Genomic DNA, 57,671 nt, shown 5'->3' with positions numbered 1-57,671 from the left:
CCATCTTCGCTCCTGATATTTTAAAATTAATGGGTGCAGCGCCGGATGTAATTAAAGAAGGAACAACATTTGCCCGCATCATGCTTGGCGGAAGCATTGTAATTATTTTACTGTTCCTTATCAATGGTATATTCCGTGGCGCCGGTGATGCAACAATGGCCATGCGCAGTTTATGGATAGCCAGCGCCATAAATATTTTTCTTTGCCCGATGCTGATCTATGGTTATGGTCCTTTTCCTGAACTGGGATTGAAGGGTGCTGCAATTGCAACCACTATCGGACGTGGTATCGGTGTCGTTTATCAATGTTATCATTTATTCGCAGGTAAAAGAAGTATTCATATCAAACGATCACATTTTAAATGGGACTTGCCGATAATAAAAACCTTGTTTGAAGTAGCATGGCCTGCCACCTCACAGTTTTTTATTCAAAGCGGAAGCTGGATCATTCTGGCTTATCTCGTTTCCATAACCGGAAGTACAGATGCAAGTGCAGGTTACCAGGTGGCCATACGCAATGTTGTATTCTTTATTTTACCTGCATGGGGATTAAGTAATGCGGCTGCTACATTAGTAGGGCAAAACCTGGGGGCTAAACAACCTGACCGTGCAGAAAAGAGTGTATTGCTGACAACAAAATATAATGCTCTTTTTATGGCCGTGGTTATGTTATTGTTCCTGTTTTTCTCGTCTCCTATCATGAGCATTTTTACCAATGAGGCTAAAGTGCATGCTTATGGTGTTTCTGCATTACAGATAATCGGAGCTGGTTATATTTTTTATGGAATAGGAATGGTGATGATACAAGCATTGAACGGAGCCGGTGATACCAAAACCCCTACACTGATAAATCTTGTTGGTTTCTGGTTTTTCCAGATCCCATTGGCATGGATACTTGCCAAAGGATTTAATATGGGACCAATCGGCGCATTCATTGCAATCCCCGTTGCTGAAACATTTCTTGCATTAGCCGCCTGGTATTATTTCAGAAAAGGCAAGTGGAAAGAAGTAAAGATCTGATCAATCATTGCAACAATAAAAATATAAACCCAACCATTCCAGGTTGGGTTTTGTTTTTAAAATTACACTCTGACATAAATTTTTCTTTTATCAAGCAGGTAGCCAACCAACCAGCAAACCAACATAACTGATATTGCAAACAGGAAGGAACCAAAATACATTCCTGCATGCTTATAGATATTTTGAAATATCCAGGAGTATAAAGGCTCGCGGCTGGCGCCAACAGGAATAAACCACATGAGTATTGCCATCAATTCGCTCAGCAGGTAAATAAGTAGTGGGTTTTTTCCAAATACTTCAAAGAAATAATTGAATCTCTTTATTTGTACAAAGTCGATAATGTAAACTAATGCAGCCAGCAATACACAATCAATACCAACAGTAAGAAAAACATAACTGCCTGTCCAGAGTTTTTTATTGATGGGATGAAAATTATTCCAGCAGAGTGCAAGGAAAATCAGCACAACTCCTGCCAGTAATAATTTTGTAAGTCCTTCATAACTGCCACCTTTTTCCTGTATCCATTTACCGGCAGCATATCCAAATGTAACATTTGCAATAGCAGGCAATGTACTCAGCAAGCCTTCGGGATCAAAGGCAACTCCTTCTCCATGATACAAATGATTCGGCCCAAACAAAAATAAATCGAGTCTTGTTCCGGCGTTCGTCAGCATATCATAGGGATCATCGCTTCCTCCAAATTGCAAAAGAATAAACCAATAGACTAAAAGAAAAATGAGTGATAATCTCAAAACAGTATTCAGTTTGAGATAACGTATCATCAATGCGGCTGCACCATAACATAAAGCAATGCGCTGTAGCACACCAAATATCCTGGTATGACTGATCGGGTTAGCCGCCAGTTCACCATTTTCATTCCAATGCACAAATGGGAACCAGTACATCAGGTAACCAAGTATAAAAATGATCGCAGTTCTTTTGAAGATCTTTCCCAATACAGCTGCATCACTCATGCCTGTCCATCTTTTCATTACAAAACTCATAGCATTACCTACAGCAAATAAAAAAGAAGGAAAGACAAGATCAGTTGGGGTAAATCCATGCCAGCTTGCATGTTGGAGTGGCGCATAACTTGTATCTCCATTACCCGGCGTATTAACAATGATCATAAAACATATTGTCATGCCGCGGAAAACATCAAGAGCTGTAAAGCGTTGAACCAGGTTCATAAGCTGTAGTTTGTTTCCTGAAAATAAAAAATGTCCTTTAAGATAAAGGAATAATGTTCAACTATCACACAATTTAACGACAAGACCACAATGATGGCGTAATATTGGTCGTTACTATTAAAGTTCAATTACTATGTTATCAGAATGGGAACCCAATGCCCAAATTATAAATAATATTGTCTCTTCTCCATTGTTTTTCATGAAACTTTATCTGGTCAACAACCCAGGGATTTTGCTCCCATGGTTTACGTAATGGAAATGCAATATCCAGTCGTATAACAAAAAGAGTGATGTCTAACCGAAAGCCAATCCCTGCATCAACAGCTAACTGATTTAAAAATTTGCTGGTAAATTTTGAGCCTGGCTTATGAGTATATAGACTGTCATTCACCAGCCAGATATTCCCTGCATCTAGAAATAAAGCACCATACAAGGGTCCACTAAGTCTGAAACGGAATTCCGTATTCATCTCAAGTTTGATATCTCCTGTTTCATCCGGTAAAAAATCAGTAGTATCTGTATACTTGTAAGTGCCTGGGCCTAGTGAACGGCTCCTGAATCCACGCAGGCTATTAGTTCCTCCAATAAAAAATTGTTTAACAAATGGAAGCTGCACTGAATTTCCATAAGGAATACCAACACCGAGAATAACCCTGTTTGCCCAGGTAGAATACAAGCCGAGTTTTTTATAATGACGTCCGTCCAGTTCAAATTTTATGTATTGAGCAAAAGGCACACCGTTAATGGTTACTTGTTTTCCGTTCTTTACATCTGCACCAGAGAATAAGCCAGCTAAATTTCCAGAAAGATCAATGAGCCCGTTGAAATAATAAGCATTATTTCGCTGCAATCCGTTTATCGTTTGATTATAATTAAACTCGTAAGTAGATCCAAGAATAAATTGTTCTTGTATAGCACGGGCAAGTAATGTATCCTGGCTAATAAGGGCATGGTATTTAGCAGTAACATTACTTGGGTGTATATAATTGATACCAATAGGATAAAATTCATGTTGTTTTTGAATGCTCTCTTTCCATAAATACCCGTAACCAGCCCTGAAAGAATTAAGTGTATATAAATCAATACGATTAAACATATCATATCCTATCAGCATATTTGTCCTGGGCATATACCCTCCCTTAATTCCAAAATCTCCAAAAGGCATAAGCACTCTTGGTATTGCATAATTCATTTCTGCACCATAGCGAACTACATTATATCCTTTTAATCCTCCGCTAAATTGAATATCTGATCCGGCATAAAGATTCAGGGTGAAATGTTCACCGCCTCTGAAAAGATTTCTATCCTTCCATTTAACTGATATTAACGAGCCATTGAGATTACTTGAACGGGTTATAGTCGTCACTTCTGCACGCAATGATTTTCTCGGTAAAGGAGTGAGATAATAAAACGCATCGAGGTAAGCTGAATCTGTTTCAGTATTGATCTCAAATCGGTTTTTTACAAATTTGAAAAGATCAAGATTTATCAACCGGCTGAGTGTAAAATTATGATTGGTCCGGTTGTATACATCACCAGTTTTAAATTTCATTGTTTCAGTGAATAGGGAAGGTTTGAATCTTTTTCTCCTGTCAATAATATAATAGCCATTGTAATAATCTTCCTGTTTTTTGATACTATCAATTCTTTCCATATTCAAAGCATAACCGGAATAGATCTGAACATTTTTGATCCTATAAATTTCTCTCGATTCAATCGGGATATCCGGTTTTACTGTTACATACATATTTACAAGATGATTGCCTAAGGTAGTGTCTGTCTTTAACAGGATAAACTCAGGGCTAAAAAAATAAAATCCTCTTTCTTTCAGGAAAGCATCAATACGTATACGTTCCGCTTTGATCACATCAAGGTCAAATGGTGTCCCGACCTTTAATAATGTATTATCACTGCTTTCATGAATAGCCGAAATAAGAGCTGTTCCACTATCCCCGGGAAAATGTATTGCATTGATCTTATACTGAGCCCCCGCTTCAGCTTTATAAGTAGCATGTGCCTTCCTGCGCCGTACAATTGTATCGCCTGTAACCTTTGCCTGGAAATATCCTTTATTTTCCATGTGACTTTGCAGTACTAAAATATTATGCGGAAGATCAAGCTGGCTCAACAATACCGGGGGTTCACCATTCTTATCTCTTATTTTTCCAAAGAATGAATTCTCCTTTTTATTCCGGAATAAATTATAAATAGAAAGTTTGATGGGAATGCCAAGAAATTTTGTGTTCGGCTTCGGTCTTGTTAGTCCTCCAAGATCTTCCTGCAAAACTTTCTTTTCACGTACTGTTGATGTGCCGCCTACTATTACATTAGCACCTGTATAAAGTTTATCATTTGCGGGTAAGTGTCTTGTATTGCTACATGCAGCTATTAAAAAATAAATGCTTACTAAAAAGATGATATAAAATTTATCGTTATTCATCTTGGCTCCTTTGTATAATTTACTCCTTCTACCCGCTGATTTTTTCTTTTTCGGAACAGTTCTTTAAAGCGATTATAATCTACACTGATCATAAAACTCAATCCTGATTCAATTATATAACCATCAACGATTCCTTCATATTCATTTTTTTGGTAGAAGCGCAACATATAACGGCCATCCCTGCTAAGCATATAGCTGATGTTAAGATCGCCAATTAAATTACTTGCCTTCTGGTTACTGTTCTTCGGACCTTCCAGTTCAAAATTGCTTCCAACGGAAACCGTCAATCTTTCATTGAGTAACCGCTTGCTTACCCCTATATTTAGATCAGTCCTTTTTCGTTGCTCGCCGGTTGTGTAATCATCTGTTGAGGTTACATCAAATGTCAGATCCACACCATCAATAAGTCCGGCAGCAAGTTTGTTAAGTTGTTCCGTCATTAATTTACTTATGCTTTGACGGGCATATGATGAAGCATTGAAAACAGGTGAGCTGCTTGCAAGAGGATTTTGTCCTACAAAACGGTTTAATAATAATAAAGCAAATACCTGCCTGTTGGTCTCTCCAGGTTCCTGCCTGACTTGTTCAAGCCTGCTATCTACCTGTGTAATGATGTCATTAGAAACTCCATAATTTTTATTTAGGGGCAGTACAATATCGAATTCAAGTTTAGGCTGCATTAACTCACCTGTCATAGCCAACCTCACTTCAAATGGAAGTTTCTGCAGGTAAGTATTACGAATTGCCTGTGAAGATGCAGTGATCTGGTTTTGTACCAGATCTATTGGTGCAGTATTAGCAATATATACTGCGCTCACATCAAGTGTTGCTTTGGTAGGTTCATTTAACCAGGTGATGCGGCTTCCTTTTTGAATATCAAAACGACGACGCAGGAAGTTGAATGTAATTTCATAAGACCCTTTTTCCAATTCATAATTTCCAACCAATGTAATTTTCCCACTTGCATCAATGCCTGTAGATAAAAGCGCTTCACCCTGTACATTGATAAAATCACCATTAGCTTCATCAATTATAATATTAAAAATGGCTTCCTTTTTTATTTCAATATTGGTTATTATATCCATTCCTTTGAAGGGAGATATATTGAGTGAATCGTAAGCAAGGAAAAGTGAATCATTTTCAGGTGCATCGATATCCACAAATTCAACGATCCCTTCTCTTGCAACAACACCCGGTTCTTTTTGTGGAATTACAATGCTAAGATTCGTTCCGTCGTTTACAGTTATATTGCCATCAACAGTTGGCTTATTTTCTGTTCCTTCAATATGCAACGTGGAAGTAGTGACCAACTTTCCATAATAGATCTTATTATCTTTTTTTGTAGTATTCAGAACCTGGAAATTGGTGGCATTTACATCAAAATTGAAATTGTAATTGATAAAATTGGAAGTTTTAATATTCCCATTTATCCTGAGTTCGTTATTGGTAGTATCCCGGATCACAAAATCATCAAATTGAAAACCATTTTCTGTAACATTGATCTTTTCCCCATCTATTCTGAACTGGCTTCCTAATGCTGTAATAGCAAAACTTGCCTTGTCAAAATTGAGCGGTCCATTGATTATTGGTTTATTCGCCGTTCCGTTGATACTAATATTTCCATTCACACCACCCGATGCATTTTTTATCATCCCGGCAAAGGCACCTTCCATAGTTGCAAGCTGCATTTGATGGATCGTAAGATCCAGGTTCAATGCAATATCTTTTTCGCCCTGTGGTGCAAATGAACCGGTCAATGAAATATCATTGCCCCGCCCGGTTATTGTTGCATTTGTATTATAATGATCGCCGGAAGTGTTATCAACTTTTATAATTGCGTTACCAATTGTATCGCCTTTCATGCTCAGGTCATTGATCGCAAGATCGCTGGTGAAAACAGGTTGTCTTAAAATATTTTTAAAGGCTACTTTTCCTGTCATGGACCCATTAAACAATAATGAGTCTGATTTCATAAAAGCTGTGATCGTGGACAACTGGAAACTTGTAAACCCAACATTTAATAGTTGTCCTTCACTTTGAAGCGATAATCTTTGCTCATTTTTTTGAAGCGTAAAATTGCTCGCAATAATATTATCCTTTGTTATAGTGAGAGAGTTATTGGGAGAAACAGTCCATTTATCATAATTAAGCATTAAACTGTCAGGTCTTAAACTCAATGCATAGTTTCCCTGCGAAGGTTGAGTCAGTACCCCACTTAAATAATATTTATCTCTTCCGTTGATATCATCAATGTTTAAATTGAAATCAATTTTATTATTTAATGCAATACCATTTAGCTTGGTATGATAAAGATTAAAGCCCATTCCTTTCAGCCGTTGCATATCGCCTGTAAACTCTAATCCTCTATCGGTTGTATTTATTTTTACGTTAAGGCCGTTTATTTCATTACCATCATATAAGATATGCGGGGTAGTCATAGTGGCGGTTAGGCCCATGCCTGTCGCTGCTCTTCCATCTATATGTATTGGCTCGAATGATTTCAAACCCGGAACAAAAGCCGTCAGCACTGGTGCATTTGAAATATCAGCAGTGAATGAAAAATCATAGGGTTGCACATTGGCGATTGTACCTACAGGAGCAACTGAGAAATAGGGTTCAATGCTTTTTTGAAAAATATTACTGAGATCTGTATACCGGTATTGACCATCAAGTCTTGCAGTAGCAACATCACTTTTAAGGGTCATAAACTGGGCTGTATCATTTCTTCCTGAAATAAAATGGATCGTATCCAGTGGTAATCTCTGCGACGCCGATACTAACAAAGCATTTGTCATTAAAATATTTGCTTCCAGATAATTTTCATTCATCACAGGTATACTTGCATTTATCTTTCCACGTATTACTACAGGTTGTGTAGTGAAACCTAATGGAAGTGTTTTGATGCTGTCTATCATTCCTTCAAAGTGATATGAAGGATTTGAGGATGATAAAGTACCTGTGAGTACTCCATTTAAATTAATATTAGGATCCCTGACGTCTGTTATTACATTTAGTGATGTTCCCCGAAGCGTTCCATTAATATTAATATTTCTGTACACATAACTATTGTAAGCTAAAGCATAAATATCTCCTTTAAAATTTGTATTCATTTTATCAGATGGAAATACATCTCCTGACACAAGAACATTGGCACTAATATTTCCTACCTGGTTATTTCTTAAAATAGAACCAAGATTAAGCGAATTTGTTTTTACTGATGCTGTATAAGTTGCAGCAGCAGGTTTAGTAAGATTAATAAACCTGCCCTTTACTGACGCAGCACCAATAGAAGTATTAACGATAAGGTTTGTTGACAGGTTATTGATAGAACCGGCAAGTGTGCCATGGGCATCAAATTCTTCCGGCAAATTAACTTGCTCATTAGTTAAACGCTGGCCGGTAAACAAAGCAATATCAGATTGAGTAGTATGAAGTTTTCTTATTGACAACGTTCCTCCGGTGCGTCTTGGATCATTGCTTGTCGCCAATGAACCTTTTGCATCTATCTGTGTATTTTTTAATCCTCGAAACTGCAGGTTCGCAAGATGCATTGATTTAAGTGTACCATTCCCTTGCAGGTTTATATACCATGTATCATTAGGATTTGAAAATGCAGGTTCAGAATGCAATTGCGGTGCAAATGCAAGTATATCTTTTACCTGCACATAGCTGTTTGATATATCCGCATCCATTTGAGTTTCAGAAAAATTCTCACCGAGGTCTTTATAAGATGCATAACGGAGTAAAGCATATCGTTTTAATTCAGTACCCGGAGTTTTAATGAGCAGGTCTTTTACATAAGCCTGGTTATTGGCATAAAGAAAATCAGTTTGTAATTCATTTAATACAAATCCACTTTGTTCTTTGAATTCACCTTTTTTTATTTTAGCTGCAATAGAATCAGGAGTTAATAAAAGATCATTTATTTCCAAAGTCAACGAATCTCCTTTCATGTGGCCATAATCTATTCCGGATCTCATTCGCGGATTGTTATCGTTATCATATTGCAAACTATTATTTCCAAGGCTCACAGTGGCGGCACTTATACGCCAGCCTGCTTCCACCTGACTCTTTGCTTCCTGTTTTACTTCTTTTATTACAATTTTTGCTTCTTGCTTTTTGCCTAACCTTATTGTGGCGATTGTATTATCCAAAGAAATATTCTGTAGTTCAATGATGCGGTTATTAAAATCAATTTTGTTTGGTTTAATATTCATTGCACCAAGATCGATAGTAGAATAGGCGGCAGATACATCATTACGGTAATCCACCCTGATATTTTGGAGGTTCAGCTCTTTAAAAAACAGCTGTAATGGAGAAGGCTGTTTTGCTTCTATAATATCTTTTATCTCCGGCTCCAGTTTTGCCAATGGTTTTGACTGGTATATTCTTGCTGTCAATCCATTGATATTTGTTTTAGGTATATCAAAATATAAATGATCATAATCCATTTTATCAATTCGGGTATCAAGGTGATCGATCCAGGCATCCATATCGCTGCCAGTAATCGTGTCTTTATAGATCAACCGGATCTTGTTTAATTCCACTGAAGGAATTGAAATAGAATAAGAAGATGTATCAGCAACGATCGTACTGGTAGTATCTTTTGCTGCGAAAGCATCAACTACAAACTGGAAATTAAATAGAGTATCGGGAAGCTGACGTTTAACTTTTGCTGTAATATTTTCGAGAGCAATGCTTTTAACATCCAATTCGTTTTTAAATATTAAACGCCACAAATTCAGATTAGCTTTAATACTACCACCTGAAAGCAAAGTATCTTTTTGCCTGTCTTCTATATAAACATTTTCAAGAACAATATTTTTCGGAAGCCCGATATGTACTCTTCCAATCTCAACCTTTGTTTGTAGTTTTTTTTCAAGATAGGCTACTGCTTTTTTGCGAAGTAAATTTTGAACAGGAGGAGTTTGTATTAATAAGATGATGATTACAAAAAATAAAACAATAAACAGAACAGTTTTTAATACTATTCGTCCTGCCCGTTTCCAGGGATTTTTTTTCTTTTTTTCCGGGTTCATGAAATTATCTTCATTTCTGTTTGAAACTCACCTGACCTGCATCCCCGTCTGACCATAGAAAATATCGTGCTATAAATAGAGAAGAGAAAAACTGAGTATTTCTTAAGTTAACCTTTTTCCCTTAAGGAGGCCGATATCTCTTTAAAATGACCTCAAAAGTTAGTTTTCACCCACATTTGCTATCTTTCTTTTTTAAAATCGCTTGTCAAATGAACCGCTCAAAGATTGCCGGAATAGGGATGTATCTCCCCAAAAATGTTTTTACTAATAACGATCTGACGAAATTTATGGACACCAGTGACGAGTGGGTGCAGGAACGTACTGGTATTAAAGAAAGACGATATGCCGATCGGACAGGGGAAACTACTACTACCATGGGTGTTGAAGCCTCAAAGATCGCTATTGAAAGAGCCGGCATTACTCCACAGGATATTGACTTTATTGTTTTCGCAACACTATCTCCTGATTATTATTTTCCGGGATGTGGTGTATTACTACAACGTGCAATGCAAATGAAAGAGATCGGAGCATTGGATGTACGTAATCAATGCAGCGGATTTGTATATGCTCTTAGTGTAGCCGATCAATTTATAAAAACAGGGATGTATAAAAATATTCTTGTTGTAGGCGCAGAGAAACATTCTTTCGGTTTGGATTTTAGTACAAGAGGCAGAAATATATCTGTAATATTTGGCGATGGTGCAGGTGCTGTTGTATTGCAGCCAACAAAAGATGATAACAGTGGAATTTTAAGTACGCATTTACATAGTGATGGTAACAATGCTGAGATCTTAGCGATGTTCAATCCCGGCACACATGCTAATCATTGGGTAAAAGATAAAAAGCTTGCTGATTTTAAAGAGGCTGAAATAGGTGAAATGTTTATGAGTCATGAAATGATTGACAATGCTCAGAATTTTCCAAACATGGATGGCCCGGCCGTTTTTAAAGTAGCAGTTGAAAAATTTCCTGAAGTGATAATGGAATCGTTGAAAGCAAATGATCTTCAGCCATCCGATCTTAAACTACTCATACCCCACCAGGCCAACCTGCGCATTGCACAGTTTGTTCAAAAGAAACTTCGACTGAATGATGACCAGGTATATAATAATATTCAGAAATACGGAAACACAACGGCGGCTTCAGTTCCCATTGCATTATGCGAAGCATATGAAATGGGAAAAATAAAAGAAGGTGATCTTATTTGTTTGGCTGCCTTCGGCAGTGGGTTTACATGGGCAAGTGCTTTGTTGAAGTGGTAGATGAAAATAAATTAATTAATTTCACTTAGAATCATTCTTATAAACATCACGGTTTCATTTAAACCATCGTTTTTAAGGTCATAGAAGCTTAAATATTCATGAGGATTTGAATATTCGAAAGAACGTTTTCTTTTTTTAGTCAAAATTTCAAATGCATACATTGAACCGTCGGTAATTCCAATTCTTCCTCCTTTAGTTGATGTCCATTTTTTCCTAACGTTCATTTGATCAGGGATGTTCAATAGCTTCGCTGCTAAAATTGTATCCCATTTAGATTGCCAGTTTTGAGATAATTCCTTTGAAAGTGATTTAAAGGGTTTATTGTTTTTATAACCCTCATTTGGAAAAGCATATGAAATCAATTTCCATGTACCTGTATTGCTTTGGTTAATTACAACGAGATTATGAACACTATCAAAAATAGAAGTAGTCCACCATAATCGTATTTCAATTTCTATCCTATTAAAATCAGGTTTGCAATTTCCTAGGTAACATGCCAAGTCTTTTGCTCTGTATTGGTAGTTTTTCTCATTATGGAAGTTATAATGAGAACATGATATAAATATCAGAGATAATAACCCTAATAAACATGAAGTAAGTCTCATTTCTTAATTTGCTAAGTGTATATATCAAAGATATTTTAAAATAGGATTGTACATCCTACTTTTGCCTCCCAATGCCCCGCCACGTCATCTATATCATTAACCCTATATCTGGTACCCGCACTAAAAAAGGTATCCAGGAAATTATTGAAGCAAAAACAAAACAGGCAGGCATTCAATTCCAGGTTTTTCGCTCAGTAGCAGACGGCGATTATTCTTTTCTACACTCCATCATTAAAGAACAGAAAATAACAGATGTAGTAATTGCCGGTGGAGATGGCACAGTGAGCCCTGTTGTAGGCAGTCTAATGAAACTGGACATCAATTTCGGCATCATTCCCTGTGGCTCCGGGAATGGTTTGGCTCATACAGCTAAGATTCCCACCCAGGTGGAAAAAGCATTAGATATGATTTTTAAAGACAATGCAGTTGAAATAGATGGGTTTTATGTAAACAAACAATTTGCCTGTATGCTCTGTGGCCTTGGGTTCGATGCAAAAGTGGCGCATGATTTTGCACAGCAACCGAAGCGGGGGCTTACTACTTATATTCAGCAAGTGGTAAAGAATTTTTTTTCGGCCAAAACTCATCGCTTTAGTATTGAAACAGGAAACAGGAAATTTGAAACTGATGCTTTCTTTATCAGTATTGCTAATAGCAACCAGTACGGAAACAATTTTACGATTGCGCCTAAAGCCAGTTTAAGAGATGGCTTGCTGGATGTGGTGATCGTTACCAAACAGAATAAGTTAAATGTGTTGCTGAGTACGCTGAGCCAGATAAGAGGAAAAATAAAATTGCTGACTGCTGAAGAGGTATCCGAACAGCAGGGGGTTATTTATTTTCAGACAGAAAAAATTCATATCCGCAATCATTCAAATGCTTTATTACATATTGATGGCGATCCTGCTGAAACAGCTACTGAAATAACAGTTGATATAAAAAAGAAATGCTTCCGGCTTATTCAACCTTAGTGTTTACCGAATCAACTGTTGCCAGTAATTGTTTATACAGTTGAATGCTCCGTCGATTAAACCCCGAGTTCAGTGATCTCAAAATATCATTCTTTTCTCTTTGTGTAAGATGAAAGTTCAACGCGGCTTTTCCTTCTTCACGTGAAGAAGCGTATTGAAAATTGATCTTATAAATATTATGCATTTTATTTTCTGTGTAATAGGCCAATTGGTTATTCTGATCGTATTCCATGATCTTATACCAGTTATGTTGCAATAAAAAGAAAGGCCTTGTCAAATGATCACTTAGATCATCAGAGATATAAGGTTGTTCCCACCCACCGGCATCACGGTCACGTATCTGTATCAATAAAACACCGGAAGTATTTTCTTCGATCCATTGATCAAAGTTTTCGAGAAAACGCAGTGCAGTCTCTACACCAAAATTATCCCGCAGACCGGCATCCATTACATCAATTACCGGGTCGGATGGCAACCATACATTGGGTAATACGACGGGAAAGGTGGCATTCATCCGCAAGGCAGTTAACACACGAAGATTATCCGGGTTTTGCTTTTCAAAAAAACTTCTGAAGTCAACTGCATCGGGGTCGGTGGCAGGCATTCTCAACGTGTCCTGCAGGCGCTGCATCATAAATCGGATTGGTTGCGTACTGATCATCATTCTTTTTGCATCACGGGTTATTACCGAACTAAAAAAAATGAGAGGAATGTTAGCCGCCGTTTCATCGGCTATATAATCTTTCAGTCGCTTATCAAAAAAACCTCTTGTGTTTTCATTCAGTTTTTCTTCAAAAGCATAACCCCGGTCTTTTACATAACTATAATCTCCTACATGAAATTTTTGTGCAGGCGAGATCAGGTCTCTTGCAACAAAAGAAGAAAACAATGGATTCAGCAGGTCACCTGAGATATCTTCAATATATTTTTTGTCTTGCAGTCGTATATTCTCTCCCTTTAATTTATGCAGATAAAGTTCCCTGAAATAAGCCGCGCCAATCATACCACCTGATGCGCCGGTAACAAGGAAAGTGTTTTTCATGATCTCGCCGTTAGTAATGCTATCAAGTTGTTGCAGCATGCTTAACGTAAATGTTGCACTCCGATGACCACCACCACTTACTGCAATCAAGGTGAGTAATGGTTTTTTATTTTTTTGTTTTGCTTTCCACCGGCCCATTACTTCCATCATGTTTTTCCTGTCAGCACTCATATTTTCCTCACTTGCCAGTTTCAGCAATCCTTCGCGGCTGTAAAATGGTCGTTCCGTTTTGGTTTTATAATCCAGGCCAAAAGCTTTGTTGCGGGGATCGATCCATTCCAGTTTATAAAATACATTTAAAAGTATTCCGAGTAATACGAGGTAAAGAATCGTCCACCCTTGAAGGAAATAAGCAAAAGCTCCTGCTACACCAATGAAAATAGAAAAGAAGATAGTAATACTTGCTGCAGCCGGTATCTGAAATAGGGGTTCTTCAAGAAAGAAACCAACAATGATCAAAAACAGGAAGGCAAAGAAAACAGAAAGTATGGCTGCAAAGTGATGACGTTTAAAAATAGAATCAACAAACTGGCGGGTATAATGCGAAACGCTGCGTACTGGCTTCAGTTTGCGGGGTGTTTCAAAATACCATTCCACTTTCAGTATCGATTCTTCATGTTGCTGCAATTGTGCTTCATGCAAATGGGTAATATATTCTTTTGGGTTATTATATACCGGCATCATCCGGCGAATGATGTTCCTGTCTGCCCGGAAAAAATAAATAAAGGATACCGCAAGTATAAAGATCAGCCCGGCAATAAAGCCCCCTCCATAAAAAATAATTTCTATTGGAGGAACGAGTTCTTTTACATACAAAAAAGTCCAGGCTTTATAAGCATAATAGAGAAGAAATAAAACAGGTATGATACAATTATTAATGCAATACTTTAAAAAGGGATTAGTGGTTGCAGCGAGAAAACGAAAATTTTTACTGAACAAAACAAATGTGGTAATGTTCCAGCTTACAATAAACATTCCGATAGCGATACCCGTGATGGCATAGCCGAATGTATTTACCGTTCCGAGGTATTCCGGCGCCAGGAACAATGAGTCAGCGCCAAAGATCTTCATAAACGAACCGTTGATGGTGCTGAACAATACAAACCAGAAAATAAGCAGGGCCTGGTATTTCTTAAAATGAAGAAATAACAATTGAATGGGGAATGAATAATAAAAACCGCGGAGCCATGCTTTCATTGACAGCACTAATGGTGGCAATAAAAGTAATACAGTTTAGGTGTTGTTCAAACAGTATTTATCATACGCTGTGAACAACAGCCCTGTTGCGAACAATATAGATAACCCATGTCAATGCCAGTAGCAGAAGCATGGCCACAAACTGATGAGCAGTGCCAAGCCATACCAGCATTTGAGTGTTCGAAGCGTTTAATACAGTAAATATCCCTAAGATCACTTGTAGCAGGGTAAGTGCAGTTAATACCCAATGGGTTTTACTAAACAACGAGGCGGGATGGGATAAACGATATTTCCACCAACCATATAAAACGGTAAAAGCAATAATATAAGCCAGGCCCCGGTGAATGAAATGAACAATAAAAGGATTATCGAACAACGTAATATTTGAAACATGATGCTGGTATTCGGGAAAGAACTTTCCATTTATATCCGGCCAGGTAGGAGCATAGGGGGCCGCTTTCAGACCAGCCATAAAAGCACCATAGATCAACTGCAGGGTTAATAATGCTAATACCCACAAGTAATATTTTCGGATACCACTATCAACAATTATTTTTTCTTTTGGCACCAGCAACTGCAATGCAAACCATAGGGCATAGCAGATAATTCCCATTGCAAGAATAAAATGAATCGCCAATTTATAATGGCTTACATAAACCCGTTCAGAATCTTCAAGTCCGCTCATCACCATGATCCATCCTACTAAACCCTGTAATAATCCCAGCAGGAAAAGAATGATCAAACCATTGATCATTTCCTTTTTGATCATCTTTTTAAAAATGAAAAAAATAAAAGGAATAACAAATGCTACCGCTATCAACCTGGCCCAGAGCCTGTGAAACCATTCCCAGAAATAAATTGATTTAAAATCAGCAAGATCAAAAGAAGAGTTTAGTTTTTTATACTGTGCTATTTGCTTGTATTTTTCAAATGCCTCATTCCAATCAGCATCGTTCATGGGCGGCAATGCTCCTAAAATAGGCTTCCATTCAGTTATAGACAGACCAGAACCTGTTAATCGCGTAATACCGCCAAGCAATACTTGTATCATAAGCATTACTACACCTAATAATACCCACCAGGCAACGGCGCGGCTATGCTTTTTCGATTCTGTTCCTAACATGACGGCCGCAAAGGTAGGTCTGCGCAAAATATTTAATCAAATTTGTTTATTACAAAAGAAAGATATCCTGAAGGAGTATTTTTAATTTTATAATGCTATTTAAACTTTAATTTTAGGCAAAACAATTTTCTGCTCAAACCTTTTTTTCAAAATGGACTCATTGAAGCCGGTCTTGATGAAGCCGGACGTGGTTGCCTTGCAGGCCCTGTATTTGCTGCAGCAGTTATTTTACCAAAAAACTTCTTTCACCCCTTACTCAACGACTCGAAACAGGTAAATGAAAAAAACAGGAATGAACTTCGCACAATAATCGAAGCAGAGGCAGAGGCTTTTGCAGTAGCCAATATTGACAATAATGAAATTGATTCTATCAATATTCTCCGTGCATCTTTCAAAGCCATGCATCTTTCACTTGATAGTTTGAAGAAAAAACCACAACTACTGCTGATCGACGGAAACCGTTTTATTAAATACAAAAGAATACCGCATCAATGCATCATAAAAGGCGACGCTATATACGCAAGCATCGCGGCCGCAAGTATCCTTGCTAAAACTTACCGGGATGAATATATGCTGCAAATGCATGAATCTTTCCCGTACTACAATTGGGCTAATAATAAAGGCTATGGCACAGAAGCACACCGGAATGCTATTGCAAAATATGGTTTGACTGAATTACACCGTAAATCATTTCAATGCCAGTCATTACAGATTGATATCGATCTCTGATCATTCTATTTCAATAAAGTCACCACCTTTTCTGCTGCCATTTAATGAATAAGAACGAACGATAAAAACTTTTTCTATTTCAAAATCATTCAGGCGGTATTCTGTATGCAGCGAATGGTTTATAATTTTCCAGTCACGTTCAGCAAAGACTGTTTCAAATAACCTTGAATAGCTGGTATCATTGGTAGTTACAGGCAAATGAATAAAATGGCTGTCGACCTGTTGGGTATAGTTTGAACCTGCAACATAACTGATCATACTTATGGAGTCGGCATTGTTGGCTCTAAGTTTGTAAAAACTAATGTTAACAGTTCTGTTAATGCATCCTGCTTTACAACAGGCATTAATGATAAAAACAATAGCTACCAGGCAGAAGGTTATAGATTGTTTCGCCGTCATACACAGAGGTTTATTAACTGACAACTTAATATAACTGAATGTTGCACATACCGGTCTTTTAAAGATTAAACCTTGAGTATTTATAATCGTCTATGTAACTACTAAAATTTGAATTATGAAAAAAGTATTAGCCCTTTCCCTGGTTTTTGCCTTGTTTACCATTTCTGCCACAGCGCAGGATCAAAAAACAGAGCGTCTCCAAAGACCCAGAGTTGAACAGAGAATGCAGCATAACAGGAGTGATCAGTTCAGACAGCCTCGTATGATGAACCAAAGGCATGAAATGATGAGGCATCGCATGATGAAGCAACGAATGATGCGCCAGCGGGCCATGCCGCAGCAAAGAGCGGGGGTGCAGGGCAGAATGCAGCAGCACCGTAAAATGATGCAGCGCCGCCACCAGATGAATCGCCGGGTTATATAATATCTGTCAGTTATCTATAAATCATGTAAGAATTTGTGCAGTAGTGCAAAACGTCCCTCAAAAAGGGACGTTTTATTTTTATCAATTCCCATACATTTCCATTTATCTTTATCTACTATTTTTGTCTTCATCACCGAAACCAAAAACATTAGTTCATGCAGCTTCGCTCATTACCTGTTCTTGATGCACCTGATGCAGAAAGTTTTAAGCGGGATTTTTATCTTCCACAGCTTCCCTGTATTATAAAGAATTTCAAACACATCCAGGTTGCCAAAGAAAAATGGGATTGGGATTATTTTAAATCCATTGTAGGTGAACAGGAAGTCGGCGTATATAACAATGTTAAAAGCGATGCTTATACGCCAATCAATAAAGCTGATGCCTACATGAAGTTTGGCGAGTACCTGGATATGGTAAAAAAAGGCCCGGTAGAGCTACGCATTTTCTTGTTTAATATTTTTAACCATGCACCGCAGCTAACAGCAGATTTTAACTGGCCTGATGAATACATGAAGGGATTTGTCAAAAAATTCCCGATGCTATTTGTTGGTGGCGCCGGCAGCATTACACATATGCACTTCGATATTGACCTCTCTCATATTTTGCATACTCAGTTCATTGGCAAAAAAAGAGTCCTCCTGTTTCCTTTTACGGAGCAGCATAAACTCTATCGTAAACCATTTGAAGTATTATGTCTTGCTGACTTCAGTAACTATAATGACACCAACCGGAGTAAATTAAATTATGAAAATTACCCGGCTGTAAAACTGGCCAATGGTTTTGAAGGTGTGCTGGAGCATGGAGACACCTTGTTTATGCCTGGCGGTTACTGGCATCATATGGAATATCTTGAAAGTGGATTTGCTATGAGTCTTCGGGCCATGCATCCTTCGCTGGCTAAAAAAGTAAAGGGGCTATGGAATATTGCAGCTATGCGTAACATCGATACGCTTTTGAAAAAAACAATGCCTCAAAAATGGTATAGCTGGAAAGAAAAGAAAAGCAAGGCTGCCGCAGAAAAAGAGTTACAGCTTGTTTGAGTTTAATTTATCACCCACACTTCATTTCCTTTAAGTAATTTATCCAGATCAGCAGGTTTTTTTGCGATGGCTTCTTCGATCTGCATCGCCATTATATCTTCATAGCAACTGCGGTCTGTTTGATAAAATACGCCGAATGGCCTTGGCAAATGACCTTCTGTTGAGGGATTATCAAATATGCGGACAAGGATCTGTGCTTTGTAAACATCTTTTTCATCATGTACCCAACAATCATCTGCGCTAAAGCCATCACTGAAGTTTACAACTTTCGGAGTAAAGCCATCGAGCTTAATTCCTTTGTCATTATTTGCACCAAACACAAATGGTTTGCCCTGCTCAAGAAATAATACTTCATTTGCTTTTGTTCCTTTCTCTGTAAAAGTTTCAAATGCACCATCATTAAAGATGTTGCAGTTCTGGTATATCTCAAGAAACGATGCGCCTTTATGTTGCTGTGCCCTTAGCAGCATTGCCTGCAAATGTTTGGGATCACGGTCCATTGTTCTCGCAACAAATGTTGCATCAGCACCCAATGCTAATGCTAATGGATTAAACGGATGATCAATGCTTCCATACGGAGTTGACTTCGTTACCTTATTCACTTCTGATGTTGGAGAGTATTGACCTTTCGTTAAACCATAAATCTGGTTATTGAACAACAACACATTTACATCAAAATTTCTGCGCAATAAATGAATTGTATGATTACCTCCGATGCTCAATCCATCTCCATCTCCTGTTACGATCCAAACACTGAGTTCTGGTCTTGAAGCTTTCAACCCGCTGGCTACTGCAGTAGCACGACCATGGATCGAATGCATACCATATACATTCATGTAGTATGGAAAGCGGCTGCTACAGCCAATACCTGAAATGATAACAATATTCTCTTTAGGAATTCCCAAAGTGGGCATTATTTTCTGTACCTGTGCAAGGATAGAATAATCACCACAACCGGGACACCAACGTACTTCCTGGTCGGTTACAAAATCTTTGGCTGTTAAAACGGGGGCTGTTGCTGCAGAACTCATGCTGTTTATTTGGATAGCAAATTTAAAGAATATCGAACAAGGAACAAGGAAAAGAATGTTGAACAAAAAGCAAAAAATCATGAAGGTTGAGTTGGGTCCTACAACCACTCCTGAGCACCATTCTTTGTTCTTTAATCATTGCTCACCAGCTCTTCCCAATACTCAGCCGCCCGGCGGGTATGTGGAATTACAATTGTACCTCCTACAATATTGGCTACGGCAAAGATCTCATACATCTGCTCGGTTGTTATTCCCAGTTCATGACTCTTACCGAGGTGATACTTTATACAGTCGTCGCAACGGAGCACCATACTTGCTACAAGACCAAGCATTTCCTTCGTTTTTTTATCGATAGCGCCTTCTTCATAAGTATTAGTGTCAAGATTCCAGAGGCGTTTCATTACCAGGTTGTTTTTGCTAAGGATAACCTCATTCATTCGGGCACGGTAATCATTGAATTCTTTTACAAGTACTGACATAATAATGTTTTTAATTTAGTTGATGATTAAGTTGTTAGCAAGGTTCAGAGCTATAGTAGTTCCCCCTTCCAGTATGCAAAGAAAATATCTTTCAGCTTTACGTAAAACTACAATCCATCGTTTGCATTTTTCCTGAGATTTTCTGTAAACAGGTGGCCAGATATATAACTAGCTGATTCAAGTCGTTAATATTGTAATTAAATCGGGCGGCCTTTTTACCGCTAACCCTAGGAAAACCATTGACCCAATGAACCTGATCTACCTTTTAAACCTACTGACAACGATTGCACTCATTGTACCCATCACTATTATTCTTTTCTCACGGTTGTTGACGAAAAAAACATATGCTTTTTTAATGGTCTATTACCTGACCACTTTTGTTTTCAATCTTATGACAATTGAATTCGTAAAGGTGAGTTCAGAGGTAATAAGGATTTCAGCGATTCTTAACAACCTCCTTGATGGTCCGTTGATGCTCTGCTTTATGATATTGCTTGGTTATAACAGCAGGGAGAAAAAAACAATTAAAGGACTGGCTGCTGCACTACTCATTTATAATTTCACTGTACTATCAATAACAGGTTTCACAAATACGACCATCCGGATAAGCTTAGGTCCTTCCTTATTAATTTGTCTTATCCTTAGTATCCGGTATTTCATATACTATTCAAAAATCAATCTCCGTCGTAGAGGGAGTGATAATGGCAAAACACTTATCTCGGGTGCATTAGCTGCAAGCTACTCCGCATATATGTTTGTTTACCTCATTTACTATGTATTGCAAACTAACCCGATGATTGATGCTTATATTGTTTATTGCCTTTTAACAATATTCTCAGTCAGCTGCATGAGTGTAGGTCTTTACAAAAAGGTTTTAAGATGGCGCAAAATTGAGGAAGTGCAGGTAATGAGAAAAGAACTGGCCGTTTTATATGAAGCCGATAAAGATAACTCCAAAAGGAAAAAAGCCAGGTCCCTGGACGATCTATTCGGTTTTGATCCATCAGAGATAATACCGGGATTCCGCAATTAATTTATCAGCGATCCTTCTTCTTGCATCTTTACAATTAAATGGTTCTGCTTTTGTAAATCGTTTCAATCCCAGGAGTATCATTCTTTGCTCATCACCATCAGCAAATGAATTGATCGCATCCTTACCGGCTTTGTTTACAGCATCGGCAGCATCATACAGGTATGTGCGCATAATATCAAGCTGGATGCCGCATGCTGCTTCACCTTTCTTATCAACCATTTTCATTACACGCAACAATACACTCTCTGCATTGTAAGTATGGATCGCCATATCAGCAATATTCATTAGTATTTCCTGTTCGCTGTCTATTTTCATCATCAGCTTCTGCACAGCAGCGCCGGATGTCATCAATATTGCTTTCTTAAGATTTGCGATCAGTTTCTTTTCTTTTGCAAACGGTGTATCCTCATCGCTGCCAAAATCAGGAATGCTCATCAGCTCTTTCGAAACTTCCATTGCGGGACCCATCAGGTTCAATCTTCCTTGCATCGCTCTTTTCAAAGTCATGTCCAGCGTAAGCAAACGATTAATTTCATTCGTGCCTTCATAGATCCGGTTGATCCTTGAATCACGATAAGCTCTTGATGCATTATACTCAGCGCTGAAACCATTACCTCCATGTATCTGCACACCTTCATCTACTACATAATCCAGGGCTTCACTTCCATCTACTTTCAACATGGCACATTCAATGGCATATTCTTCAGCGCCACCTAACATTGCTTCATTAAAAGGTTTACCTGCTGCAAATAACTCATGCTCTTTATCAGAGATCCACTGCGCTGTTCTGTATAAAGCACTTTCACAAACAAATACACGAATGGCCATTTCAGCCAGCTTGAATTTTATTGCACCGAAATTTGCAATCGGCTGTTGAAACTGCTCTCTTGTTTTCGCATATTCAATTGAATTAGTGATACTGCGTTTTGAACCTCCTAATGCAGCTGCAGCCAATTTCAATCTTCCGATATTTAAAATATTAAATGCAATCTTGTGACCCTTTCCAGCTTCACCTAATAAATTTTCAACCGGCACTTTACAATCCTGGAAGTACAACTGCACAGTTGAAGAACCTTTGATACCCATTTTATGTTCTTCAGGTCCTTGTGTAAATCCTTCTGTTCCTCTTTCAACAATAAAGCCTGTAAAATCTTTACCATCAATTTTTGCAAACACAGTATATACATTAGCAAAACCACCATTGGTGATCCAGCACTTCTGTCCGTTAAGGATATAATGCTTGCCATCTTCACTCAGCTTAGCAGTTGTCTTTGCTCCCAGTGCATCACTACCGCTGTTAGGTTCAGTAAGACCATAAGCTCCTGTCCATTCGCCAGTAATCAGTTTAGGGATATATTTTTGTTTTTGTTCCGGCGTACCGAAATATAAGATGGGCAATGTACCGATACCTGTGTGTGCAGCAATAGCAACTGAAAACGAATGACCAGCACCAAGAAATTCATTTACGATAGTTGATGTTACAAAATCTTTACCCAACCCACCAAATTCCTCTGGAAAAGAAACGGAAAGAAGACCCTGTTCGCCGGCTTTTGCTACCAGGCTTTTCATTAATCCCGGCTCAAGGTTATCGATACGTTCGATATTGGGATACACTTCCTTATCGAGAAACTGGTTACACATATCCTTTATCATCAGTTGCTCTTCCACAAAATCTTCCGGTGTAAAAGTTTCGAATGGAACTGATTCTTTGATCAGCCATTCGCCGCCTTTCAGTACTGCTGATTTTTTTACTTCGGTGCTCATGATTATACGTTTAAAAAGTTTAAGAGTTTAAAGTCTAATGTTTATGGAGTCGACTGCATTACTACTATCATCGTCTGTTGCGTCGCACACTTTTACGTTCCATAATTCTATTCTGCATACTCAACACATCCTGTTTTAAATGTTGCTATAAGAAGAACTATTCAACTTAAGTTTCCCCTTTAGGGGGACAGGGGGTTACTTCAAATTATCATACACCACCTGCAACACTTCCTTACAGACATCAATTTTATCAGCAGGCACAGATTCCAAAGCTTCATTCAAAGTTTCTTCTGCCAGCTCCATCGTTTGTTCCTGCAGTTTTAAAGAATGTTTTGTTACATATATTTTATTGATGCGCCTGTCCGATTCAGATGCTACTCTTTTTACCAGTTCCAGTTTTTCTAAATTATCAACCAGTCTTGTAATACTCGGTTTATCTCTGAATGTTGCATTGCATAATTCCTGCTGGCTGATGCCATCCTGTTTCCATAAATGATACAACACACTCCATTGCTCAATTGTAATGTTCAGGCTGGCATTATTGAATTTCTTCTGCAATCTTCGTGCAATAGCGGTGGATGCCTTGCCCGTAACAAAACTGTAGAGTTCGCCTTTTTTAAATTGGTTGTTTGGCATATAGTTGTTTATACAACTATCCAAAATTAGCTATAACTTTGAAGAAGCCAAATATTTTTTGAATAAATTCTGTGAACTCTATTGGAACATCGGTTTCTTACTTATAAAAATTCCCAGGTTAGCTGGTACCGCTTTGGAAGCGGTTTACAGCCAGTTATTTGCTTTCATGGATATGGTGAATCCGGAAGACATTTCAGTTTTTTGGAACAGCCAGCAGATCAGCAATTCAGTTTTTTTGCAATTGACCTGCCCTTTCATGGCGAGACGGAGTGGAATGAGGGATTGAATTTTGAATGCGAAGATTTGAAGAAAATTACTGATGCCATTCTCGCCATCGATAACGATAAAAAAGAAATCCTGAACTATAAACCCATCCTTCTTGGTTTCAGTCTTGGTGGCAGAATTTCATTAAGTCTTTACCAAGCCATGCCTGGTAAGATTGAAAAAGTTGTGCTGCTTGCACCTGATGGATTGAAAATAAATTTTTGGTATTGGCTGGGCACACAAACATGGGCCGGAAGAAAGCTGTTTTATTTTACGATGCAAAACCCCGGTTGGTTTTTTGGCTTTCTCAAAATACTTAAATCAATAGGCATTGTAAATAACAGTGTCTTCAAGTTTGTGAAATATTATATCGATAATAAAACTGTAAGACATGAACTATATAACCGCTGGATCACATTTAGAAACTTAAGTCCAGAGCTTTCAAAAATAAGATTGATGGTATTAAAACATAAAACACCATTTCGTTTAGTGTATGGCAAACATGACCGCATTATTCTTCCTGAACATGGAGAAAAATTCCGCAAAGGAATTGAACTGCATTGCAATGTATCAGTAATTGAAAGCGGCCACCAGGTATTACATGAAAAGCATGTAAACGATATTGTTAGCCAGTTAAAAAGTTAGTGAGTCACCGACATTTCACTCAATACCTTTTTTATTGCCTCAACGATCTTCTCTCCTTTTTCTTTGATCTGCTCTTCCGTCCACAATAAACTGATGGCGGAGGAAATACAACGGCTCATTATTGCATCACTTGCACTGAAATCTTTATTAGCATGTTGAAGAACTGCGGCATGTTGTGCTTCACTTAATGCATTTAGCGTTATGTTTTGTTTTAAGTGATCCCATTTGCGGATATAATGCCAGTTATTATCGAACCAGTAAAAATTACCTGCTAATATTCCTTGTGCTTTTAATTCGGAAACAACTGCCTTTGTTATTTCCTCAGTGGGTAAAAACCAACTTAAGAAAGTGCAACTATCTCCCGCCGGATCGGGTATTCTTCTGAATGAAACTTCCGGAAGCTGTGATAAAATATTTTTTAGCGCCGTTTGATTCTTCTTTTGAATAGAAAGAAACTTATCCAGCTTTCTTATTTGTGCTAAACCAACGGCTGCATGTAATTCTGATATGCGGAAATTATATCCAATAAAAGGATGCAGGTCGGCACCACGGTCGACACCCTTATGATCATGGCCATGATCGGTATATCCATCGCATTTTACATATACTTCTTCATTATTCGTCATTACCACACCACCTTCGGCACAGGTAATTGTTTTTACAAAATCAAAACTGAATGTGCCTGCAGCGCCAATAGTGCCAAGCATTTTTCCTTTATAACTTGCACCAATACTTTGGCAGGCATCTTCCAATAAGATCAGGTTATGTTCTTTACAAATTGAAACTAACGCATCCATATCAGCCATACTGCCACACATATGTACCGGCATCACGCATTTTGTATTTGGAGTGATCGCTTTTCTTACAGCATCTGGATTCAATGTCAGTGTATCATCCACATCCACCATTACAGGAATGGCTCCGACGCTTAATACGGCCTCAAAACTTGCGACGAAAGTAAATGAAGGCATGATAACCTCATCGCCTGCACCGATACCCAACGCTGCCATTGCTGTCGTTAATGCTGATGTGCCGCTTGAAGTAAGTTGTGCGTACTTACTGCCAAATGTTTTGCAAATAGCTTCCTCCAGTTCTTTACTTTTCCAGATCCCTTTGCGTGGGCCGTCAAATCCATAGCGCATCAGGATTCCTGTTTCCAATACATCATTTACTTCTTTGCGTTCTTCGGCGCCCCAAAGTTCAAAACCAGGCATGAGTAATTAAGATTTTAGATTGAAAGCAAAGATAATTGATTCATTTTTTAGCTGGTAATTACTCAATTATCGCAATTTGGGGAATTCCTGTGATGGTAGCTGCGCTAAAATAACTTCATCATTCTAATTGAACATAAAGAATGATGAAGTTATTAAAGAGTATTGATAAAAACGGGTGTAGCTAATGAATGATGAATAGACTTGCTGCACTACAAGAGTGTGACACAACAGGTGCCTAATCAGGGTTATTGGGCTGGTAAATAAAAATTATTTCTTCTCTCTTATTTTATCCAGCATATTATTAAGCTGAATAGCTTCTTCGATGTTCAGGTTTTCAAGTATTGAATCCAGCTCATCATTTTTTTCATCCATTGCTACCAGCAACTCAAGGCCGGATTCTGTAATCGTTACATCGACAAGTCTTTTATCGTTGTCGTTTGTTTTCTTGGAAACAAGATTTTTAGCCACCAGCCGATCCACGATGCGGCTTGTATCACTCATTTTATCCAGCATCCTGTCGCGGATCTGTAAGGTTGATAACGGAGTGGGGTGACTACCCCTCAATATGCGGAGAATATTGTACTGCTGCGGAGTAATATCCGATTTGCTTAGAACCTTTTTCACTCTTTCCATTAGCCAGCCATATGTATAAAAAAGGTTTACATAGGCACGATGAAAATCATTCCGGAAGCTTTCCTGGTGGATGTCTTTTTCTATTCCCATATCGGTAATTGAGTATGTTAGCATAGTCGTAATTTTTATGATTTAACAGTTGCAACCCTAAAAAAACTGTGCCAGATATTCAGCCTTGTGGGAAAATCTTTTGCGAAGAATACGGAAACCACCGTAATTTCAATTACCAATTCAACTGCAAACACCATGAAAGTATTAGTAGAATCATTCCGCCATTTTTGGGAAGGTTTTTCCTCGTTTTATACCTCTATCTACGATGAAATAATTGGCCGGTAAGGATTTGTTAAGATTCCCAGACTTTTGTTCCCTCACTGCAATTGCTGCAGATGTCAATGTTTTTTCTTCCGCTTAACAATGCGGTGCGGAATTTTTTATACTCACCGTTGTTCCATATCTCTTTAAATGATTTTGTTTTTAAATCGCCCAATTTGTGCTGAGCATCTTTATCAAAGCAACAGGGAGCAACAAGACCATCCCAGGTTATTACGGGATCATGCCAGAGGCGCCAGCAGTGATTGGCGAGTTTTCCTTTGAATTCATAGCCTTTATTTGTTTTGCGATAACGGCTGAATTTATCAATTGAGGGAATTAACTGGTTAGGATCGTTTTCAAAATCATATATCTGCGCTGTTTTAAACCAGACATCATCAACACCAATTTCATCTGCAAGTTTTTTTACTTCATCTATCTGGTGTTCATTCGGCTTAACAACCAAAAACTGGAAAACAATGAACGGCGTTTTGCTTTTCATTTCTTTTTTCCATTTCACAATATTCTTTGCTCCTTCAATCACTTTATTAAGGTTTCCGCCTACACGATATTGTTCATACACATCCTGCGTAGTTCCATCTATTGAAATGATCAAACGGTCAAGCCCACTTTCAATAGTCCGTTTTGCATTTGCATCATTCAGATAATGGGCATTCGTGGAGGTAGCCGTATAAATTTTCTTTGATGAAGCATATTTTACCATATCCAGGAAATCGGGATTGAGATAAGGCTCTCCCTGGAAATAAAAAACAAGATACCAGAGTTCTTTAGCCAACTGGTCGATCGTGTCTTTGAAAAAATTTTGTTGCAACATACCCGTTGGCCGTGTAAATGCTCTTAACCCGCTGGGGCATTCCGGGCAGCGCAGATTACAACTGGTGGTTGGTTCAAATGAAATAGAAATCGGATAACCCCACTGCACAGGTTTTTTAAACCATTTGCTGATATAATAACTGCTTAGTACCCTTATCCCATTCCAGGCACGGTTTGGAGTAAGTTTCGAAAAAAGATTGATGGTATCGTTTCTGTTTAGCCTTGACATGAACTGTAAAGTTAAGTCTGTATCTTCAAATGAAATTATTATGCAGGGCTTGCCATCTTATACCATTTTTCCGCTGGGGGATTCGGCATTGACAATTGATTTTGGAAATGTGATTGACTTCGGCATCAATGAGCAGGTTATTTCCCTGTTTCATCATTTAACCAACCGGCCACTAGCTGCCATGAAGGAAGCTATACCCGCATACAGTTCTCTTACCATTCATTATAATTTCTTTGAAGCTAATAAATGCAAAGAACCTGATCAAACCGTGTTTGAATGGATGAAGCAACAGGTAGAGCAAATGATAACCGAAGGATTTGAAATAAAAGTTTCTGCTGGAAATAATATGCGTATCCCTGTTTGTTACACTGAAGAATTTGGACCTGATATTAAAACAATTGCTGAGGCAAACGGAATTGCTGCTGAGGATGTCATTAGTATTCATACTTCTACAGCCTACAAAGTATTTATGCTCGGTTTTCTTCCCGGCTTTGCATACATGGGAGAAGTAGATGAAAAAATAAGTTATGCAAGAAAACCAAAACCTGAAATGTTGAAAGCAGGCAGTGTAGGCATTGCTGGCCGGCAAACAGGAATTTACCCTTTGGATTCTCCGGGCGGCTGGCAAATTATCGGCCGTACTCCCTTAGAACTTTTTAATAAAAAAAACGATCAGCTGACTTTATTGAGCGCAGGAGATTCTGTTCAATTCTATTCTATTACCAAAGATGAGTTTGAAGATATTAAAGCCGGGAATACTTGATACCATACAGGATGAAGGCAGGTATGGTTATCAGCATCTCGGGATCAATCCCAGTGGTGCAATGGATAAGTTTGCCATGAAAACAGCCAACTTACTGATAGGAAATAAACTGAATGAGCCAGTTCTTGAAATTTTTTTTCCATCCCCTGATATTTTGTTTGAACAAAATGCATTGATCACTATTACCGGTGCAAATTTTTCACCTATGATAAATGGCGATGGAATAAAAACTGGTCGCCCCGTAATGGTGAAAAAAAATACTGTGATCCAATTTCCGCAAAATAAAAAAGGGCAATGTTGTTATCTCGCTATACATGGTGGTTTTAAAATAACACCATGGCTTAATAGTTGCAGCACTAATTTGAAAGCAGTTGCCGGCGGTTTTGAAGGAAGAAAATTACAGCGGGGTGATTGTATTGAATTCAATAAAGATTTTTGTCACGAAAGATTGAAAGATGCAGATATTATTAAACTGCATTGGCGGGCTGCACCGTTTACAGATGAATCGGGTGATGAAGAAATATTTGTATTGCCCGGAAACGAGTGGAGTTATTTAGCTGAGCAATCAAGGAATATTTTTTGCAATAATAATTTCCAAGTTGCTTTATCATCAGACAGGATGGGATACAGACTGAGTGGCAATAAACTTATTTCGGAAAATAATATAGAACTGGTATCTGCTGCAGTGAATTCAGGCACCATTCAGTTGTTGCCAAATGGCGAGTTGATTGTGCTGATGGCAGACAGCCAGACAACCGGTGGCTATCCCCGCATTGCCCATGTTATTTCTGCGCACTTGCCAAAGCTTGCGCAAAAACAACCTGGTTCGGCTATAAAATTTACTATCGTAAATCAGGCAATTGCTGAGAGTTTGATGATGAAACAAAAGCTACACTTGCAGCAGTTGAAAAATGCTTGTAATTTCAGACTACAGGATATCTTAAAATGAAAACCATTGACATCAATTGTGATTTGGGAGAAGGTATCGGCAATGAAGAAGCGATAATGCCTTTTATATCCTCCGCAAATATTGCCTGCGGCTATCATGCAGGCGATGAAAAAACTATTTGGAATACCGTTGAGTTATGTATCAAACATAAAGTTGCCATTGGTGCACATCCTTCATTTTTAGACCGGGAAAATTTTGGCAGGACAGAGATGAATTTAGATGTTGCGGATATTTATGAATTAATAACCCAGCAATTAGTTATCATGGATGAAATTACTGTGAACCTTAATACTGTGTTTCATTATGTAAAACCACATGGCGCCTTATACAATCTTTCAGCAAAAGATAAAACGATTGCTAATACAATTGCCCGTGCCGTTAAAGATTTTAATCATGAACTTACTTTGATCGGATTAAGTGGAAGTCATTCAATAAAAGAAGCAGAAAAAATTGGATTAAAAACCTGTAATGAAGTTTTTGCTGACAGATCTTATATGGATGATGGAAGCCTGATGCCCCGTTCTCAAACCGGTGCTGTAATAGAAGATATAGATAAAGCCGTTCAACAAGCTTTGCAACTGGTTAATGATGGAGTAGTAACTACTGCATCCAGAAAAAAAATAAAGCTAAAAGCAGAAACGATCTGCCTGCATGGCGACGGAAAATATGCAATTGAATTTGCAAAAGCGATTTATGGAGCATTCAAGAAAGGAAAAATTGCCATCTCTCCTTCCCGCCACTTACTACTTCCTTTATTTTAATTTTTTCACTTTCACCATTTCGATTCTTGTATCGCCTACATTAATGATGTCGAATTCGTAATCATCAATGATGATGCGTTCTTTCTGTCGGGGGATCGTTTCATGATAACCGATGATATATCCTGAAAGAGTTTCTGCGTCATTATCCGTAAATGTCAATCCATATTTTTCTTCTATATAATCCAGTTCCATCCTTCCGCTGAAGATGTATTCATTTTCCGCAATTTGTTTTTCTATAAACTCTTCTGTATCGTATTCGTCTTCTATCTCACCAAATAGTTCTTCCAGCACATCTTCCATGGTAATGATGCCGGCTGTACCACCAAACTCATCTACTACCCATGCTATACTTTTTCTTTCCCGGGTAAATTTGCTGATAAGATCTGCTGCACTCATACTTTCAGGTACCGCAGGTATAGGTAATAGTAATGATTGGATCGATTCCGGTTTTTTAAACAGGTCCAACTGGTGAACATAGCCAACAATGTGATCTATATTTTTATCATAAACGATCAGCTTGCTCAGCTTGGTTTCAGCAAACTTATTTTTTATGTCCTGCATTGTTGAGGTCAGTTCGGCTCCAACAATTTCCTTTCGCGGCACCAGGCATTGACGAATTTTTATTCTTGGCAGTTCCTGTGCATTTTCCAGCAATTGTGTATTGCGTTCCTGCTTTTCTTCATCATCTGCATTTTGAAGGAACAGGTTTTTCAGGTCACTCCGCTTAAGTGCTTTTTTATTTTTATTTATGCGGATATTGAAAAGGTATTTTAATATCCAGCCTGCTAAATTGATCAAGCCTGCTGCAATGGGATAAAACATCTGGTAAAAAAAATCAGTAACAATGGCTAAGCGGGTAAGCAGTGTAGTACTTCTTGCACGGAAAATGGCACGGGGAATAAACTCCGCAAAAATTAAAATAACAACAGTAGCTAATGCGATCTCGCAAATCACTTTCACCAGGCCCGATTGAATATGAAACCGTTCCCACACAAAATCCTCCATCACATAACTGAGGATAAGACTAAAAAAAATAAGAAAAATATTATAGCCGATCAATGTGGTGCCTAAAAAATGATCCGGTGATTCAACAAACTGTGCAAGAATACGGCCGGACATGCCGCCCTGTTTTTTTCGTACTTCAATGGTCAGCCTGTTGGCGCTGTAAAAGGCCATTTCAATCCCTGAGAAAAAACCCATCAGTAAAATGGTTATGACAAAAAATATGATCGGGTTCAGGTTAAACATGAGGTAAAGATAATGAATGGCAGTTGGCGGTTGCGAATAGGCTTACTAAAAATAGAAGGTAATTTTTATCAAATCCCCGTCTTAGTATCTAAAAAATTCCTGACAGCTTCTTCAGCTTCTTTGCAAGCCTTTGCTAAATCATCATTTACGATCGGTTTATTAAATTTCGGCTTGAAGGAAAGCTCGAAAGAGGCTTTGCTGATCCTTGCTTCAAGGCTTTCAGGAGTTTCGGTGCCTCTTTTTTCTAACCTTCTTCTCAATTCTTCCAGCGATGGCGGTTCAATAAATAACGATAAAGTCAGATTTCGGTATTGATCCTGTACATTCAATCCACCCTTTACATCTACATCCAATAGCGGAACTTTATTTTCATTCCAGATGCGTTGTAGTTCGCTTTTTAGTGTGCCATAATATTTTCCTTCGTATACCATTTCCCATTCAGCAAATTCATTATTGTCGATCTTCTTTCTAAACTCTTCCGGTGACATAAAATAATAATCTGTGCTGTGCTGCTCATAACTACGGGGTTGCCGGGTAGCGCAACTCACGGAAAAAGCAAGTTTCTCAGGAAATGTTTTCAGCAAATGTTTGGTGATAGAAGTTTTGCCGGCTCCAGATGGAGCAGCTATAATGATGATCTTATTTTGCGGCGAAAACATTTACAAAGAAAGCAGAAAAAAGATTAATGATGTAAACAGTTTATTTCTTTTCATTCAACGTCTTCCACAACAGATCTTTCAATTCTGTAAGACCCTTATTTGCAACAGATGAAATAAACAAGTGCGGAATATTGGCTGGCATAACTTTTTCAATGGCATTCTTCAATTCATCATCCAGCATATCGCTTTTGCTGATGGCAATTACGAATTGCTTGTGCAATAATTCAGCATTGTATTTCTCCAGTTCATTTACCAGTATCTCAAATTCTTTTTTATGATCATCGCAATCCGCAGGAATTAAAAATAATAAAACAGGATTGCGTTCTATATGTCTTAAGAAACGATGGCCCAGTCCTTTTCCTTCTGCAGCTCCTTCAATAATGCCGGGCAGATCGGCAATACAAAAACTTTTTCCCTCACGGTATTCAACTATTCCAAGATTCGGTGTGATAGTAGTAAATGCATAATCAGCGATCTTCGGTTTAGCGGCTGTAATTACAGAAAGCAAAGTTGATTTACCAGCGTTTGGAAAACCAACCAGCCCCACATCAGCCAGCACTTTTAATTCCAAAACTTTCCATGCTTCAGATCCGGGCAAGCCGGGTTGTGCATGTTCAGGCGCCTGGTTGGTGGGTGTTGCAAAATGAGAATTGCCTAACCCTCCTTTACCACCCGATATCCAGACTACTTCCTGCCCGTCTTCAAGTATCTCAACTTCTTTTTCTCCAGATCCCTCGTCTCTTGCAATAGTACCCAGCGGTACTTCAATAATGATGTCTTTTCCATCTCGGCCGTGTCGGTTATTACTGCCGCCTTTTTCACCATCTTCTGCCAATACATTTTTATAATAACGGAGGTGCAACAAGGTCCAGAGATTGCTATTGCCTTTTAAGATAATATGTGCCCCGCGGCCACCATCACCACCATCGGGACCGCCCAGTGCGGTAAATTTATTGCGCATAAAATGCTTGTTACCGGCACCACCATGTCCGCTTCTACAGAATATTCTTATCTGGTCAACAAAATTTGATTTTTCCAAAACGCTGTTTTCTTGTGAAGTGGCAAAAATATACCTTCACAGCTTAACAACCGGCATGTAATTAGACATAAAAACAATAAAATATACAGATGAAAACAATATTGCTGTTACTATCATTTACCATTTTTGCCAGCGAAACCTGCGATAAAAAGAAAAAACAGGATAAAACAGCTGAGGATACGGAAATTGTAGTTCCAAAATGTATACAAACGAAAATCGACTCTCTAAAAAAAGTGCCTCGTTTCAATCCTCCTGCTGAAGTAAATGAATACAATTACAATGGCAAACGGGCATTTCTCTTCAGCAGCGATTGTTGTGATAATTACAATGTCCTGCTTGATGAAAATTGTAATTATATCTGCGCTCCTTCTGGTGGTTTTACAGGTAAAGGAGATATGAAGTGTACTGATTTTACAGAAAAAGCAAAACTTGTGAAAGTAGTTTGGAAAGATGAGAGGAAATAAAAAACGCCGGCCTTACGGGGCCGGCGCTGTAACGCAATTAACGATTAGGTTTATTGCACTACTATCTTTTTGGTATAAACCATTTTGCTGCTTTGTTGAGAAGTAAGTTTGATCATATATACACCTCTTGCTGATGCCCTGTTCAGATTTATTTTTTCAGCATGCTCCACACCATTGATAACAATATTGCGGTTCAGCACCTGGCGGCCCATTACATCATTTAATGTCATTGTATAATTACCAGCCTGCAACTGGCTGAACTGAACAGTGAATTGATCATCCATTACCGGGTTTGGATAAACCATGATGCGGTTATCATCAGCTATATCTGTTCTAGTAAGTACTTCCTGCGCCGGTGTTGCACTATTTCTTGTTTGTAAAATATTGCTATTGCCCAGGTCAGAGCTACGCCAGATACCGCCTTCAGGTTTGTAAGGCGTAGCTGTCATGTTTGATAAATTAAGAATAGCCCATGAATCTCCATTGCTGGCACTGCTTAACAGGATCTGGTTTTCATCATTCACAACTACTCCGTTTGAAGTAAAGTTTTGCGGTAAATCTTTTACAGTTCCCAGGAGCGTAGCTACTTTAGTTTCAATTTTTACTTTGTATACTGTATTGCGTGCAGAAACAATGATCAGGTTGCCATCATCATCAGCGATCATATCACCACCAAAGCTACTGCAGTAATTATGAATGGAAACGCCGTTGTTTTTCGGATCATCAGTAAGCGGTCCCAGGTCAGTGATAATTGCTTTTTTTGTATTAAAGCGGATCAGTTTATTACCGTCATTAGTAAGTGCATAACCGTCTCCATCATCAGCGATCACCATTCTTGTTACAATATTGCTTTGGTCATTATTCTTTGTGGCCATTCCGGTCAATGCATTATCCGTAACATAAAACACTTTCATTGTTTTAAGATCAACATAACGGAGTTGGTCAATAAACATAGGAGTATACCAGATACGATTGTTTTTTCTGTCATAAGCCATAGCAGCAACACCACTGCTAAATGCAGGTTGGGTATTAAACCGATACTGCGCTTCTACCGGGAATTGACTGATCTGGGTTTTGGTAGTGGCATCATACGCTACCTGGTTAAAATTATTTCCATCAAGCAGAACTTCGGAAAACTTGCCTGACTTAAAATCGATCTTACGCAGGAAGTTCCAGCCAGCACCGTCTTTTTGCACATCGGTAACAGCATAAGCGAAACGATCGGCGGATTGAGAGAATACAGCAGAACTTAATAAGGTTGTGGTAAGTAATACAGCAGTGTGTAAACTTTTTCTCATGGCGAATTGATTTAATTAAAGGATTAAAAACGAAGAATTAAGTTACAACTATTCCTTTACGTGGTGAAAAAAAATTACAACTGGCTTGTTATCCTTTCCGGGGCTTATAATCTGCGCTTTGAATGGGAAGTGAATCAGGGATTTTACGTAAGGGCTCCGTTTCTTTCAGGCTTTCAAATAGTTCTTTTGGCAAAGCCTGGTAGAGTTTTGTGCCTTCCGTTTTCCAGGCTATCATTTCATCAGATACCTCTTTTAGTTTTTTAGCCGGGTTGCCTACAATAAGGCTTCTGTTTTCAAATACTTCACCTTCTTTTACAAAACTTAGTGCGCCGACAATACATTCATCACCTAAAATAACATTATCCATTATCACTGCATTCATTCCTACTAAACAGTTTTTTCCGATCGTTGCTCCATGTATCACTGCGCCATGCCCTATATGTGCACCGGCTTTTAATAAAACAGTAACTCCCGGAAACATATGAATGGTACAATTCTCCTGCACATTGCATCCATCTTCGAGAATGATCTGACCCCAATCGCCACGGAGTGCTGCGCCGGGGCCGATATAACAATCTTTGCCGATGATGACATTGCCTGTTACTGCTGCTAATGGATGTATAAATGAGGATTCGTGAATGACAGGTATAAATTTTTTGAATTGATAAATCATGGTTAAGTAAAAAAAGTATACAATGTAAATAAAGTGCGGCTATAAGTTGCTTTGCTTTGGCTCATCTCTCCTTTTTCTAAGGTAGTTCAGGTAGCCATTCAGCATTCGTTCAATTTCTTTGCCTTTACTCTTGTAATAATCCAGCTTCTCCGCTGTAATGTACCCATCATCAAAGGCATCAATCAGATGATTAATTGTTTCTGCTAAAGAACCTCTTGCCTGCACACAGTAATGAATCTGATCGGGCCAGGTAAACCTTCCGTGACCCTCAGAAATAAGATCATTTACAGACCTTACACTACGGATGGTTTGATCTGTGAGTCTGAATTTTTCTTCTGGAGGAAATTTTCTCGCTCTTTACAAACTTCAATTTTAAATTCCCTCACTTTCTTCCACAATTCAAGTTCTTCAAAACCAAAATTGCTGTTTTCCATAACTTATATTACAATATATACCTATTTACTTATCAACTTTTTGTCTGTACGAAAACAAAGTCCTTTGAAAACCGCAACTTCATGGTTGTTTTGATTTGTAATAGAAATATGATACAGGCCAGTAGATCTTCCGTTGTGTAATTCCTTTGCTTCTGCTGTCAATATATCTCCTACATGCACCGGTTTTATAAAATTGATAGAAGTATCTAATGCTACCGATAAGTTATTTCTATTGTTACATGCAAATGCAAAAGCGGAATCCGCCAATGAAAAAGGGATACCACCATGCACAATTCCAAAACCGTTTACCATTTCCTTCCGGATGGTCATTTTTATTTTGCTGTATCCTTCTTTCACCTCCAGCACTTCTATACCCAGCCACTGACTGAAAAAATCATTTTCCATCATGTGGTTAACAACATCTTCATGAATTGTTGGCATATATCGGTTATTATTCTCCTTTAAAATCGGGTTTACGTTTTTCCAGGAAGGCCTTCACACCTTCTTCATAATCCTTAGTCTTCGCCGCATATTGCTGAAAAACATCTTCTGTTTTTAGTTGTTCTTCCAGTGAATTAGTTAATGATTTACTTAATACCTGTTTGGTATAAGCCAATCCTTTTGTCGGCATCTGGGAAAGATAGATAGCAATATGCATTGCATTTTCGGCAAATGTTCCATCAGGAAAAATTTTATAGATCATTCCCATCTTTTCGGCATCAAGAGCAGAAACCTTTTCGCCAAGCATCATTAATGCGCTTGCTTTTTGCCAGCCAATTAATCTTGGTAAATGATAAGTACCTCCGCTATCTGGTATCAACCCGATCTTTGAAAAAGCCTGAATGAAAGAAGCAGATTCAGCCGCTACAACAATATCACAACTCAAAGCAATATTTGCCCCCGCACCTGCAGCTACGCCATTTATAGCAGCTACTACAGGTTTTTCTAAATTTTTAATTCTTGTAATAATGGGATTATAATGTTCACTCAGGATCTTTCCCATTCCCGGCCCGTTCGGATCAACTACTTCTGCCAGATCTTGTCCTGCACTAAACCCTTTGCCTGCACCAGTGATATAAACACATCTTATTGCTGAGTTTTTGCATTCATCTAATTTCTCTTGCATCAGCAAAGCCATTTCACGATTAAATGAGTTGAGTTTATCAGGACGATTAAGAGTAATGATTCCGATAGAGTCCTTTATTTCAAAAAGAATAGATGACATGAATCTTTATTTAATTCAAATCTAAATTAAATATTAATGACACTTGAAATAATCAAATGGTTCTTTACAATCATCACATTGGTATAATGCTTTGCAGGCTGTGCTACCAAACTCACTGATACGATGTGTATGGTAAGAATTACAAAGGGGGCATTGAACGGCTTCTGCTTCGGCAAATAATTTCTGATCACAAACCTGTTGTTTGACATTGGGCGGCGCAATACCATATTCTTTCAATTTTCTTTTTCCTTCTTCACTCATCCAGTCGGTTGTCCATGCAGGAGAAAGTACCTGTGTAACTTTTATTTTAGTAAACCCTAGTGTAGCAAGTTCGATTTTTATGGTTGCAGCAATCATGTCCATAGCAGGACAGCCGGTATAAGTGGGTGTGATTACTACCTCAATTTCACCATCATTCATTTTTACATCTCTTACAATTCCTAAGTCAATAATAGATAATACAGGAACCTCCGGATCTTTTATCTCTTCCAGGTAAGCATAGATAGCATTTTTATTTATTGAGTGTGTTATCATGATTTACCATTCACAGCCCGGATAAGTCCTTTGCATGTATTGCAACTCTGTAAGAATATATCCTAAATATTCTGTATGTTTTCCTTCTTTACCGCCGGTTTGCATAAATGTTTTTTCTGGTACGAATAAATTTGCTTCATCAAACACTTCCTTCACTTTTAAAAACCATTCCTCTTTAATTTTATTAAAATCAACTCCGGCGTCATTTTCAAAATCTGCAGGAACAAACAGTTCTCCCGTATATCTCCATAATTCATCAACGGCTTTCAACATACGGTTATGACTTTCCTCTGTTCCATCACCTAATCTTATTACCCACTCACTGCTCCAGCGAAGATGGTAAGCAACTTCTTTTAAAGCTTTTGTAGCAATTGCTGCAAGTTGTTCATCGCTGCTTTGCTGGAGTTGTTGATATAACAGGTATTGATACTGGCTAAAAAAATATTGCCTCAAGATCGTTTGTGCCCAATCACCATTGGATTGCTCGACAAGCAAACAATTTTTAAATTCTCTTTCTTTTCGTAAATAAGCTAATGAATCTTCGGTTGCATCATTGCCGATCAGCGTTGCAGCATATTGATAGAAATTTCTTGCCTGCCCTATAAGGTCAAGTGAAATATTGGTAATAGCAATATCCTGTTCAAGCACCGGTCCATGTCCGCACCACTCACTGTTTCGCTGACCGAGAATGAGTGAATTATCTGCTAAGTATAAAGTATAATTAATAAGGTTGTTCATTACATATGATTCACTTCATCAGGAAGATCATAAAAAGTAGGATGACGATATATTTTATCCTCAGCAGGTTCAAATAATTCCCCTGCTTCATCAGGCTTTGATGCATGAATATGTTTTGATTCAACCACCCAGATACTAACTCCCTCCATTCTTCTTGTATAAACATCTCTTGCGTTTTCAATTGCCATTTGCTCATCTGCTGCATGCAGGCTGCCGACATGTTTATGATCCAGGCCTTGTTTGCTACGGATAAACACTTCCCACAAAGGCCAGTCACTCTTTGAATTACTTGAAACAATATTTCCTCCGGCTTTATCTTCCGGAATGTCTCCGTAATAGAGTTTTCTGATTTGAATATTCATGAATCAATAATTAATAATAAAATAATTAAGCAGCCTTCTGTTTTGCTTTTCTTTTTTCAGCATGAGCTGCAGCGGCTTCTCTCACCCACTCACCTTTTTCCCATGCATCTTTTCTTGCCTGTAACCGTTGCTTATTGCAAGGCCCATTTCCTTTCACTACATTCCAGAATTCGCTCCAGTCTATTTCACCAAAATCATAATGCATCCTCTTCTCATTCCATTTTAATTTCGGATCGGGTAATGTCATTCCTAAAATTTTTACCTGCTCTGCACACATATCTACAAAACTTTGCCGCAATTCATCATTGGTCTTTCTTTTTATTTTCCATTTCATGCTCTGGTCGCTGTTGGTGCTTTCAGAATCTTTGGGCCCAAACATCATCAACGCCGGCCACCACCAACGGTTAATAGCATCCTGGCACATTGCTTTTTGTTCATCAGTTCCTTTGCTTAACACTAATAAAATTTCAAACCCCTGCCGTTGGTGAAAACTTTCTTCTTTGCAAATTCTTACCATTGCTCTTGCATATGGACCATATGATGTTCTTGTAAGCATCACCTGGTTCATGATCGCAGCACCATCAACCAGCCAGCCGATCGTTCCCATATCAGCCCATGTAATTGTAGGGTAATTAAAAATGGAAGAGTATTTTGCTTTACCGCTATGCAGATCATTAATTGTTTCTTCTCTTGTTATACCTAAAGTTTCACAGGCAGAATATAAATACAAGCCATGACCGGCTTCGTCCTGAACTTTTGCGATCAATATTGCTTTACGTTTTAGTGAAGGAGCCCTTGAGATCCAGTTACCCTCAGGCAGCATGCCAACAATTTCACTATGTGCATGTTGGCTTATCTGCCGGATATTCGTTTTACGATAGGCATCCGGCATCCAGTCTTTAGGTTCAATCTTGTTCTCCTTATCAATTTTGTCCTGGAATATTTTTTCAAAATCAAGTGTAGGCATCGCTTTCGAATTAGAAAGCAAATTTAAAGAAAACTAACGGGTGTCAGGGAATGATTTGGCAAAAAAAGACGAAGTTTCATAACCATTTCACGAACCTCGTACGCTTTTTGCTGTCACAACAAGTCATCAAATAACTAATAATCTATGCAAGAGCTTCATACATTGGATAGTACCCAGCTAATGGATTTATTAGTGCAAGTCACTTCTGATTATACAAAGATGATTACTAAGAATATTACAGGCGAAGACTATGAAAAATGTAAGCTGAAATTAAAAGCGATACAATCAGAAATCGAGATAAGAAAGATTAATCAAGGTAATATTTCAGACCAAACTTCTATAACACCACCCCCCGATTTTTCACAACATTAGTTTTAATATATTCGAAGTTTATCCCAACTGGTATATAGTTGCCATGATATTTGTCATTTTAAATCAAATTCAACCACACCTTTTTTTTAAATATCTTCAATATTCAGATCTGCTTCACAAAAAATAAACAACATGAAAAAGCAATCTATCTTAATTCTGTTTGTTTGCCTGTTTCAGCTTTTCCATGCTGGCTGCAGCGGACAATCATCAAATTCAAATAAACAAACAACGGCAACGCAAAAAAAACCAGGAACAACGGAACAGCAACCAGCGCAAAATTTTATTGAAGGAAAGGACTACACTGTGTTTGATCGGGTACGCATGATGGACAACCAGGGCTTTACACAACCCGTAGAAGCTTATAGCCTGTTGCTGCCAAAAGGCTGGCAACACCAGGGCGAAGTGATGTGGACAATGCCGGGTCAGACTTGTGCAGGTAACAATGCGTGGCTCAAAGCAACATCGGCTGATAATAAATATTCATTGGAGTTTTTGCCAAATCTTATTCTAAGTTGGATGACAAATCAACAATTATTGCAATGGAATATGACAAACCAGGGTAATTCCCAATATTGTCTTTTTAACCAACCTATCGGAGCTGAACAATATTTGCGTAGTGGTTTTATGCAGGAGTTGGGAAACCCGCAGATTGTAAAAGTGGAATCCAACGGTGCAGTCGTAACAGAACTTCAAAAAATGTTTGATAAAGGTAAAGCTGAATTGATGCAGTATGGCGCCGCAGATGTTCAGGGCTACGCATCGGCAGTGAATGCAGAAGTGAAATGGAAGGATGGCACGGAAGGTTTTGTGATACTGGGTACCATGGTCTATGAAACTACCATAGCCAATACATATAATGGCACTTACGATAAAACATATACGACCTCTATTACCAAGAAGACAGTGTTTAAGTATCCTGCAGCGGAAAAAGAAAAAGCAAAATCGTTGTTTGCTGTTATAATGGCCAGTATGCGCAGCAACATCGCTTACACCGATGCCATCAATAATTTCTGGCGGCAGGTAAGACAGGATAAAAACCGTGCGCATTGGGAAAAAATAAGATTGATGGATGAGCAAACAAGACAAATAGGCGAACAGACAATTGCGAAAGGCAACCAACGATTGAAAGACATGGACAACCAGATGCGAACCTGGGAAGCAAAACAATCATCACAGGACAAAATGCATACTGATTTTATAAAAACCATCCGAGAGGTGGAAAACTTTCGTGATGAAACAGGTAAGTACGAAATGACATCAGGTTATGATCATGCGTGGAGCCGGGGCGATGGAACATCGTTTGTTCTATCCGACAATCCCAATTTTGATGCAGCTTTTGCTTTTAAAGACCAGGCGTGGAAACAGATGAAGAAAGTGGATTAATAGTCTTATCTCAAAAAGTATTTCAAATACGTACTCTCTTAATACAAGATAACAATGGTTGTTTATTTGATGTCGAAGTCAACAACCACTTTTTCTGTTTTAGGATGTGATTGACAAGTAAGGATATATCCTTTTTCAATTTCTTCATGTTCAAGACCCCAATGCACATCCATTTCCACTTCACCTTCGAGGAGTTTGGCTTTGCAAGTGCAGCACATGCCGCCTTTGCAGGCATAGGGAAGATCAGCGCCTTGTTTTAATGCTGCATCTAAAATTGTTTTATCGCTATTGAGAGGAAGATCAAAATCAAAACTTCTTCCATCCACTTTTACAGTGATCTTACTTGCGGGGCCACTTGAAACATTTGACGCTTGACGTTTGACATTTGTCGCCTTTTGTCCCGAAGTAGTAAATAACTCAAAATGTATCTTCTTTTCGCTGATCTCTTTTTGCTCCAAAAAATTTTTCACACAAAAGATCATTTCTTCCGGTCCGCAAATAAATATCTCATCCATTTTTTTATAATCAACAAGCTTTTCTAATTCAGTAAGTTTTCCGATATCGATCCTGCCAAAATTGATCTGGCTTTCGGTTCTTTCACGACTGAGAATATTAATAAGATTAAAGCGATCAATAAATGTATTTTTTAAACCTTCCAACTCTTCAAAGAAAATAATAGAAGAACGGCTACGGTTTCCATACACTAAAGTAAAGTTGCTATGCGGCTCTGTCCTTATTGTTGTTTTAATGATCGACATTACAGGAGTGATGCCGCTGCCTGATGCAAAGGCGAGATAATTCTTTTTATTGGCAGGGTTCAGTTCAACATAAAATTTTCCAACCGGCTCCATCACTTCCAGCAGGTCCCCTGACTTCAGGTTATCGTTGGCAAATGAAGAAAACAATCCACCATCAACTTTTTTTATAGCTACTCTCAATTGCCCATCTAACGGTGAACTGCATAATGAATAAGTTCGGCGTACTTCCTCCCCGCCGATCATTGTCCGCATGGTCAGGCTTTGTCCCTGCTTGAACTGAAAATCTTTTTGTAGTGTTTGGGGGAGATCAAATAAAACAGAAACGCATTCACTGGTTTCCTTTCTTATTTCTTTAATGACAAGCTTGTGAAAATGGATTGACATAAACTGATTTCATGAGGTTTCGGTTGCGCTTTCCAGTAGCATTGATGCAGTACAAGAGTGCGACGCAACAGAAGTTTAATAGTAGCAATGCGGTTGATTACAAAATATTACTTCTTCAAGCCATTCAACAGATGCGACACCATGTTTTCTTCTATCTGTTCGGCTGAATAGGTTTTGCGGCTGCGGTGCCAAAATTCTATACCACGAATAGAGGAAAGAATATTTAACACGGCAACATAAGGCAACACGGGTTGCATTTCTTTATTATCAATACCCTGTTGAATGATCGCTTCCAGCTTCTGCACATAATTGCGACGCTGTGATGTGAAATTGGCGAGATAAGGATCTTCCAGATGAATCCACTCCGTAACCATCACATGATATTCTTCAAAGCGTTCAACATTCATTTTTATATGAAACCGCATAATAGATTCGATCTTTTGCAGTGGCGACAGTCCTTCATCTTCGAGATCATCGAGCTGCACATAAGCATCATTGGCAATACGGAAAATAATTTCCTGCAGCATTTCTGCTTTACTCTTGATATGATTGTATAAACTGGCGGCTTCAATGCCTACAGTATCAGCCAGGTCACGCATACTGGTGGCGGCATAGCCCTTTTCGCGGAACATGGCTGCGGCCTTTTGCAGAATGAGACTTTTGCGACTGGCCTTTTTGCGTTTAATCGTTGACATAGCCAAAGATAATAATATTGTGTTTTATCGCTTATGAATTCAATTTTCATGTAGGTTTGCGGCCGTTGAAACCAGTTAAATACTAAATTGAAATCATGTCATTAATCGTAGTCGGCACCATGGCTTTTGATGCCATTCAGACCCCTTTCGGAAAAGTAAACCAGATAGTTGGCGGATCGGCTACCTATGCAGCATATGCAGCAGCAAATTTTATTAAACCTGTTCAGCAAATCTCAATCGTTGGCTTCGACTTTCCACAAGAAGAGATGGATGAAATGCGCAGCCGAGGTATTATGCTTGACGGCGTAGAAGTAGTAAAGGATAAAAAATCTTTTTTTTGGAGCGGCTCTTATCATGAAGATATGAATAGCCGTGATACGCTGGTAACCGACCTGAATGTACTGGCCGATTTTGATCCGCATATTCCTGATAGTTACCAGGGCTCAGAGTTCCTGATGCTGGGCAACCTACAGCCGAAAATTCAATTGAACGTAATACAGGAGCTGAAGCAAAGACCGAAGCTCATCATTATGGATACGATGAACTACTGGATGGAATCGGCAATGGCTGACTTGAAAATTGTATTGAAGTATGTTGACATGTTGCTGGTAAACGATGCGGAAGCGAGGCAACTGACAGGTCAATTCTCAATCGTAAAGGCTGCCAAAGAAATTATGAAGATGGGGCCTAAATACCTGATCATTAAAAAAGGAGAACACGGTGCTTTGCTGTTTCATGGCGATGCGGTTTTTAATGCACCAGCATTGCCGCTTGAAGAAGTGTTTGACCCTACTGGTGCCGGAGATACTTTTGCGGGTGGCTTTATCGGTTATTTAGCCAAAACAAAAGATATCAGCTTTGAGAACATGAAGACTGCTATTATTGTTGGCTCTGCAATGGCAAGTTTTTGTGTTGAGAAATTTGGACCTAACAGGCTGAAAGAAATAAATAAAGAAGATATTGATGCCAGGATCAGGTTATTTAAACAATTGGTCAGTTTTGATATTGAGCTAGTGTAGAATTAAATACCTTTTTTATTTTAATTGCCACACATCTAAAGCCCAGCCATCTTTCTGGCTTGGTATAAATCTGCTGCATAGGTATTTTACAGGTGTCAAGTGGATGAACAAAACCTCCGCCTTTTGCTATTCCTTTTTCCAAAACCATTTCGGCCACATTACCAATCATATTATAACAACCTGATGAATTAGGATAAAAGGATTCTATTGCTACCGTATAAGAATGTCGTTTGAGTGCACTATCATTAATGGTTTCACCGGGGTAATTGCAATTAAATATTGGCCAGTATTTACGTTTCCATTTCCGATAGATTGTGTCATATCCATAAGGATATTTCTTAATTTCAAATTTTCCTGAAGCAACCATTTCCCATTCTTTTTCTGTCGGAAGCCTGTAAACAACTTTAATTGGGAATGAATCCTGAAGATGTTCTTTGAACTCTTTAAACTTGTTTTCTTGCAGATAATATCCAAAATTTACAATAAAGGTTCTCCATTTACAAAACTCAATCACCTGATCATAAGATACACCTACAACAGGATAATAATTATATCCCGGATGCCTCATATAGATTACACTCAATTCATGGTAGTACCCGGCGGAGTTCCAGACTGAAGTATCGGGTCTTGCCCTGGTCAACACATTTTCATCTTTCCTTACCTCTGATAAGTAAGAGAGGTACTCCCTCCAATGAACATTTCCAAGTTCAAACTTGTCTATAAATAAAGTATCATTAAACTGAACCGTTCCGGGAGGGTTTGACTCCTTAAATCTTTTCTTTGAAAATGAAAAGGCTAGTAGAATAAAAATAAACAGAAAATACCTGGCACACATTGCTTAAAAAACGGGTTTTATTGTTGTACTGGCGTAAGTTTTAAAATTTCAGTAGTAAATTTATATACTTCATTTTTTACTGCTTCAATGTCTTTTGATCTTATATAAGAGCCGATAACATGGTTGCCTGCATTGGGTATAGCTACTTGTCTTTTTAATTCGACCGGTGTTGCGATCTGTGTAAACATTCTTTTCATAGCAGAAACTTTTACTACCTCATCCTGGTGATCATCATCTTTAAAATAATAGAGTAGCAGCGATGGCTGTTTTACTTTTTCAAAAACAGATTCTTTCATAGTTGACTCCAGCAGCTCCTCCAATTGCACTAAAGATCTTGTTACATAACGATTATTCCAATACCGGGCATAAATGGCCGTTGTGTCACTTATTGTATGATGCTTGCCTTCTATCAGTTCGGCAATTTGTCCACCCCAATGATTATTCAAGAGCCAGGCATTGGGATCGTTAATAGCAATATTTGGAGAAAGCATAATGTTGCCGGCTATTTCAGGAAACTCAGCGCAAAGCTTTAATGCCAGTGTGCCGCCGGTTGAGGTTGACATTAAGATCACCTTATTGCCTAACTGTTTTCCTATTGCATACGCCTCAAGAGCAGAGTTCCATAATCTTTCTGCTGTGAAGTTGGCAAGTGATTCTGTAGTATCGATTCCATGATCTGCTAATCTTGATAAATATAAATTACAGCCAAATTTTCGGGCAAACTCATAATGCACAGGGTCACCTTCTTCCTGAGAAGCACTAAAACCATGCAGGTAAACAACAGCGTATTCAGTTTTTTCTTTGGTGGAATCATTGAACCATAAAATTCTTGCTTCGTTATCGGGTTTCAGTTTATGTTTTGCTTCATGATCAGAAATATATTTTTCCAGTTGTGCTGCGTCAGGGGGTACTGCTGGTAATTGGTTGCTGTATTTTGGTGTGGAAGGTTGTGGTCCGAAAAAATAAACGACGATCAAAAGAATCAATATGATACCAAGCCATTTGAGAAACCGCATTGTGTGATTTTGTATAAAGCTAAAGTAAAAACAAGTGAATTGGCAATGGTGAATGGTGAATTTTAAAGTCTCTTATTGCCAATTGACCATTCACGATTCACCATCCACTTTAAATATTATCTTGCGACACAAATACTGTAACGATGAAATTAGTGACTTATGTAAAAGATGGACATGAACAATTGGCGGTGCTGATTGATAATTTGGTGTACGATATGGAGGGCATTCACCCGGAACTACCAAACACAATGAGTATGTTTTTAAATTACTGGGAAGATGCATTTCCGCTGGCCCAGGCCTGGAACCTGATGATGAAGGAAGGAACTAAAAGCAGCAACAAAGGAATTCCGTTAAGTGAGGTTGAGTTGATCGCTCCGATACCATTTCCTTCTTCCTGTCGTGATGGATATGCTTTCAGGCAACATGTGGCTGCAGCAAGAAGAAACCGTAAAGTGGATATGATACCGGAGTTTGATCAATACCCGATCTTTTATTTCACCAATCACCACAGCATTCAGGGCCCGGGTGAAATAAAATGTATGCCTGATCATCTTGAAAAACTGGATTTTGAACTGGAAGCAGCGATCGTTATTTGTAAACATGGAAGAAATATAAAAGCTGAAGAAGCGGATGAATATATTGGTGGCCTTATGATCATGAATGATCTAAGTGCAAGAAGATTGCAGATGGAAGAGATGTTACTGAATCTTGGCCCGGCAAAAGGAAAGGATTTTTCTACCGTCATCGGTCCGTGGCTGGTAACAACTGACGAACTGGAAGAACTTGTTGTGCCTTGCAAAGAAAATCACACAGGTAAAAACTGGAATTTAAAAATGAAATGTTGGGTTAATGGCGTGCAGGTGAGTGAAGGAAGTGTAAGTGATATGGATTGGACATTTGCAGAGATCATTGAACGGGCATCATATGGGGTGGATCTAAACCCCGGTGATGTGATTGGCAGCGGCACTGTTGGAACAGGATGTTTTTTAGAATTGAATGGAACCGGAAAACTAAACAACCCTGATTATACTGAGCAATGGCTGCAAGCAAATGATTTGGTAGAGATGGAAATTGACGGATTAGGAAAATTGAGCAACACAATTATAGCTGAAGAAACAGATTGGAGTATATTGAAGCTGAAGAAATAATCGATAACAATGATCCTTGATTTAAAAGATCTAAAAACCGCCGAAAGACAATACTACCTGCAGCATGTAATTGCTCCAAGGCCAATTTGTTTTGCTTCAACCATTGATAAAGCAGGCAATGTAAACCTGAGCCCCTTCAGTTTTTTTAACTTGTTTTCATCCAATCCACCGATCGTAATTTTTTCTCCGGCAAGAAGGGTGAGGGATAATACCACCAAGCATACATTACAAAACGTTTTGGAAGTACCGGAAGTTGTGATCAACATTGTTACCTATGATATGGTACAACAGGCTTCGTTATCCAGCTGCGAATACCCGAAAGGAACGAATGAGTTTATAAAAGCCGGTTTTACTCCCGAACCTGCTACATTAGTAAAGCCACCGATGGTAAAAGAAAGTAAGGTTCAACTGGAATGCAAAGTGATTGAGGTGAAACCGCTGGGCACCGAAGGCGGAGCCGGTAATCTTATTATCTGCGAAGTAATGCGAATGCATATTGATGATTCATTACTGGATGAAAATAAAAAGATAGATCAGCGAAAAATTAATCACGTAGCAAGATTGGGTGGCGACTGGTATTGTAAAGTAGATGAAACAAATCTATTTCATGTGCCAAAACCGAATACTGAACTAGGAATTGGTATTGATGCCTTGCCCGAATCTGTACGTACCAGTAAAATACTTACCGGTAATAATCTCGGGCAACTGGCCAATGTAAATGAAATGCCCGTGATAGAACCTTCTTTTGATGATACTCACCTGAAAAATATTATTCAGTATTATTCTATCAATCCTGATGAGATGGAGAAAGAATTACACAGCTATGCCAAAAAATTATTGGATGAAAATAAAGTGAAAGAAGCGTGGCAGGTACTACTATCCGTTGTATAATTTGTTTTCTGCTAAAAACTTGTCTAATTTTAAAAGAGCCACTCCTCAATAAAATATTATGTCCAAAAACAGAACGTTCTTTTATCTCATTATTATTTTCACCAATGTATATTTTGTTTCCTGCGTTTCACAGAAGAAAGTAACTACCAAATGGGAAGAATTAAGAGAAAAAGAAGCGCAATTGGATGCTAAAGAAAAATCGCTGGATTCACTAAGCATATCAGTTCAGCAAAAGGCGCAACAGAACCAGATTGACGATACAACCGCGGCACGTATCCAACGCTTTATTGGTATATCTAAAAAAGAGATCGATAAAATACAGGCACAAAATGAAATACTGGCCGGTAAAACAACGATGAATAAAGAAGACTGGCCGGCTATCCGTAACAACCTTGAACTTACAGATGAAACATTAAAAGCAGCTGCCGGTAAATTAGAAATGATAGCTGACCTGCTAAGCCGTTCACTGGTGATCAAAATTGACGAGGACATCATCTTTGAACCAGGCAAGTATAAAGTAGCAGCTTCGCTGGAACAAAATATTTCAAAGATTTTTGAGCCTGCTGTTAAAGAGATCGAATCTTTCATCAAAAAATATCCTGATTACGACCTTTCACTGATCGTTAATGCAAACGGTTTTGCCGATGGCACTTCCATTGCTGAAGGCACAGCTTTATACAAAGATCTGAGATCAAGGATCAAATCATCTGCATCGGATAAAGAATTGAATAAGGAACTTTCCCGTCTACGTGCTGAAGAAGTAATTGGTCTATTTAAAAAATATTTTGACACCCGTTTCCAACCAGGTAAAAATATACAAACCACCCTATTCACCTTCGAAGGCAAAGGTGATGAGTTGCCCAATCCAAAAATCGCTGATTATAAACCCGATGATCCAAGAAGAAGAGTAGTATTACTATATTGGAGTGTTTTCCCTGAATAAGTCTTTTTAATTCCCCGGTTTTTTTACATACTGTTTTAGCTTTCATGGCTATTATTTTAAAGGTTTTTTGCAAAAAACACTAGTCAAAAGCTAAATGCAATGATTTATTGCAAACAAATACATCCCATCAAAGGACAATTCTTGCTCTGTTGCATTTATTAATAATCATCACAACTCATAAGCAAAATTCAATTATTTACCCCTAAGCAGGCATTGTATGTTTAGTCCAGATTTATTTAACATCAAAAAACAACAATTATGAAAAAGTTACTGCTTATCGCATTTTCAGCTATGGCTATTTCCGCCTTTGGTCAAACTGACTCTGCCTCCAACACAAAAAAAATAGTTCCTTATCATGCTATCATCCATACCATGGATGGTGGTAAAACAAAAGGGTGGTTATATAAAATTGATGATAATAATATTTACCTCCTGCCTGCCTCCTCCCGTAAAAAATTAAGCGCAGCAGAACTCAAATCTAAAGATTTGAATATATCGGCCCTGAATTTTGATATATCACAGATCAATACGATATCAACCCAAAAGAAAAATTCAGGTTTGAAAGGAGCATTAATTGGGCTGGGTACTGGTGTTCTGACAGGTGTTATTATGGGTTATGCAAGTGGCGATGATCCGGTAGCGCCTTATACAGGAACATTTGCAGATGTATTTATTGCACTAGGAAATTCATTTGCTATGACTGCTGAAGAAAAGGCTGTAGCCGATGGCATAGCCCTTGGATTAACCGGTGCAATTACCGGCTTTGTTATCGGTAAACTGGCAAAGAAAAAATTTATTATTGGTGGAAAAAAAGAAGTGTACAGAGACTTACAGGGGGACCTGATGAAAAGACTAATAATAAAATAGTTTATTAAATCAGGAAATAATTATTCCGGGAGCATTAAAAGGACAAATCAAAAAATACAATAAATCTTATTTATGAAATCAATTACCAGGCAAATCACAGTACTTTTTTTATTGCTCAGTTTTTTTTCAGGATGCAGTAAAAATAATGACCCCCAGATTCAGAGTTACTTTAAAGGGAAATTGGATGGTGTCGCTTTTGAGTGCACATCCAATATAACAGCCAACACACCTGAACCTATATCCGGGCCTGCTGACCCAACTATCAGAGTAACCGGTAACTGGCTGAATAATTCAATCAAACTTATGTTGATAAGTGAAAGTTCCAGTATTGCGACAACTACATATACTTTCCAGGCCGATAAAAACCGGTCTGCTACTCTTTATATCGGTATTGAGGGATACTATGCTGGCCCAAGTGGCACTTTTATGCCTTCTGCTTTGCATGGAAATGGCAGTATTACAATTTCAGAAGTAAGTAAAAACGCAGTAAAGGGAACATTTTCATTTACTTCAGAAATAAGCCCAGCCACTGGTCTTGCTAAAAATATTACAGACGGGGAGTTTTATGTAAAAAGAAATTAATAAACTAAATAAAAAACCGATGAAGAAAATAAGTTTCATACCAAACGATAATAAAACAACAGTTATGAAAAATATATTAATTGCATTCTTATCTGTCTTTCTTTTCTGCGGTTGCAAGAAAGATTCTGTTGATAATATTCCAATAGGTACCATTAAAGTAGATATTGGTGGCTCAGCCTACACATTTAGTGTGCAGGCCAAAGCAACCCGGCCACAGGTAACCGGAGGATATGGAATTCAGATCGAGGGAAATTATAGAACCGGCTCCACAACCAATTTAAGTTTCACTGTAGTAAGACCAACCACGATTACCAGTGGCAGTTATACTGAAAAAGTAGCCAGCAATCCTTTAGTAATGATGAAACATTGCACCGAGGTCATTGTTCCTTGTGTTTACCAGGCTAACAATTATGGAAGCCCTACCAATCCTGTCAACATAACTATTACAGAAATTACAAGCTCTTATGTAAAAGGGACTTTTAAAGGAGAGTTGAAACTTGGTTCGGGGAGCACGGAGACGTTAACGAATGGAATGTTTTATGTAAGTTTTTAAATTTTCAGTGTGGCAAAATAGCCGGGACCAGTTGGAAAATAAAACAGGATTACTAATAACTAGTAATCCTGTTTTTTATAATAGTATAAAAACAATAACAAAGCTTACCACTTCGCTCCAAAGACTTTCTTAAGTAGATCCGTTGACCTGGCTGTCACATTTTGCCTGATGTTTTTTTCTTCATGTCCTACAAGATCAAATAATGCAAAAGTTGCCCTATCGGTAACATAGCCTGGCAAATCGGGATTTAGTTTTTTAAACGTTGTAGGCAGACTGTTATACTTATTTACCATGTCCCCATAATATTTTGTTGCGTCCACTTTATCCAGTGATGCTTTAATAACAGGTAAAAATGCAGCGATCAGTTTCTCAGTTGTTTTTACACGAAAGAAATGTGTGGCGCTGGTATCACCATTTTTTATAAGTCCAATGGCATCGCTGATACTCATGCTTTTTACCGCATCAATAAAAATAGGTTTGGCAGTACCTGCTGCATCTTCTGCTGCACGGTTGATCTGGAGAATGGCTTTATCAACCATACTGTTCAGGCCAAGACTACGTAAAGTGTTTTCTATCTTTTTAGCTTCAGGTGGTAACAGTACTTTATAAAATGCGTCTTTGAAAAAACCATCTTCTTTATTCAATTTCAATACAGCATTTACCAGGCCCTGGCTTAATGCCTCTTTAATGCCCTGGCCCGCTTCAGCTTCAGTTACACCATTACCGGTTTTGATTGGTAATTGGGAAAGAGTATCGCAGGAATTAAATAGGATTGCAATGAGGGAAAGAGAGTAAATAATTTTCTTCATGGGTATTTTTCTGCAAATTACTCAAAATACTTGCCGAAAAAAGGAGATTCGCTCTATTTCGAAAAATAGAACGTTAAACCTTTAGTCCTTCCTTTCGACGGTCTATTCTTTCACGCATTCGACGGAAATACCTTGACCGTTCTTTTTCACTCACTTCGCTAATAAGCGTAGAACGTTTGATCAGGTTGAGTACATATTGGTAGTAGTGTTCACAATAGTTCACATCTCTTGTCATTATATAATTGATGGATGTATGTGAGAGCAATGCCATCTTTGTATTGTCAAGCAAAACCATCATGCTGTTATCCATTATCACGATTTCGTTAAAGTACATGCGGTATTTACCAAGTGGTTTTTTCTCAGGATCATTAATGTCAAACTTATAACCCCGCTTTGCCTGCTCTTCCAAATGGGTCAATATTTTTTCCGTTCCTTCATATACACGTAAAGCATCCTCATCGGAGTGAAACATGTCATTATCAAGATAATATTCTATCTGGTGAAGGGTAGTATTCCAGCTTTCAATATTCCAGATTTCAATCGAATCCATTTGTGAATAGATACTAATTGCTTTTTCTCCCAGGGTTTTTAATTCTTCCGGGTATTCATCAAATTTCACTTTCCGGTTTCTGAACTCCGGGAAAAAAACAAGTGTTCCCATCCAGAAAAAATATTTGAATGCAGCAAGGTCCGGCGAATTGAAATAATGAAATATCGGGGTATCCTTACAGAGATAAATAAATTCTTTTTCCTTAAAGCTGTTGAAATAAGCAAGATTATTTATCATGCCAGTAAGATATTCATTATATCTGTATGTGCTCGGATTCAATAAATTGCCCTGGAACATAAAGCCCCCGGTTTGAATATTCATTAACTGGTCAACTGATATGCGGAAATGTGTGGCCAGTGTATAGAGCTCCTCTATTGTTACAGGTTTTTCTCCCCGCATCCGCCGGTAAGCACTGTCGCTGCTTATGTTTAGCAGCTTCGCTACTTCATCAGCTACTGAGGCTTCAGCTGGTAGTTTTCTTTTGATAAATTGAAAAAGTTGTTGTTGTAATTCTGTTATACTCATATCAGTTGTTAGTTAAATACTTTTAATCCTTTCCTTTATTTTATTCAACATAATATTAAAAAAAATATTCCGTTGCTTTTCGCTGGTTTGGCTTATCTGGGTCGATTTTTTTACGATGTTCTGGAGATCGTCATAACTGGTATCGCAAAACTTTTCATCACGAGTTGACATATAATTCAGCACATCGTAATTTATAAATACTGTTTTTATCCTATCAGTTACCACCATGATCATATTATTACCTAGTATCACCCGGTTATAAAAGAATTTGAAATTTTGTTTCTTCAGTTCCGGGTTTTCATCCGGCATAAACTTAGCGCCGTACTCTACCTGGTTTTTCAGGTGCAGCATTGTTTCCTCTAATGCCTGGTAAATTGCTTTTATTTCCGCTGCCGAAGAAAAATATCCTGAGTCCCTATAAAACTCTATTTGCAGAATTGCAGCATTAATTGCTTCAGTATTCCAAATCTCAATAGAAGGTACTTTATTATAGGCCATACTTATTTCCCGGCTCAGTCTTTCAATCTCAGGGGTCAGGCAATTAGTATCAAATTGCTTATCCCGAAAATCGGGGTGTTGAATAATTGTTTTCATCCAGAAAAAATACCGGAAAGCTATCAGTGGTTTATAATAGAAACTATGAAACAACGGTACATCCTTGGTGAGATAGATAACTTCTTTTTGTATAAAGCTCCCGATATACTGAAGCTGCATTACTAAGCCAGTCAGGTATTTTTCATAACTATTATTCTGCAGATCAACCCTTACATCCTGGAAAAGCGTTGCACCACTCTTTACATTCAGCATATGGTCGAGTGATAACTTAAAATGCCGGCAAAGATCCCTGGCTTCATCCAGCACAAGGGGGGTTTCGCCTCGTATGCGGCGATAAGCACTGTCGCTGCTTAGGTGCAATATTTCGGCTACAGTATCCACTAAGGAAGCATGCGGCGGCAAAATCTCCTTGATCCGCTGGAACAAAAACTCCTGTGATTTGTAGTCGGGCATGTTGATTTGGTGGTTGGTGGTTCGTTTCCCCGTTTTTTTCAAATCCTGCGTTTGAAAGTTACTGTTATTTGCGCTAAAATCCACCTCCGGCTGTTAATCTCAAGTAAAAATTGCAACAGGTTTCTCCCAACTCCCACTTTCCGGACCACTACTCCCTTTGGACTATCCCTAAAAAACGCGGAAGTAAAAATTGCAAATCAAGGGGATGTTAATGCAAAATTCAATTATAAACCGCTTGTGCAGGATAGTAGTTTGGCATCATGAAACAAGAGCATATGAAACAACAATCCATCCACTACGAGATCCTGCTACTCACCGGTACTGGTTTTAGCAACCGTGGATTCTGCAGTAAAAACAAAGAAAACGATAATAGCAAAAACCATTCTGCCGCCGAAGAACTTGAAATGGTTTGCTGGGATGGATTGATCGGTGAACTGCTGCCGGAGCTATTCCAAAATAATATTTATCCTCCTGCAATTTTTACCTGGCAGGTACTGCATGGCAAACATTTTTTAATGATCAATATGGGTGCAACGCCATTCATTGCTGATGATAAATCCTCACTAGACCCTTATTTCTTTTATGATCATTTATCAGAAAACTAAAACTGTAAATAGTAAACCAATTATATAACTCAAAACTGTTAATTATGAAAAGACAAATTCTTTTACTGCTATTAACCACTTGCATTACATCTTCTATGTATTCGCAAAACGCACCAGTTATTATTCATGGAAAAATTAACGGTGAAAAAAATGAACCGTTGGGTAATGCTTCTATTAAAATCAAAAACAACAAAGCGGGAACCATTAGCGATACTAGTGGTGGTTTTCGGCTGTCGGCAGGTTCCTTACCTGTTACATTGATCATTTCACATGTCAATTACTCCAACAAGGAAGTAGTTGTAGAAAACGCAAATGAAATTTCTGTTCAGCTATTAGAAAAAGCAGATGTTTTAGATCCTATGATTATCATGTCGTCCAAAGGCATTCCTACTAGGATCCTTGAGTATGCGGGTTCAGCAGAACGCCTTGGCCCCAGGCAGATCAGCCAGCTACCTACATCAAGCGTTTATGATGCCACGGTTTATTTAAAAGGAATTGACCTGACATCATCCAGCCTCACTTTCAAAACACCCAGCACCCGTGGCTTTAATGGCAGCGGCAGTACAAGGATAAACCAGATCGTTGATGGAATGGATAACCAGGCGCCGGGTTTGAATTTTTTTGTCGGCAATTTTGCTGGCCTTTCAGATGTCGATATGGAAAGTATTGAACTGTTACCCGGAGCATCATCTGCATTATATGGGCCCGGCGGTATGAATGGCACTATTCTTATCAACAGCAAAAATCCTTTTAAATACGAAGGGTTAAGTGTAGTGACAAAAACCGGAATGATGCATGTAGGGAATAGTCCGAGAGGTGAAACCGGGATTTATCATGATTATTCATTTCGTTATGCAAAAAACATCAACAACAAATTTGCTTTTAAAGTTGGTGCACAATTGCTGAATGCTACTGACTGGCTGGCCAACGATTCAACAAATTATTTACGCAGTGGTACATCGGGCAAATTGATCGGTGGAAATCGCAGAACCGATCCTAATTATGATGGAGTGAATGTATATGGTGATGAGACCTCCGTTGATATTTTTCCTTTTCTCGCCGGTGCTATAGGTACAACCAACCATCCGCTTGTTGAACATATTGATGTATCAAGAACAGGCTACGCTGAAAAAGATGTGATTGATCCAGTAACAAAAAACCTCAAACTGTTTGGTGCATTACATTATAAAATTAATGATAAGATTGAAGCGCAGTTCATGGCCAACTGGGCAACAGGAAATTCCGTTTATACAGATGATAACCGCTATGCTCTGAAAGGAATTAAAATCGGTCAATATAAACTTGAACTTAAACATAAAAACTGGTTCATCAGAACTTATACAACACAGGAAGATGCAGGAGAAGCATATAGTGCAACTGTAGCTACACAATACCTGAATGAAGCATGGAAAAGAAGTTTTAATCCATCAAATATTAATGGCAGTTGGTATCCTCAATTTACCGGTGCTTATCTTATGGCAAGGGGTGCTGGCATTGATAAGCAAAATGCTTTAAATATCGCAAGGGATTTTGCAGATCAAGGTCGTCCCGCAGCCGGTTCAGAACAATTCAATCAAATTTTTGACCAGGTAAGAAAAACACCAATACCTGATGGCGGGTTGTTCAAAGAAAAATCTCAACTGTGGATGAGCGAGGGTCAATACACATTTGGTGATGCAGTAAAATCCGCTGAAATAATAGTTGGTGGAAATTATAAAAATTATATTCTAAACAGCGGCGGCACTTTATTTATTGATACATTAAAACCTATTTCTTCGAATGAAGTTGGCGGCTATATTCAATTAACTAAAAAATTGTTTGATCAGAAGCTGACTTTGGTTGGATCAGGTAGGATGGATAAAAATGAAAACTTCAAACCGCAGTTCACACCACGCATTGCAGCGTTGATCAATGTAGCAAAAGATAACAACCTGCGTTTGTCTTACCAAACAGCTTACCGTTTTCCCGGCAATCTTACACAATGGATACGTCTTGATGTTGGTGGTGATTTTTTACTGCTCGGTGGTTTACCCTGGGTACAACAGTATATGAATGTTGCTAAAAACCCGGTTCATTTGTTTAACGCTGACGGCACAGTTCAGTCTACTCCTTATGTGTTTAATGAATTCAAACCGGAAACCATGCATTCTTTTGAAGTAGGCTATAAAGGCCTTATAAAAAATAAATTGTTGGTTGACGCTTATGCATATGCCGGCAACTATAAAGATTTCATCGGTCGCATAGGTTTATATCAACCGGGAACAGGTGAAGCCTTTTCCATTGTTGTAAACAGTGATAATAAAGTAAACACTTATGGCTTCGGCTTAAGCATGGATTACCGGATGAAAAACAATTACTCGGTGTTCTTTAATGTTTATTCTGATGAAATAACAGATGTACCAACCGGTTTTAAATCTTATTTCAATACACCCAAATACCGTTTCAACGCAGGCCTTGGAAACTCAGGTTTTGGAAAAGACGATCGCCTGAGCTTTAATACATTGATGCGCTGGCAGGATAGCTTCGATTGGGAAGGCGAATTAGCCAATGGCCCGGTTAATTCTTTTGTAACAGTAGACGCACAGGTGAGTTATAAATTTCCAAAAGTAAAAACTACAATACGGCTGGGTGGTACTAACATTTTAAATAATCATTATAAGAATGCATATGCAAACCCTATGATAGGCGGATTATACTATGCAAGCTTTATTTATAATTTATAAGAACCTTAAACCTTCCAAACAAGCACCGTCCCGCCGGATGCGGGACGGTCTTTAACAAAGACCATTAACTTTTAAAACCTATTTTATGATCCCTACAATTATTTACCTGATGATGAAACGTTACAAACGTCAGCATCCGGAAAAAGCAGAAGTGTTACAATCATTCATCAACAAGTGCAGCAAATGTTTTTTCCTTATTCTCATTTGTCTTGGCCTTGCTACCGGAACTTTTTCACAGGCTAAAACACTTGTTTATACGATCAAAAGAAATGGAAGCGAAGTAGGCAGTATCCAGTTTACACAAAATACGATAGGCAACAGGATAACACTTAGCTGTTAA

The 57,671-nt window shown here is 38.3% G+C and carries 56 protein-coding genes and 1 pseudogene (1 of these 57 only partly in view); 24 read left to right on the top strand and 33 right to left on the bottom strand.

The window, feature by feature from the left end:
• A protein-coding gene (locus E6H07_06265; protein TMI65517.1) for an MATE family efflux transporter crosses the window boundary here: on the top strand, positions 1–1,019 show its 3' portion. The gene continues 409 nt to the left of window position 1, outside the view; 1,019 of the gene's 1,428 nt are visible here — the last part of the coding sequence; its start codon lies off the left edge, out of view; its stop codon occupies positions 1,017–1,019.
• A gap of 62 nt (positions 1,020–1,081) precedes the next feature.
• Here E6H07_06265 and E6H07_06260 read toward each other — a convergent pair whose 3' ends face one another.
• The 3 genes from E6H07_06260 to E6H07_06250 form a co-directional block, all read right to left on the bottom strand.
• Positions 1,082–2,209, bottom strand: coding sequence for a DUF1624 domain-containing protein (locus tag E6H07_06260; GenBank protein TMI65516.1), 1,128 nt, complete (start codon positions 2,207–2,209; stop codon positions 1,082–1,084).
• A 139-nt stretch (positions 2,210–2,348) separates the two neighbouring features.
• A complete protein-coding gene (locus E6H07_06255) occupies positions 2,349–4,649 on the bottom strand; it encodes a hypothetical protein (GenBank protein ID TMI65515.1) in 2,301 nt (766 codons plus the stop codon).
• Entirely contained in the window at positions 4,646–9,688 is a 5,043-nt protein-coding gene (locus E6H07_06250; GenBank protein TMI65514.1) for a hypothetical protein, read from the bottom strand. The genes E6H07_06255 and E6H07_06250 overlap by 4 nt, the downstream gene beginning before the upstream one ends.
• Positions 9,689–9,897: 209 nt before the next feature.
• On the opposite strand from E6H07_06250, the gene E6H07_06245 reads away from it, so the two are divergent.
• Entirely contained in the window at positions 9,898–10,950 is a 1,053-nt protein-coding gene (locus E6H07_06245; protein TMI65513.1) for a ketoacyl-ACP synthase III, read from the top strand.
• Between the two features lie 11 nt (positions 10,951–10,961).
• On the opposite strand, the gene E6H07_06240 is transcribed toward E6H07_06245, so the two are convergent.
• Complete coding sequence (locus tag E6H07_06240; protein TMI65512.1) at positions 10,962–11,555, bottom strand: hypothetical protein; 594 nt, start codon at positions 11,553–11,555, stop codon at positions 10,962–10,964.
• Between the two features lie 71 nt (positions 11,556–11,626).
• On the opposite strand from E6H07_06240, the gene E6H07_06235 reads away from it, so the two are divergent.
• Positions 11,627–12,526 (top strand): YegS/Rv2252/BmrU family lipid kinase, encoded by a 900-nt coding sequence (locus tag E6H07_06235; GenBank protein ID TMI65511.1) that lies wholly within the window; start codon positions 11,627–11,629, stop codon positions 12,524–12,526.
• Here the strand turns inward: E6H07_06235 and E6H07_06230 are convergent.
• Positions 12,513–14,765, bottom strand: coding sequence for a hypothetical protein (locus E6H07_06230; protein TMI65510.1), 2,253 nt, complete (start codon positions 14,763–14,765; stop codon positions 12,513–12,515). The two genes, E6H07_06235 and E6H07_06230, sit on opposite strands and share 14 nt — an antisense overlap.
• Before the next feature lie 61 nt (positions 14,766–14,826).
• Complete coding sequence (locus E6H07_06225; GenBank protein TMI65509.1) at positions 14,827–15,888, bottom strand: heme A synthase; 1,062 nt, start codon at positions 15,886–15,888, stop codon at positions 14,827–14,829.
• 129 nt (positions 15,889–16,017) lie between these two features.
• Here E6H07_06225 and E6H07_06220 point away from each other — a divergent pair, with 129 nt between their 5' ends.
• The gene (locus tag E6H07_06220) at positions 16,018–16,617 is read left to right on the top strand and encodes a ribonuclease HII (GenBank protein ID TMI65508.1); all 600 of its coding nucleotides are present in this window, start codon (positions 16,018–16,020) and stop codon (positions 16,615–16,617) included.
• Here E6H07_06220 and E6H07_06215 read toward each other — a convergent pair whose 3' ends face one another.
• Positions 16,618–17,016: a hypothetical protein gene (locus E6H07_06215; protein ID TMI65507.1), complete on the bottom strand. Its 399-nt coding sequence runs from the start codon at positions 17,014–17,016 to the stop codon at positions 16,618–16,620.
• Positions 17,017–17,131: 115 nt separating this feature from the next.
• On the opposite strand from E6H07_06215, the gene E6H07_06210 reads away from it, so the two are divergent.
• A complete protein-coding gene (locus E6H07_06210; protein TMI65506.1) occupies positions 17,132–17,440 on the top strand; it encodes a hypothetical protein in 309 nt (102 codons plus the stop codon).
• Positions 17,441–17,595: 155 nt separating this feature from the next.
• Entirely contained in the window at positions 17,596–18,480 is an 885-nt protein-coding gene (locus tag E6H07_06205; protein TMI65505.1) for a transcriptional regulator, read from the top strand.
• Between the two features lie 2 nt (positions 18,481–18,482).
• Here the strand turns inward: E6H07_06205 and E6H07_06200 are convergent, their stop codons facing one another.
• A complete protein-coding gene (locus E6H07_06200; protein TMI65504.1) occupies positions 18,483–19,511 on the bottom strand; it encodes a 2-oxoacid:ferredoxin oxidoreductase subunit beta in 1,029 nt (342 codons plus the stop codon).
• A 131-nt stretch (positions 19,512–19,642) separates the two neighbouring features.
• Complete coding sequence (locus E6H07_06195; protein TMI65503.1) at positions 19,643–19,990, bottom strand: carboxymuconolactone decarboxylase family protein; 348 nt, start codon at positions 19,988–19,990, stop codon at positions 19,643–19,645.
• Between the two features lie 247 nt (positions 19,991–20,237).
• Between E6H07_06195 and E6H07_06190 the strand changes: the two genes are divergently transcribed.
• Positions 20,238–21,023, top strand: a complete 786-nt coding sequence (locus E6H07_06190; protein TMI65502.1) for a hypothetical protein — start codon at positions 20,238–20,240, stop codon at positions 21,021–21,023.
• Here the strand turns inward: E6H07_06190 and E6H07_06185 are convergent.
• Entirely contained in the window at positions 20,994–22,787 is a 1,794-nt protein-coding gene (locus E6H07_06185; GenBank protein TMI65501.1) for an acyl-CoA dehydrogenase, read from the bottom strand. The genes E6H07_06190 and E6H07_06185 overlap by 30 nt on opposite strands.
• A 195-nt stretch (positions 22,788–22,982) precedes the next feature.
• Positions 22,983–23,423: a MarR family transcriptional regulator gene (locus E6H07_06180; GenBank protein TMI65500.1), complete on the bottom strand. Its 441-nt coding sequence runs from the start codon at positions 23,421–23,423 to the stop codon at positions 22,983–22,985.
• Positions 23,424–23,504: 81 nt separating this feature from the next.
• Here E6H07_06180 and E6H07_06175 point away from each other — a divergent pair, with 81 nt between their 5' ends.
• Complete coding sequence (locus E6H07_06175) at positions 23,505–24,332, top strand: alpha/beta hydrolase (GenBank protein TMI65499.1); 828 nt, start codon at positions 23,505–23,507, stop codon at positions 24,330–24,332.
• Here the strand turns inward: E6H07_06175 and E6H07_06170 are convergent.
• The 3 genes from E6H07_06170 to E6H07_06160 all read right to left on the bottom strand — a co-directional run bounded on the left by E6H07_06170 (position 24,329) and on the right by E6H07_06160 (position 27,551).
• The gene (locus E6H07_06170) at positions 24,329–25,546 is read right to left on the bottom strand and encodes a DegT/DnrJ/EryC1/StrS family aminotransferase (GenBank protein TMI65498.1); all 1,218 of its coding nucleotides are present in this window, start codon (positions 25,544–25,546) and stop codon (positions 24,329–24,331) included. The genes E6H07_06175 and E6H07_06170 overlap by 4 nt on opposite strands.
• A 267-nt stretch (positions 25,547–25,813) precedes the next feature.
• Positions 25,814–26,269: a MarR family transcriptional regulator gene (locus E6H07_06165; GenBank protein TMI66481.1), complete on the bottom strand. Its 456-nt coding sequence runs from the start codon at positions 26,267–26,269 to the stop codon at positions 25,814–25,816.
• Between the two features lie 253 nt (positions 26,270–26,522).
• Positions 26,523–27,551, bottom strand: coding sequence for a radical SAM protein (locus tag E6H07_06160; protein TMI65497.1), 1,029 nt, complete (start codon positions 27,549–27,551; stop codon positions 26,523–26,525).
• Here E6H07_06160 and pxpB point away from each other — a divergent pair.
• From pxpB to E6H07_06145, 3 genes are read left to right on the top strand one after another with little or no spacing between them, the layout of a single operon-like run.
• Positions 27,523–28,314, top strand: coding sequence for a 5-oxoprolinase subunit PxpB (gene pxpB, locus E6H07_06155; protein TMI65496.1), 792 nt, complete (start codon positions 27,523–27,525; stop codon positions 28,312–28,314). The two genes, E6H07_06160 and pxpB, sit on opposite strands and share 29 nt — an antisense overlap.
• Positions 28,280–29,263: a biotin-dependent carboxyltransferase family protein gene (locus E6H07_06150; GenBank protein TMI65495.1), complete on the top strand. Its 984-nt coding sequence runs from the start codon at positions 28,280–28,282 to the stop codon at positions 29,261–29,263. The genes pxpB and E6H07_06150 overlap by 35 nt, the downstream gene beginning before the upstream one ends.
• Positions 29,260–30,024: a LamB/YcsF family protein gene (locus E6H07_06145; protein ID TMI65494.1), complete on the top strand. Its 765-nt coding sequence runs from the start codon at positions 29,260–29,262 to the stop codon at positions 30,022–30,024. The genes E6H07_06150 and E6H07_06145 overlap by 4 nt, the downstream gene beginning before the upstream one ends.
• Here the strand turns inward: E6H07_06145 and E6H07_06140 are convergent.
• The 3 genes from E6H07_06140 to obgE all read right to left on the bottom strand — a co-directional run bounded on the left by E6H07_06140 (position 30,016) and on the right by obgE (position 32,970).
• Positions 30,016–31,272, bottom strand: a complete 1,257-nt coding sequence (locus E6H07_06140; protein TMI65493.1) for an HlyC/CorC family transporter — start codon at positions 31,270–31,272, stop codon at positions 30,016–30,018. The two genes, E6H07_06145 and E6H07_06140, sit on opposite strands and share 9 nt — an antisense overlap.
• A 68-nt stretch (positions 31,273–31,340) precedes the next feature.
• A complete protein-coding gene (locus E6H07_06135; GenBank protein TMI65492.1) occupies positions 31,341–31,931 on the bottom strand; it encodes a guanylate kinase in 591 nt (196 codons plus the stop codon).
• 40 nt (positions 31,932–31,971) lie between these two features.
• Complete coding sequence (gene obgE / locus E6H07_06130) at positions 31,972–32,970, bottom strand: GTPase ObgE (GenBank protein ID TMI65491.1); 999 nt, start codon at positions 32,968–32,970, stop codon at positions 31,972–31,974.
• A gap of 185 nt (positions 32,971–33,155) precedes the next feature.
• On the opposite strand from obgE, the gene E6H07_06125 reads away from it, so the two are divergent.
• Complete coding sequence (locus E6H07_06125; GenBank protein ID TMI66480.1) at positions 33,156–33,434, top strand: hypothetical protein; 279 nt, start codon at positions 33,156–33,158, stop codon at positions 33,432–33,434.
• Positions 33,435–33,484: 50 nt separating this feature from the next.
• Here the strand turns inward: E6H07_06125 and E6H07_06120 are convergent, their stop codons facing one another.
• The 9 genes and pseudogenes from E6H07_06120 to paaA all read right to left on the bottom strand — a co-directional run bounded on the left by E6H07_06120 (position 33,485) and on the right by paaA (position 39,665).
• Positions 33,485–34,732 (bottom strand): T9SS type A sorting domain-containing protein, encoded by a 1,248-nt coding sequence (locus E6H07_06120; protein ID TMI65490.1) that lies wholly within the window; start codon positions 34,730–34,732, stop codon positions 33,485–33,487.
• Between the two features lie 88 nt (positions 34,733–34,820).
• Positions 34,821–35,405 (bottom strand): transferase hexapeptide repeat family protein, encoded by a 585-nt coding sequence (locus E6H07_06115; GenBank protein TMI65489.1) that lies wholly within the window; start codon positions 35,403–35,405, stop codon positions 34,821–34,823.
• A 39-nt stretch (positions 35,406–35,444) separates the two neighbouring features.
• Positions 35,445–35,839 (bottom strand): annotated as a pseudogene (locus E6H07_06110) (four helix bundle protein).
• A 21-nt stretch (positions 35,840–35,860) separates the two neighbouring features.
• Complete coding sequence (gene paaI, locus E6H07_06105; protein TMI65488.1) at positions 35,861–36,280, bottom strand: hydroxyphenylacetyl-CoA thioesterase PaaI; 420 nt, start codon at positions 36,278–36,280, stop codon at positions 35,861–35,863.
• Positions 36,281–36,290: 10 nt separating this feature from the next.
• A complete protein-coding gene (locus E6H07_06100; protein ID TMI65487.1) occupies positions 36,291–37,064 on the bottom strand; it encodes a 2-(1,2-epoxy-1,2-dihydrophenyl)acetyl-CoA isomerase in 774 nt (257 codons plus the stop codon).
• Positions 37,065–37,097: 33 nt separating this feature from the next.
• Entirely contained in the window at positions 37,098–37,598 is a 501-nt protein-coding gene (gene paaJ / locus E6H07_06095; protein TMI65486.1) for a phenylacetate-CoA oxygenase subunit PaaJ, read from the bottom strand.
• A 3-nt stretch (positions 37,599–37,601) separates the two neighbouring features.
• Positions 37,602–38,336 (bottom strand): phenylacetate-CoA oxygenase subunit PaaC, encoded by a 735-nt coding sequence (gene paaC / locus E6H07_06090; GenBank protein TMI65485.1) that lies wholly within the window; start codon positions 38,334–38,336, stop codon positions 37,602–37,604.
• Positions 38,336–38,698: a 1,2-phenylacetyl-CoA epoxidase subunit B gene (locus E6H07_06085; GenBank protein TMI65484.1), complete on the bottom strand. Its 363-nt coding sequence runs from the start codon at positions 38,696–38,698 to the stop codon at positions 38,336–38,338. The genes paaC and E6H07_06085 overlap by 1 nt, the downstream gene beginning before the upstream one ends.
• A 25-nt stretch (positions 38,699–38,723) precedes the next feature.
• Positions 38,724–39,665, bottom strand: a complete 942-nt coding sequence (gene paaA, locus E6H07_06080) for a 1,2-phenylacetyl-CoA epoxidase subunit A (protein TMI65483.1) — start codon at positions 39,663–39,665, stop codon at positions 38,724–38,726.
• Positions 39,666–39,809: 144 nt separating this feature from the next.
• Between paaA and E6H07_06075 the strand changes: the two genes are divergently transcribed.
• Together E6H07_06075 and E6H07_06070 are read left to right on the top strand one after the other, a co-directional pair.
• A complete protein-coding gene (locus E6H07_06075; protein ID TMI65482.1) occupies positions 39,810–40,037 on the top strand; it encodes a hypothetical protein in 228 nt (75 codons plus the stop codon).
• Positions 40,038–40,169: 132 nt separating this feature from the next.
• On the top strand, positions 40,170–41,420 hold the full coding sequence (locus E6H07_06070) for a hypothetical protein (protein TMI65481.1): 1,251 nt from the start codon (positions 40,170–40,172) through the stop codon (positions 41,418–41,420).
• 62 nt (positions 41,421–41,482) lie between these two features.
• On the opposite strand, the gene paaK is transcribed toward E6H07_06070, so the two are convergent.
• On the bottom strand, positions 41,483–42,562 hold the full coding sequence (paaK, locus tag E6H07_06065) for a phenylacetate-CoA oxygenase/reductase subunit PaaK (GenBank protein TMI65480.1): 1,080 nt from the start codon (positions 42,560–42,562) through the stop codon (positions 41,483–41,485).
• Between the two features lie 107 nt (positions 42,563–42,669).
• Complete coding sequence (locus E6H07_06060; GenBank protein ID TMI65479.1) at positions 42,670–43,257, bottom strand: TetR/AcrR family transcriptional regulator; 588 nt, start codon at positions 43,255–43,257, stop codon at positions 42,670–42,672.
• A 95-nt stretch (positions 43,258–43,352) separates the two neighbouring features.
• Here E6H07_06060 and E6H07_06055 point away from each other — a divergent pair, with 95 nt between their 5' ends.
• Complete coding sequence (locus E6H07_06055) at positions 43,353–44,276, top strand: sugar kinase (GenBank protein ID TMI65478.1); 924 nt, start codon at positions 43,353–43,355, stop codon at positions 44,274–44,276.
• Here the strand turns inward: E6H07_06055 and E6H07_06050 are convergent.
• Complete coding sequence (locus E6H07_06050) at positions 44,251–45,111, bottom strand: hypothetical protein (protein ID TMI65477.1); 861 nt, start codon at positions 45,109–45,111, stop codon at positions 44,251–44,253. The genes E6H07_06055 and E6H07_06050 overlap by 26 nt on opposite strands.
• A 17-nt stretch (positions 45,112–45,128) precedes the next feature.
• Entirely contained in the window at positions 45,129–46,127 is a 999-nt protein-coding gene (locus E6H07_06045) for an alpha/beta hydrolase (protein TMI65476.1), read from the bottom strand.
• Between the two features lie 143 nt (positions 46,128–46,270).
• On the opposite strand from E6H07_06045, the gene E6H07_06040 reads away from it, so the two are divergent.
• The 6 genes from E6H07_06040 to E6H07_06015 all read left to right on the top strand — a co-directional run bounded on the left by E6H07_06040 (position 46,271) and on the right by E6H07_06015 (position 51,111).
• Positions 46,271–47,275 carry a fumarylacetoacetate hydrolase family protein gene (locus E6H07_06040; GenBank protein ID TMI65475.1) on the top strand — a complete coding sequence of 335 codons (1,005 nt, stop codon included), beginning with the start codon at positions 46,271–46,273 and terminating at the stop codon, positions 47,273–47,275.
• Positions 47,276–47,284: 9 nt separating this feature from the next.
• Positions 47,285–48,166 carry a flavin reductase family protein gene (locus tag E6H07_06035; protein ID TMI65474.1) on the top strand — a complete coding sequence of 294 codons (882 nt, stop codon included), beginning with the start codon at positions 47,285–47,287 and terminating at the stop codon, positions 48,164–48,166.
• Between the two features lie 58 nt (positions 48,167–48,224).
• Complete coding sequence (locus tag E6H07_06030; GenBank protein TMI65473.1) at positions 48,225–49,109, top strand: hypothetical protein; 885 nt, start codon at positions 48,225–48,227, stop codon at positions 49,107–49,109.
• A gap of 258 nt (positions 49,110–49,367) precedes the next feature.
• A complete protein-coding gene (locus tag E6H07_06025; GenBank protein TMI65472.1) occupies positions 49,368–49,976 on the top strand; it encodes a hypothetical protein in 609 nt (202 codons plus the stop codon).
• A 72-nt stretch (positions 49,977–50,048) separates the two neighbouring features.
• Positions 50,049–50,558, top strand: coding sequence for a hypothetical protein (locus tag E6H07_06020; protein ID TMI65471.1), 510 nt, complete (start codon positions 50,049–50,051; stop codon positions 50,556–50,558).
• A gap of 64 nt (positions 50,559–50,622) precedes the next feature.
• Positions 50,623–51,111 carry a hypothetical protein gene (locus E6H07_06015; protein ID TMI65470.1) on the top strand — a complete coding sequence of 163 codons (489 nt, stop codon included), beginning with the start codon at positions 50,623–50,625 and terminating at the stop codon, positions 51,109–51,111.
• A gap of 104 nt (positions 51,112–51,215) precedes the next feature.
• On the opposite strand, the gene E6H07_06010 is transcribed toward E6H07_06015, so the two are convergent.
• The 3 genes from E6H07_06010 to E6H07_06000 form a co-directional block, all read right to left on the bottom strand.
• Positions 51,216–51,920, bottom strand: coding sequence for a DUF4197 domain-containing protein (locus E6H07_06010; protein ID TMI65469.1), 705 nt, complete (start codon positions 51,918–51,920; stop codon positions 51,216–51,218).
• Positions 51,921–51,993: 73 nt separating this feature from the next.
• Complete coding sequence (locus tag E6H07_06005) at positions 51,994–52,995, bottom strand: hypothetical protein (GenBank protein TMI65468.1); 1,002 nt, start codon at positions 52,993–52,995, stop codon at positions 51,994–51,996.
• 12 nt (positions 52,996–53,007) lie between these two features.
• Entirely contained in the window at positions 53,008–54,003 is a 996-nt protein-coding gene (locus E6H07_06000) for a hypothetical protein (GenBank protein ID TMI65467.1), read from the bottom strand.
• Positions 54,004–54,278: 275 nt separating this feature from the next.
• Between E6H07_06000 and E6H07_05995 the strand changes: the two genes are divergently transcribed.
• The 3 genes from E6H07_05995 to E6H07_05985 all read left to right on the top strand — a co-directional run bounded on the left by E6H07_05995 (position 54,279) and on the right by E6H07_05985 (position 57,671).
• Positions 54,279–54,608: a hypothetical protein gene (locus E6H07_05995; GenBank protein ID TMI65466.1), complete on the top strand. Its 330-nt coding sequence runs from the start codon at positions 54,279–54,281 to the stop codon at positions 54,606–54,608.
• 44 nt (positions 54,609–54,652) lie between these two features.
• Positions 54,653–57,331, top strand: a complete 2,679-nt coding sequence (locus E6H07_05990) for a TonB-dependent receptor (GenBank protein TMI65465.1) — start codon at positions 54,653–54,655, stop codon at positions 57,329–57,331.
• Positions 57,332–57,416: 85 nt separating this feature from the next.
• Positions 57,417–57,671, top strand: coding sequence for a hypothetical protein (locus E6H07_05985; GenBank protein TMI65464.1), 255 nt, complete (start codon positions 57,417–57,419; stop codon positions 57,669–57,671).

The sequence above is a fragment of the Bacteroidota bacterium genome, from assembly GCA_005882315.1.
Taxonomy (GTDB): domain Bacteria; phylum Bacteroidota; class Bacteroidia; order Chitinophagales; family Chitinophagaceae; genus VBAR01.
Note: the sequence above shows the minus strand (reverse complement) of the source record. Positions and strands in the feature narration are given on the sequence as shown.

Excerpts from the sequence above, each read along its gene's own strand:
- E6H07_06260 (TMI65516.1), bottom strand. The coding sequence starts at position 2,209 with ATGAACCTGGTTCAACGCTTTACAGCTCTTGATGTTTTCCGCGGCATG.
- E6H07_06255 (TMI65515.1), bottom strand. The coding sequence starts at position 4,649 with ATGAATAACGATAAATTTTATATCATCTTTTTAGTAAGCATTTATTTT.
- E6H07_06250 (TMI65514.1), bottom strand. The coding sequence starts at position 9,688 with ATGAACCCGGAAAAAAAGAAAAAAAATCCCTGGAAACGGGCAGGACGA.
- E6H07_06245 (TMI65513.1), top strand. The coding sequence starts at position 9,898 with ATGAACCGCTCAAAGATTGCCGGAATAGGGATGTATCTCCCCAAAAAT.
- E6H07_06240 (TMI65512.1), bottom strand. The coding sequence starts at position 11,555 with ATGAGACTTACTTCATGTTTATTAGGGTTATTATCTCTGATATTTATA.
- E6H07_06235 (TMI65511.1), top strand. The coding sequence starts at position 11,627 with ATGCCCCGCCACGTCATCTATATCATTAACCCTATATCTGGTACCCGC.
- E6H07_06230 (TMI65510.1), bottom strand. The coding sequence starts at position 14,765 with ATGAAAGCATGGCTCCGCGGTTTTTATTATTCATTCCCCATTCAATTG.
- E6H07_06225 (TMI65509.1), bottom strand. The coding sequence starts at position 15,888 with ATGTTAGGAACAGAATCGAAAAAGCATAGCCGCGCCGTTGCCTGGTGG.
- E6H07_06215 (TMI65507.1), bottom strand. The coding sequence starts at position 17,016 with ATGACGGCGAAACAATCTATAACCTTCTGCCTGGTAGCTATTGTTTTT.
- E6H07_06210 (TMI65506.1), top strand. The coding sequence starts at position 17,132 with ATGAAAAAAGTATTAGCCCTTTCCCTGGTTTTTGCCTTGTTTACCATT.
- E6H07_06205 (TMI65505.1), top strand. The coding sequence starts at position 17,596 with ATGCAGCTTCGCTCATTACCTGTTCTTGATGCACCTGATGCAGAAAGT.
- E6H07_06200 (TMI65504.1), bottom strand. The coding sequence starts at position 19,511 with ATGAGTTCTGCAGCAACAGCCCCCGTTTTAACAGCCAAAGATTTTGTA.
- E6H07_06195 (TMI65503.1), bottom strand. The coding sequence starts at position 19,990 with ATGTCAGTACTTGTAAAAGAATTCAATGATTACCGTGCCCGAATGAAT.
- E6H07_06190 (TMI65502.1), top strand. The coding sequence starts at position 20,238 with ATGAACCTGATCTACCTTTTAAACCTACTGACAACGATTGCACTCATT.
- E6H07_06185 (TMI65501.1), bottom strand. The coding sequence starts at position 22,787 with ATGAGCACCGAAGTAAAAAAATCAGCAGTACTGAAAGGCGGCGAATGG.
- E6H07_06180 (TMI65500.1), bottom strand. The coding sequence starts at position 23,423 with ATGCCAAACAACCAATTTAAAAAAGGCGAACTCTACAGTTTTGTTACG.
- E6H07_06170 (TMI65498.1), bottom strand. The coding sequence starts at position 25,546 with ATGCCTGGTTTTGAACTTTGGGGCGCCGAAGAACGCAAAGAAGTAAAT.
- E6H07_06165 (TMI66481.1), bottom strand. The coding sequence starts at position 26,269 with ATGGGAATAGAAAAAGACATCCACCAGGAAAGCTTCCGGAATGATTTT.
- pxpB (TMI65496.1), top strand. The coding sequence starts at position 27,523 with ATGGTATCGTTTCTGTTTAGCCTTGACATGAACTGTAAAGTTAAGTCT.
- E6H07_06160 (TMI65497.1), bottom strand. The coding sequence starts at position 27,551 with ATGTCAAGGCTAAACAGAAACGATACCATCAATCTTTTTTCGAAACTT.
- E6H07_06150 (TMI65495.1), top strand. The coding sequence starts at position 28,280 with ATGAGTTTGAAGATATTAAAGCCGGGAATACTTGATACCATACAGGAT.
- E6H07_06145 (TMI65494.1), top strand. The coding sequence starts at position 29,260 with ATGAAAACCATTGACATCAATTGTGATTTGGGAGAAGGTATCGGCAAT.
- E6H07_06140 (TMI65493.1), bottom strand. The coding sequence starts at position 31,272 with ATGTTTAACCTGAACCCGATCATATTTTTTGTCATAACCATTTTACTG.
- E6H07_06135 (TMI65492.1), bottom strand. The coding sequence starts at position 31,931 with ATGTTTTCGCCGCAAAATAAGATCATCATTATAGCTGCTCCATCTGGA.
- E6H07_06120 (TMI65490.1), bottom strand. The coding sequence starts at position 34,732 with ATGAGAAAAAGTTTACACACTGCTGTATTACTTACCACAACCTTATTA.
- E6H07_06115 (TMI65489.1), bottom strand. The coding sequence starts at position 35,405 with ATGATTTATCAATTCAAAAAATTTATACCTGTCATTCACGAATCCTCA.
- paaI (TMI65488.1), bottom strand. The coding sequence starts at position 36,280 with ATGCCAACAATTCATGAAGATGTTGTTAACCACATGATGGAAAATGAT.
- E6H07_06100 (TMI65487.1), bottom strand. The coding sequence starts at position 37,064 with ATGTCATCTATTCTTTTTGAAATAAAGGACTCTATCGGAATCATTACT.
- paaJ (TMI65486.1), bottom strand. The coding sequence starts at position 37,598 with ATGATAACACACTCAATAAATAAAAATGCTATCTATGCTTACCTGGAA.
- paaC (TMI65485.1), bottom strand. The coding sequence starts at position 38,336 with ATGAACAACCTTATTAATTATACTTTATACTTAGCAGATAATTCACTC.
- E6H07_06085 (TMI65484.1), bottom strand. The coding sequence starts at position 38,698 with ATGAATATTCAAATCAGAAAACTCTATTACGGAGACATTCCGGAAGAT.
- paaA (TMI65483.1), bottom strand. The coding sequence starts at position 39,665 with ATGCCTACACTTGATTTTGAAAAAATATTCCAGGACAAAATTGATAAG.
- E6H07_06075 (TMI65482.1), top strand. The coding sequence starts at position 39,810 with ATGCAAGAGCTTCATACATTGGATAGTACCCAGCTAATGGATTTATTA.
- E6H07_06070 (TMI65481.1), top strand. The coding sequence starts at position 40,170 with ATGAAAAAGCAATCTATCTTAATTCTGTTTGTTTGCCTGTTTCAGCTT.
- paaK (TMI65480.1), bottom strand. The coding sequence starts at position 42,562 with ATGTCAATCCATTTTCACAAGCTTGTCATTAAAGAAATAAGAAAGGAA.
- E6H07_06060 (TMI65479.1), bottom strand. The coding sequence starts at position 43,257 with ATGTCAACGATTAAACGCAAAAAGGCCAGTCGCAAAAGTCTCATTCTG.
- E6H07_06055 (TMI65478.1), top strand. The coding sequence starts at position 43,353 with ATGTCATTAATCGTAGTCGGCACCATGGCTTTTGATGCCATTCAGACC.
- E6H07_06050 (TMI65477.1), bottom strand. The coding sequence starts at position 45,111 with ATGTGTGCCAGGTATTTTCTGTTTATTTTTATTCTACTAGCCTTTTCA.
- E6H07_06045 (TMI65476.1), bottom strand. The coding sequence starts at position 46,127 with ATGCGGTTTCTCAAATGGCTTGGTATCATATTGATTCTTTTGATCGTC.
- E6H07_06040 (TMI65475.1), top strand. The coding sequence starts at position 46,271 with ATGAAATTAGTGACTTATGTAAAAGATGGACATGAACAATTGGCGGTG.
- E6H07_06035 (TMI65474.1), top strand. The coding sequence starts at position 47,285 with ATGATCCTTGATTTAAAAGATCTAAAAACCGCCGAAAGACAATACTAC.
- E6H07_06030 (TMI65473.1), top strand. The coding sequence starts at position 48,225 with ATGTCCAAAAACAGAACGTTCTTTTATCTCATTATTATTTTCACCAAT.
- E6H07_06025 (TMI65472.1), top strand. The coding sequence starts at position 49,368 with ATGAAAAAGTTACTGCTTATCGCATTTTCAGCTATGGCTATTTCCGCC.
- E6H07_06020 (TMI65471.1), top strand. The coding sequence starts at position 50,049 with ATGAAATCAATTACCAGGCAAATCACAGTACTTTTTTTATTGCTCAGT.
- E6H07_06015 (TMI65470.1), top strand. The coding sequence starts at position 50,623 with ATGAAAAATATATTAATTGCATTCTTATCTGTCTTTCTTTTCTGCGGT.
- E6H07_06010 (TMI65469.1), bottom strand. The coding sequence starts at position 51,920 with ATGAAGAAAATTATTTACTCTCTTTCCCTCATTGCAATCCTATTTAAT.
- E6H07_06005 (TMI65468.1), bottom strand. The coding sequence starts at position 52,995 with ATGAGTATAACAGAATTACAACAACAACTTTTTCAATTTATCAAAAGA.
- E6H07_06000 (TMI65467.1), bottom strand. The coding sequence starts at position 54,003 with ATGCCCGACTACAAATCACAGGAGTTTTTGTTCCAGCGGATCAAGGAG.
- E6H07_05995 (TMI65466.1), top strand. The coding sequence starts at position 54,279 with ATGAAACAACAATCCATCCACTACGAGATCCTGCTACTCACCGGTACT.
- E6H07_05990 (TMI65465.1), top strand. The coding sequence starts at position 54,653 with ATGAAAAGACAAATTCTTTTACTGCTATTAACCACTTGCATTACATCT.
- E6H07_05985 (TMI65464.1), top strand. The coding sequence starts at position 57,417 with ATGATCCCTACAATTATTTACCTGATGATGAAACGTTACAAACGTCAG.